At 37.4% G+C, this 53,564-nt stretch carries 76 protein-coding genes and 3 pseudogenes (2 of these 79 cut by a window edge); 25 read left to right on the top strand and 54 right to left on the bottom strand.

What is annotated here, in order from left to right:
- Together ACOI1C_RS04550 and ACOI1C_RS04545 are read right to left on the bottom strand one after the other, a co-directional pair.
- Positions 1–1,022: the 5' portion of an endonuclease Q family protein gene (locus ACOI1C_RS04550; RefSeq protein WP_422508434.1), read on the bottom strand. It extends 154 nt beyond the left edge of the window; the window shows 1,022 of its 1,176 coding nt (coding positions 1–1,022); it begins with the start codon at positions 1,020–1,022; the stop codon falls past the left edge of the window.
- A complete protein-coding gene (locus tag ACOI1C_RS04545) occupies positions 1,022–1,576 on the bottom strand; it encodes an NUDIX domain-containing protein (protein WP_422508432.1) in 555 nt (184 codons plus the stop codon). The genes ACOI1C_RS04550 and ACOI1C_RS04545 overlap by 1 nt, the downstream gene beginning before the upstream one ends.
- A gap of 72 nt (positions 1,577–1,648) precedes the next feature.
- On the opposite strand from ACOI1C_RS04545, the gene mciZ reads away from it, so the two are divergent.
- On the top strand, positions 1,649–1,831 hold the full coding sequence (gene mciZ / locus ACOI1C_RS04540) for a Z-ring formation inhibitor MciZ (protein WP_422508430.1): 183 nt from the start codon (positions 1,649–1,651) through the stop codon (positions 1,829–1,831).
- A 30-nt stretch (positions 1,832–1,861) separates the two neighbouring features.
- Here mciZ and ACOI1C_RS04535 read toward each other — a convergent pair whose 3' ends face one another.
- The gene (locus ACOI1C_RS04535; RefSeq protein ID WP_422508428.1) at positions 1,862–2,401 is read right to left on the bottom strand and encodes a cysteine hydrolase family protein; all 540 of its coding nucleotides are present in this window, start codon (positions 2,399–2,401) and stop codon (positions 1,862–1,864) included.
- A 94-nt stretch (positions 2,402–2,495) separates the two neighbouring features.
- Between ACOI1C_RS04535 and ACOI1C_RS04530 the strand changes: the two genes are divergently transcribed.
- Both ACOI1C_RS04530 and ACOI1C_RS04525 read left to right on the top strand, forming a co-directional pair.
- Positions 2,496–3,404 carry an aldo/keto reductase gene (locus tag ACOI1C_RS04530; protein WP_422508426.1) on the top strand — a complete coding sequence of 303 codons (909 nt, stop codon included), beginning with the start codon at positions 2,496–2,498 and terminating at the stop codon, positions 3,402–3,404.
- A gap of 145 nt (positions 3,405–3,549) precedes the next feature.
- Positions 3,550–4,359, top strand: a complete 810-nt coding sequence (locus ACOI1C_RS04525) for an MBL fold metallo-hydrolase (protein WP_422508770.1) — start codon at positions 3,550–3,552, stop codon at positions 4,357–4,359.
- Between the two features lie 19 nt (positions 4,360–4,378).
- On the opposite strand, the gene ACOI1C_RS04520 is transcribed toward ACOI1C_RS04525, so the two are convergent.
- Genes ACOI1C_RS04520 through ACOI1C_RS04505 form a run of 4 tightly spaced genes read right to left on the bottom strand, consistent with a single transcriptional unit; the run spans position 4,379 to position 7,283 of the window.
- Complete coding sequence (locus tag ACOI1C_RS04520) at positions 4,379–4,627, bottom strand: YqkE family protein (protein WP_422508424.1); 249 nt, start codon at positions 4,625–4,627, stop codon at positions 4,379–4,381.
- A 58-nt stretch (positions 4,628–4,685) separates the two neighbouring features.
- Positions 4,686–5,348 (bottom strand): CoA transferase subunit B, encoded by a 663-nt coding sequence (locus ACOI1C_RS04515; protein ID WP_422508422.1) that lies wholly within the window; start codon positions 5,346–5,348, stop codon positions 4,686–4,688.
- Between the two features lie 18 nt (positions 5,349–5,366).
- Positions 5,367–6,056, bottom strand: coding sequence for a CoA transferase subunit A (locus ACOI1C_RS04510; protein WP_422508420.1), 690 nt, complete (start codon positions 6,054–6,056; stop codon positions 5,367–5,369).
- A 42-nt stretch (positions 6,057–6,098) separates the two neighbouring features.
- Positions 6,099–7,283, bottom strand: coding sequence for an acetyl-CoA C-acetyltransferase (locus tag ACOI1C_RS04505; protein WP_422508418.1), 1,185 nt, complete (start codon positions 7,281–7,283; stop codon positions 6,099–6,101).
- 155 nt (positions 7,284–7,438) lie between these two features.
- Here ACOI1C_RS04505 and ACOI1C_RS04500 point away from each other — a divergent pair, with 155 nt between their 5' ends.
- On the top strand, positions 7,439–8,341 hold the full coding sequence (locus tag ACOI1C_RS04500) for a hydroxymethylglutaryl-CoA lyase (protein ID WP_422508768.1): 903 nt from the start codon (positions 7,439–7,441) through the stop codon (positions 8,339–8,341).
- A gap of 97 nt (positions 8,342–8,438) precedes the next feature.
- On the opposite strand, the gene ACOI1C_RS04495 is transcribed toward ACOI1C_RS04500, so the two are convergent.
- The gene (locus tag ACOI1C_RS04495) at positions 8,439–9,008 is read right to left on the bottom strand and encodes a thioredoxin family protein (protein WP_422508416.1); all 570 of its coding nucleotides are present in this window, start codon (positions 9,006–9,008) and stop codon (positions 8,439–8,441) included.
- 15 nt (positions 9,009–9,023) lie between these two features.
- Positions 9,024–9,224 (bottom strand): hypothetical protein, encoded by a 201-nt coding sequence (locus ACOI1C_RS04490; RefSeq protein WP_422508414.1) that lies wholly within the window; start codon positions 9,222–9,224, stop codon positions 9,024–9,026.
- 181 nt (positions 9,225–9,405) lie between these two features.
- Between ACOI1C_RS04490 and ACOI1C_RS04485 the strand changes: the two genes are divergently transcribed.
- Both ACOI1C_RS04485 and ACOI1C_RS04480 read left to right on the top strand, forming a co-directional pair.
- Positions 9,406–10,320 (top strand): alpha/beta hydrolase, encoded by a 915-nt coding sequence (locus ACOI1C_RS04485; RefSeq protein WP_422508412.1) that lies wholly within the window; start codon positions 9,406–9,408, stop codon positions 10,318–10,320.
- A gap of 48 nt (positions 10,321–10,368) precedes the next feature.
- Entirely contained in the window at positions 10,369–10,533 is a 165-nt protein-coding gene (locus tag ACOI1C_RS04480; protein WP_422508410.1) for a DUF3934 domain-containing protein, read from the top strand.
- Positions 10,534–10,621: 88 nt separating this feature from the next.
- Here ACOI1C_RS04480 and ACOI1C_RS04475 read toward each other — a convergent pair whose 3' ends face one another.
- Together ACOI1C_RS04475 and ACOI1C_RS04470 are read right to left on the bottom strand one after the other, a co-directional pair.
- The gene (locus ACOI1C_RS04475) at positions 10,622–11,113 is read right to left on the bottom strand and encodes a GNAT family N-acetyltransferase (RefSeq protein WP_422508408.1); all 492 of its coding nucleotides are present in this window, start codon (positions 11,111–11,113) and stop codon (positions 10,622–10,624) included.
- Between the two features lie 5 nt (positions 11,114–11,118).
- On the bottom strand, positions 11,119–11,436 hold the full coding sequence (locus ACOI1C_RS04470; protein ID WP_422508406.1) for an iron-sulfur cluster biosynthesis family protein: 318 nt from the start codon (positions 11,434–11,436) through the stop codon (positions 11,119–11,121).
- 311 nt (positions 11,437–11,747) lie between these two features.
- Between ACOI1C_RS04470 and hpaB the strand changes: the two genes are divergently transcribed.
- From hpaB to ACOI1C_RS04455, 3 genes are all read left to right on the top strand, one after another.
- Positions 11,748–13,199 (top strand): 4-hydroxyphenylacetate 3-monooxygenase, oxygenase component, encoded by a 1,452-nt coding sequence (gene hpaB / locus ACOI1C_RS04465; RefSeq protein ID WP_422508404.1) that lies wholly within the window; start codon positions 11,748–11,750, stop codon positions 13,197–13,199.
- Between the two features lie 131 nt (positions 13,200–13,330).
- Complete coding sequence (gene yjcZ, locus ACOI1C_RS04460; protein ID WP_422508402.1) at positions 13,331–13,510, top strand: sporulation protein YjcZ; 180 nt, start codon at positions 13,331–13,333, stop codon at positions 13,508–13,510.
- Between the two features lie 180 nt (positions 13,511–13,690).
- On the top strand, positions 13,691–13,903 hold the full coding sequence (locus ACOI1C_RS04455; protein WP_422508400.1) for a CDGSH iron-sulfur domain-containing protein: 213 nt from the start codon (positions 13,691–13,693) through the stop codon (positions 13,901–13,903).
- Between the two features lie 19 nt (positions 13,904–13,922).
- Here the strand turns inward: ACOI1C_RS04455 and ACOI1C_RS04450 are convergent, their stop codons facing one another.
- Entirely contained in the window at positions 13,923–14,510 is a 588-nt protein-coding gene (locus ACOI1C_RS04450) for a hypothetical protein (RefSeq protein ID WP_422508398.1), read from the bottom strand.
- A 596-nt stretch (positions 14,511–15,106) separates the two neighbouring features.
- Here ACOI1C_RS04450 and ACOI1C_RS04445 point away from each other — a divergent pair.
- Together ACOI1C_RS04445 and ACOI1C_RS04440 are read left to right on the top strand one after the other, a co-directional pair.
- A complete protein-coding gene (locus ACOI1C_RS04445; protein WP_422508396.1) occupies positions 15,107–15,346 on the top strand; it encodes an HPr family phosphocarrier protein in 240 nt (79 codons plus the stop codon).
- 150 nt (positions 15,347–15,496) lie between these two features.
- Entirely contained in the window at positions 15,497–15,979 is a 483-nt protein-coding gene (locus ACOI1C_RS04440; RefSeq protein ID WP_422508394.1) for a GtrA family protein, read from the top strand.
- Between the two features lie 5 nt (positions 15,980–15,984).
- Here ACOI1C_RS04440 and ACOI1C_RS04435 read toward each other — a convergent pair whose 3' ends face one another.
- The 5 genes from ACOI1C_RS04435 to ACOI1C_RS04415 are packed head-to-tail and all read right to left on the bottom strand — an operon-like array spanning position 15,985 to position 19,714.
- Entirely contained in the window at positions 15,985–16,941 is a 957-nt protein-coding gene (locus ACOI1C_RS04435; protein WP_422508392.1) for an ABC transporter permease, read from the bottom strand.
- Positions 16,942–16,954: 13 nt separating this feature from the next.
- Entirely contained in the window at positions 16,955–17,851 is an 897-nt protein-coding gene (locus ACOI1C_RS04430; protein WP_422508390.1) for an ABC transporter ATP-binding protein, read from the bottom strand.
- On the bottom strand, positions 17,852–18,562 hold the full coding sequence (locus ACOI1C_RS04425) for an ABC transporter ATP-binding protein (protein WP_422508388.1): 711 nt from the start codon (positions 18,560–18,562) through the stop codon (positions 17,852–17,854).
- A complete protein-coding gene (locus ACOI1C_RS04420) occupies positions 18,559–18,930 on the bottom strand; it encodes a GntR family transcriptional regulator (protein WP_422508387.1) in 372 nt (123 codons plus the stop codon). The genes ACOI1C_RS04425 and ACOI1C_RS04420 overlap by 4 nt, the downstream gene beginning before the upstream one ends.
- Before the next feature lie 4 nt (positions 18,931–18,934).
- Positions 18,935–19,714 (bottom strand): hypothetical protein, encoded by a 780-nt coding sequence (locus tag ACOI1C_RS04415; RefSeq protein ID WP_422508385.1) that lies wholly within the window; start codon positions 19,712–19,714, stop codon positions 18,935–18,937.
- 248 nt (positions 19,715–19,962) lie between these two features.
- On the opposite strand from ACOI1C_RS04415, the gene ACOI1C_RS04410 reads away from it, so the two are divergent.
- Complete coding sequence (locus tag ACOI1C_RS04410) at positions 19,963–20,271, top strand: hypothetical protein (protein WP_422508383.1); 309 nt, start codon at positions 19,963–19,965, stop codon at positions 20,269–20,271.
- Positions 20,272–20,657: 386 nt separating this feature from the next.
- On the opposite strand, the gene ACOI1C_RS04405 is transcribed toward ACOI1C_RS04410, so the two are convergent.
- Entirely contained in the window at positions 20,658–21,320 is a 663-nt protein-coding gene (locus ACOI1C_RS04405; protein WP_422508381.1) for a nitroreductase family protein, read from the bottom strand.
- Positions 21,321–21,338: 18 nt separating this feature from the next.
- Complete coding sequence (locus tag ACOI1C_RS04400) at positions 21,339–21,497, bottom strand: hypothetical protein (RefSeq protein ID WP_422508379.1); 159 nt, start codon at positions 21,495–21,497, stop codon at positions 21,339–21,341.
- A 141-nt stretch (positions 21,498–21,638) separates the two neighbouring features.
- Between ACOI1C_RS04400 and ACOI1C_RS04395 the strand changes: the two genes are divergently transcribed.
- Entirely contained in the window at positions 21,639–21,932 is a 294-nt protein-coding gene (locus tag ACOI1C_RS04395) for a winged helix-turn-helix transcriptional regulator (RefSeq protein WP_422508766.1), read from the top strand.
- A 43-nt stretch (positions 21,933–21,975) separates the two neighbouring features.
- Here the strand turns inward: ACOI1C_RS04395 and ACOI1C_RS04390 are convergent, their stop codons facing one another.
- Both ACOI1C_RS04390 and ACOI1C_RS04385 read right to left on the bottom strand, forming a co-directional pair.
- Positions 21,976–22,311 (bottom strand): YolD-like family protein, encoded by a 336-nt coding sequence (locus ACOI1C_RS04390; RefSeq protein WP_422508377.1) that lies wholly within the window; start codon positions 22,309–22,311, stop codon positions 21,976–21,978.
- A 21-nt stretch (positions 22,312–22,332) separates the two neighbouring features.
- Positions 22,333–23,589, bottom strand: a complete 1,257-nt coding sequence (locus tag ACOI1C_RS04385) for a DNA polymerase IV (RefSeq protein ID WP_422508375.1) — start codon at positions 23,587–23,589, stop codon at positions 22,333–22,335.
- A 188-nt stretch (positions 23,590–23,777) separates the two neighbouring features.
- On the opposite strand from ACOI1C_RS04385, the gene ACOI1C_RS04380 reads away from it, so the two are divergent.
- Complete coding sequence (locus tag ACOI1C_RS04380) at positions 23,778–23,972, top strand: YqzH family protein (protein WP_422508373.1); 195 nt, start codon at positions 23,778–23,780, stop codon at positions 23,970–23,972.
- A 99-nt stretch (positions 23,973–24,071) separates the two neighbouring features.
- On the opposite strand, the gene ACOI1C_RS04375 is transcribed toward ACOI1C_RS04380, so the two are convergent.
- Positions 24,072–24,380 (bottom strand): putative quinol monooxygenase, encoded by a 309-nt coding sequence (locus ACOI1C_RS04375; protein WP_422508371.1) that lies wholly within the window; start codon positions 24,378–24,380, stop codon positions 24,072–24,074.
- Between the two features lie 115 nt (positions 24,381–24,495).
- Complete coding sequence (locus ACOI1C_RS04370) at positions 24,496–24,729, bottom strand: hypothetical protein (RefSeq protein WP_422508369.1); 234 nt, start codon at positions 24,727–24,729, stop codon at positions 24,496–24,498.
- Positions 24,730–24,892: 163 nt separating this feature from the next.
- On the opposite strand from ACOI1C_RS04370, the gene ACOI1C_RS04365 reads away from it, so the two are divergent.
- On the top strand, positions 24,893–25,471 hold the full coding sequence (locus ACOI1C_RS04365) for a Uma2 family endonuclease (RefSeq protein ID WP_422508367.1): 579 nt from the start codon (positions 24,893–24,895) through the stop codon (positions 25,469–25,471).
- An 86-nt stretch (positions 25,472–25,557) separates the two neighbouring features.
- Here ACOI1C_RS04365 and ACOI1C_RS04360 read toward each other — a convergent pair whose 3' ends face one another.
- Positions 25,558–25,893: a hypothetical protein gene (locus tag ACOI1C_RS04360; protein WP_422508365.1), complete on the bottom strand. Its 336-nt coding sequence runs from the start codon at positions 25,891–25,893 to the stop codon at positions 25,558–25,560.
- Between the two features lie 44 nt (positions 25,894–25,937).
- Positions 25,938–26,132, bottom strand: coding sequence for a hypothetical protein (locus ACOI1C_RS04355; RefSeq protein WP_422508363.1), 195 nt, complete (start codon positions 26,130–26,132; stop codon positions 25,938–25,940).
- 188 nt (positions 26,133–26,320) lie between these two features.
- On the opposite strand from ACOI1C_RS04355, the gene ACOI1C_RS04350 reads away from it, so the two are divergent.
- The 3 genes from ACOI1C_RS04350 to ACOI1C_RS04340 are packed head-to-tail and all read left to right on the top strand — an operon-like array spanning position 26,321 to position 28,603.
- On the top strand, positions 26,321–26,857 hold the full coding sequence (locus ACOI1C_RS04350; RefSeq protein WP_422508764.1) for a DM13 domain-containing protein: 537 nt from the start codon (positions 26,321–26,323) through the stop codon (positions 26,855–26,857).
- A gap of 23 nt (positions 26,858–26,880) precedes the next feature.
- Positions 26,881–27,582 carry a response regulator transcription factor gene (locus tag ACOI1C_RS04345; protein WP_422508361.1) on the top strand — a complete coding sequence of 234 codons (702 nt, stop codon included), beginning with the start codon at positions 26,881–26,883 and terminating at the stop codon, positions 27,580–27,582.
- Positions 27,572–28,603 carry a sensor histidine kinase gene (locus ACOI1C_RS04340; protein ID WP_422508359.1) on the top strand — a complete coding sequence of 344 codons (1,032 nt, stop codon included), beginning with the start codon at positions 27,572–27,574 and terminating at the stop codon, positions 28,601–28,603. The genes ACOI1C_RS04345 and ACOI1C_RS04340 overlap by 11 nt, the downstream gene beginning before the upstream one ends.
- Positions 28,604–28,680: 77 nt before the next feature.
- On the opposite strand, the gene ACOI1C_RS04335 is transcribed toward ACOI1C_RS04340, so the two are convergent.
- From ACOI1C_RS04335 to ACOI1C_RS04320, 4 genes and pseudogenes are all read right to left on the bottom strand, one after another.
- On the bottom strand, positions 28,681–28,878 hold the full coding sequence (locus ACOI1C_RS04335; protein WP_422508357.1) for a tautomerase family protein: 198 nt from the start codon (positions 28,876–28,878) through the stop codon (positions 28,681–28,683).
- A 239-nt stretch (positions 28,879–29,117) separates the two neighbouring features.
- Positions 29,118–29,624 (bottom strand): DUF3221 domain-containing protein, encoded by a 507-nt coding sequence (locus tag ACOI1C_RS04330; RefSeq protein ID WP_422508355.1) that lies wholly within the window; start codon positions 29,622–29,624, stop codon positions 29,118–29,120.
- A gap of 272 nt (positions 29,625–29,896) precedes the next feature.
- Positions 29,897–30,499: pseudogene (locus ACOI1C_RS04325) on the bottom strand (manganese catalase family protein); the annotation flags it as partial.
- A 13-nt stretch (positions 30,500–30,512) separates the two neighbouring features.
- A pseudogene (locus ACOI1C_RS04320) lies at positions 30,513–30,984 on the bottom strand (GNAT family N-acetyltransferase).
- 133 nt (positions 30,985–31,117) lie between these two features.
- Between ACOI1C_RS04320 and ACOI1C_RS04315 the strand changes: the two are divergent.
- A complete protein-coding gene (locus ACOI1C_RS04315) occupies positions 31,118–31,270 on the top strand; it encodes a YpzG family protein (protein ID WP_422508353.1) in 153 nt (50 codons plus the stop codon).
- A 98-nt stretch (positions 31,271–31,368) separates the two neighbouring features.
- Here ACOI1C_RS04315 and ACOI1C_RS04310 read toward each other — a convergent pair whose 3' ends face one another.
- The 12 genes from ACOI1C_RS04310 to ACOI1C_RS04255 all read right to left on the bottom strand — a co-directional run bounded on the left by ACOI1C_RS04310 (position 31,369) and on the right by ACOI1C_RS04255 (position 40,703).
- A complete protein-coding gene (locus ACOI1C_RS04310) occupies positions 31,369–31,800 on the bottom strand; it encodes a hypothetical protein (protein ID WP_422508352.1) in 432 nt (143 codons plus the stop codon).
- Between the two features lie 144 nt (positions 31,801–31,944).
- Positions 31,945–33,054, bottom strand: a complete 1,110-nt coding sequence (locus tag ACOI1C_RS04305) for a threonine aldolase family protein (protein WP_422508350.1) — start codon at positions 33,052–33,054, stop codon at positions 31,945–31,947.
- A gap of 98 nt (positions 33,055–33,152) precedes the next feature.
- Entirely contained in the window at positions 33,153–33,872 is a 720-nt protein-coding gene (locus ACOI1C_RS04300) for a YebC/PmpR family DNA-binding transcriptional regulator (RefSeq protein WP_422508348.1), read from the bottom strand.
- Between the two features lie 509 nt (positions 33,873–34,381).
- Positions 34,382–35,194: a protein phosphatase 2C domain-containing protein gene (locus tag ACOI1C_RS04295; protein WP_422508346.1), complete on the bottom strand. Its 813-nt coding sequence runs from the start codon at positions 35,192–35,194 to the stop codon at positions 34,382–34,384.
- A gap of 277 nt (positions 35,195–35,471) precedes the next feature.
- Positions 35,472–35,588 carry a DUF4023 domain-containing protein gene (locus ACOI1C_RS04290; protein WP_422508344.1) on the bottom strand — a complete coding sequence of 39 codons (117 nt, stop codon included), beginning with the start codon at positions 35,586–35,588 and terminating at the stop codon, positions 35,472–35,474.
- A gap of 85 nt (positions 35,589–35,673) precedes the next feature.
- Positions 35,674–36,207 (bottom strand): NUDIX hydrolase, encoded by a 534-nt coding sequence (locus ACOI1C_RS04285; RefSeq protein ID WP_422508342.1) that lies wholly within the window; start codon positions 36,205–36,207, stop codon positions 35,674–35,676.
- A complete protein-coding gene (locus ACOI1C_RS04280; RefSeq protein WP_422508340.1) occupies positions 36,173–36,298 on the bottom strand; it encodes a hypothetical protein in 126 nt (41 codons plus the stop codon). The genes ACOI1C_RS04285 and ACOI1C_RS04280 overlap by 35 nt, the downstream gene beginning before the upstream one ends.
- A gap of 108 nt (positions 36,299–36,406) precedes the next feature.
- Positions 36,407–37,195, bottom strand: a complete 789-nt coding sequence (locus ACOI1C_RS04275; protein WP_422508338.1) for an SDR family NAD(P)-dependent oxidoreductase — start codon at positions 37,193–37,195, stop codon at positions 36,407–36,409.
- 16 nt (positions 37,196–37,211) lie between these two features.
- Positions 37,212–38,177 (bottom strand): MBL fold metallo-hydrolase, encoded by a 966-nt coding sequence (locus ACOI1C_RS04270; RefSeq protein WP_422508336.1) that lies wholly within the window; start codon positions 38,175–38,177, stop codon positions 37,212–37,214.
- A 165-nt stretch (positions 38,178–38,342) separates the two neighbouring features.
- Complete coding sequence (locus ACOI1C_RS04265) at positions 38,343–38,519, bottom strand: DUF3658 domain-containing protein (RefSeq protein ID WP_422508762.1); 177 nt, start codon at positions 38,517–38,519, stop codon at positions 38,343–38,345.
- Positions 38,519–38,638: a DUF3658 domain-containing protein gene (locus ACOI1C_RS04260; protein WP_422508761.1), complete on the bottom strand. Its 120-nt coding sequence runs from the start codon at positions 38,636–38,638 to the stop codon at positions 38,519–38,521. Before ACOI1C_RS04260 ends, ACOI1C_RS04265 begins: the two co-directional genes overlap by 1 nt.
- Before the next feature lie 439 nt (positions 38,639–39,077).
- Positions 39,078–40,703 (bottom strand): M20/M25/M40 family metallo-hydrolase, encoded by a 1,626-nt coding sequence (locus ACOI1C_RS04255; protein ID WP_422508334.1) that lies wholly within the window; start codon positions 40,701–40,703, stop codon positions 39,078–39,080.
- A gap of 138 nt (positions 40,704–40,841) precedes the next feature.
- Here ACOI1C_RS04255 and namA point away from each other — a divergent pair, with 138 nt between their 5' ends.
- On the top strand, positions 40,842–41,858 hold the full coding sequence (gene namA, locus ACOI1C_RS04250) for an NADPH dehydrogenase NamA (RefSeq protein WP_422508332.1): 1,017 nt from the start codon (positions 40,842–40,844) through the stop codon (positions 41,856–41,858).
- Between the two features lie 62 nt (positions 41,859–41,920).
- Positions 41,921–42,538 carry a LysE/ArgO family amino acid transporter gene (locus tag ACOI1C_RS04245; protein ID WP_422508330.1) on the top strand — a complete coding sequence of 206 codons (618 nt, stop codon included), beginning with the start codon at positions 41,921–41,923 and terminating at the stop codon, positions 42,536–42,538.
- Between the two features lie 50 nt (positions 42,539–42,588).
- Here the strand turns inward: ACOI1C_RS04245 and ACOI1C_RS04240 are convergent, their stop codons facing one another.
- Both ACOI1C_RS04240 and ACOI1C_RS04235 read right to left on the bottom strand, forming a co-directional pair.
- Positions 42,589–42,789, bottom strand: coding sequence for a cold-shock protein (locus tag ACOI1C_RS04240; protein WP_422508328.1), 201 nt, complete (start codon positions 42,787–42,789; stop codon positions 42,589–42,591).
- Between the two features lie 368 nt (positions 42,790–43,157).
- Entirely contained in the window at positions 43,158–43,652 is a 495-nt protein-coding gene (locus tag ACOI1C_RS04235; protein ID WP_422508326.1) for a hypothetical protein, read from the bottom strand.
- A gap of 102 nt (positions 43,653–43,754) precedes the next feature.
- Between ACOI1C_RS04235 and ACOI1C_RS04230 the strand changes: the two genes are divergently transcribed.
- Entirely contained in the window at positions 43,755–43,949 is a 195-nt protein-coding gene (locus ACOI1C_RS04230) for a YwbE family protein (RefSeq protein WP_422508324.1), read from the top strand.
- A 358-nt stretch (positions 43,950–44,307) separates the two neighbouring features.
- Here ACOI1C_RS04230 and ACOI1C_RS04225 read toward each other — a convergent pair whose 3' ends face one another.
- A complete protein-coding gene (locus tag ACOI1C_RS04225; protein WP_422508322.1) occupies positions 44,308–44,676 on the bottom strand; it encodes a hypothetical protein in 369 nt (122 codons plus the stop codon).
- 208 nt (positions 44,677–44,884) lie between these two features.
- Positions 44,885–45,661, bottom strand: a complete 777-nt coding sequence (locus tag ACOI1C_RS04220; RefSeq protein ID WP_422508320.1) for a GNAT family N-acetyltransferase — start codon at positions 45,659–45,661, stop codon at positions 44,885–44,887.
- A gap of 137 nt (positions 45,662–45,798) precedes the next feature.
- Here ACOI1C_RS04220 and ACOI1C_RS04215 point away from each other — a divergent pair, with 137 nt between their 5' ends.
- The 3 genes and pseudogenes from ACOI1C_RS04215 to ACOI1C_RS04205 all read left to right on the top strand — a co-directional run bounded on the left by ACOI1C_RS04215 (position 45,799) and on the right by ACOI1C_RS04205 (position 46,958).
- On the top strand, positions 45,799–46,134 hold the full coding sequence (locus tag ACOI1C_RS04215) for a DnaA N-terminal domain-containing protein (RefSeq protein WP_422508319.1): 336 nt from the start codon (positions 45,799–45,801) through the stop codon (positions 46,132–46,134).
- A pseudogene (locus ACOI1C_RS04210) lies at positions 46,077–46,541 on the top strand (DnaA ATPase domain-containing protein). The gene ACOI1C_RS04215 and the pseudogene ACOI1C_RS04210 overlap by 58 nt, the downstream one beginning before the upstream one ends.
- 267 nt (positions 46,542–46,808) lie before the next feature.
- The gene (locus tag ACOI1C_RS04205) at positions 46,809–46,958 is read left to right on the top strand and encodes a hypothetical protein (protein WP_422508317.1); all 150 of its coding nucleotides are present in this window, start codon (positions 46,809–46,811) and stop codon (positions 46,956–46,958) included.
- A 519-nt stretch (positions 46,959–47,477) separates the two neighbouring features.
- On the opposite strand, the gene msrA is transcribed toward ACOI1C_RS04205, so the two are convergent.
- The 9 genes from msrA to ACOI1C_RS04160 all read right to left on the bottom strand — a co-directional run.
- Positions 47,478–48,005, bottom strand: a complete 528-nt coding sequence (gene msrA, locus ACOI1C_RS04200) for a peptide-methionine (S)-S-oxide reductase MsrA (protein ID WP_422508315.1) — start codon at positions 48,003–48,005, stop codon at positions 47,478–47,480.
- A 13-nt stretch (positions 48,006–48,018) separates the two neighbouring features.
- Positions 48,019–48,339 (bottom strand): hypothetical protein, encoded by a 321-nt coding sequence (locus ACOI1C_RS04195; protein ID WP_422508313.1) that lies wholly within the window; start codon positions 48,337–48,339, stop codon positions 48,019–48,021.
- A gap of 9 nt (positions 48,340–48,348) precedes the next feature.
- Entirely contained in the window at positions 48,349–48,561 is a 213-nt protein-coding gene (locus ACOI1C_RS04190) for a YciI family protein (RefSeq protein WP_422508311.1), read from the bottom strand.
- 102 nt (positions 48,562–48,663) lie between these two features.
- The gene (locus ACOI1C_RS04185) at positions 48,664–49,203 is read right to left on the bottom strand and encodes a histidine phosphatase family protein (RefSeq protein ID WP_422508309.1); all 540 of its coding nucleotides are present in this window, start codon (positions 49,201–49,203) and stop codon (positions 48,664–48,666) included.
- Between the two features lie 6 nt (positions 49,204–49,209).
- Complete coding sequence (gene rnz / locus ACOI1C_RS04180; protein WP_422508307.1) at positions 49,210–50,139, bottom strand: ribonuclease Z; 930 nt, start codon at positions 50,137–50,139, stop codon at positions 49,210–49,212.
- Positions 50,140–50,153: 14 nt separating this feature from the next.
- A complete protein-coding gene (locus tag ACOI1C_RS04175; protein WP_422508305.1) occupies positions 50,154–51,410 on the bottom strand; it encodes a DNA polymerase IV in 1,257 nt (418 codons plus the stop codon).
- 75 nt (positions 51,411–51,485) lie between these two features.
- Positions 51,486–51,962, bottom strand: a complete 477-nt coding sequence (locus tag ACOI1C_RS04170; RefSeq protein WP_422508303.1) for a chemotaxis protein CheW — start codon at positions 51,960–51,962, stop codon at positions 51,486–51,488.
- 874 nt (positions 51,963–52,836) lie between these two features.
- A complete protein-coding gene (locus ACOI1C_RS04165; RefSeq protein WP_422508301.1) occupies positions 52,837–53,382 on the bottom strand; it encodes a hypothetical protein in 546 nt (181 codons plus the stop codon).
- 19 nt (positions 53,383–53,401) lie between these two features.
- Positions 53,402–53,564 carry the final stretch of a DUF3238 domain-containing protein gene (locus ACOI1C_RS04160; RefSeq protein ID WP_422508299.1) on the bottom strand. Its footprint extends 842 nt past the window's final position, so only the last 163 of its 1,005 coding nucleotides appear in the window; its start codon lies beyond the right edge, outside the window — the gene reads right to left on this strand; the stop codon is at positions 53,402–53,404.

Genomic DNA, 53,564 nt, shown 5'->3' with positions numbered 1-53,564 from the left:
ATTTCCGTTTTAAAATAATCTCGAAGCTTTTCTAATGTCTTGGGCCCTAAGCCTGGAATAAATTCTAGTGGTACTTGGTGAATATATGGTGGGCGCACAACGGTTTCACCTGAGTTTGTTTTTAATTCCTGAAGGCGGTCATACACCCCTTTGACAATTTTTGTGCTGCCACACTCTGGGCAGGCTTCTTTTGTATTTTCTAGCATCGTTAAACATTTGTCACATGTTGTCTGGTGGTACTTGCCAAGCTTAGGATCTAATCCATAATTCGCAACAATGCCTCTTCCATTCTTCTTGTGGAGGGCTTTGCGGAACTCTTCAAAAGAGGGATATTCCATTTTAATCTTTTGATATTCACGTCCAATTTTCGGAAGCGAATGAGCATCAGAGTTTGTCACAAAGCTATATTGATGAAGCTCTTGAATTTGGTCTGCCATAAATGTATCTGAACTTAGCCCTAATTCAACCGCATCAATAAGAGTAGAATCAAATACTTCGCCTAAACTAGTCGTAACTCCTCTACCATATAAACTTTTATAGGGTGTGAAAATATGAGCAGGTATAAAAATCCCTTTTAGTTCATGAACCTTCTTTTGTAGATTCAGTCCAGTTTCATACATCCTTTGAGAGCTCAGCGTGATATTCTTCATTCGCTTTGACATCCAATCCGAAAACTCTATCATCGAGTGTATCGTTGGTAAATAGGCTAATACATGAATGGGACCTTTGCAATGTTCATCATAGATTTCAATTTCACTACCGAGTAATAAGGTTACTTTTTGAAAACGTAACCCGCCCTCTTCAAGCTCAACGACTTCTCCTGAAGCCACCATTGCCTGTAGCTCATTTAATACCTCGGGAACATGGCAATCAATCACTCCTACCATGTCCATCCCTTTTACTTCTGTTGATTCTAGTAAAATATTTTCGATCGTTAAGGACTTTGCACCTGTGATTTTAACCGGCTTACCTGTAGCAGTTCTGCCGATATGAATATGTAAGTCGACAAAATACTCTTCCATTACTTTGATTCAACTGCTTTTTTTAATTGAAGATACTGAACCGCATAAGCTGTCTTTGCGTCATAAATTCTTTTCTCATGGATGAGAGAAATTGCCTCATCTAATGTAAGTTCCATGACTTCTACAAATTCATCCTCGTCCAATTCTAGCTTATCTTCTTTTAACGTCAGACCCTCTGCCACATATAAATGGATAATTTCGTCTGCAAATCCTGGAGAAGTGTAAAAAGATAAGAGGTGTGTTAAGGTTTCACATTCATAGCCAGTTTCTTCTTCAAGCTCTCGTCTAGCCGTGAGTTCAGGTTCTTCTCCCTTTTCTAGCTTTCCTGCTGGGATTTCTACAAGTGTTCGTTCTAATGCTTTACGATATTGCTCAACCATTACTATTTTCCCATCATTCGTTAAAGGAATGACAGCAACAGCACCTGGATGTTTAATTATTTCACGCGTGCTTGTTTTTCCGTTAGGTAGGGAGACCTCTTCAAAAACTAGGTCAATGACTCTTCCTTCAAAAAGTGTCTTCGATGATAGCGTTTTTTCTTCGAAATTCTTCATTATATATTCTCCTCGTTCTATCATAGTCTATTCCTTCATACATTCTACCATAATTGTTTAGGGGGAATCTAAGTGCGAATCCACTTACATCAACAGGGGATCTCTATGGTAGGGAAAGCTTGGGAAATAAGAAAAAAGCTCCAGGAATACAGTCAGCTCTATGAAACTGTTGCTGATTGGATTGCAGACGAGAAATCTACTAAAAAAAAGAAAGTCAACAATATAATAACTTTCCCAATTAAAAAAAACAAATGAACCTAAGCTTTCGGTTCATTTGTATAGTTATTATCTGATTTCCGTTTTAAACACTGTTTCCATCTGCTTAATAAATACATCATGGTTCTCCGTAAAAGTTGCCATTTTATCACGATGTGCAACGGTTTTATAGCCTCTCGCATACGCTCCATAAGCTGTTAGAAAGTTACAAATGTCCGTGCAAACACCTGTTAAATGAACTTTGGATACATTGTGTGATTTCAGTTTTTCATCTAGTTCTGTTTGAAAAAAGGCATCGTATTCTGGCTTTCCTATGTATAGGACATTCGGATGATTTTGATTCACGTTAAACCATTCTTGTAGCTCACCAAAAAGCTCTTGCCCCCAGGTACCTTTTACGTTATGAGCTGGCCATAGCTCGAAATGGGCATCTTCCTCTTCATGTGCATCCATACACACGACTACGACTTGATCCCTATTTAAAAAATCGTTTGCTGATGCTATGATTGCAGACACAATATCCTGTGCTGGCTTTCCTACGGTTAAGTTGCCTTCACTAGAAACAAAATCATTACTCATATCAATAATTAAAAGGGCTTCACGGTTCATAAGAAATCCTCCTTTTTCTTTTAAGAATATCATTAACATTTTCTACATTACAACCAATTTGTTATGATAGTCATAAAGATAGGAGGAAATAACCTTGAATTATCGTCAAATTGGAAGCTCAGACTTATTGGTAAGTGAGATCGGTTTAGGATGTATGTCCTTAGGAACAGATGAGAAGAAGGCCAGGTCCATCATTGATGAAGCACTTGATTTAGGTGTGAACTACTTAGATACTGCGGACCTATATGATTTTGGAGTAAATGAAGAGATTGTAGGTAAGGCCATCAAGCAAAAACGGCAAAACATGATTCTAGCCACAAAGGTCGGAAACCGATGGGAAACGGGGCAAGAAGGATGGTCTTGGGACCCAAGCAAGCAATATATAAAGGAAGCTGTTAAAAAAAGCCTAAAAAAACTCCAAACAGATTATATTGATCTCTATCAGTTGCACGGTGGAACTATTGAAGACCATATTGATGAAACAATTCAAGCATTTGAGGAACTAAAGAGTGAGGGTGTAATCCGTTATTATGGTATATCTTCCATAAGACCAAATGTTATCCGTGAGTTTATGAAGAAATCCTCAATCATTAGTGTCATGATGCAATATAGTATTCTAGACCGCCGTCCTGAGGAAGTTATGCTTGAATGGCTAAATACTCAAAACATAAGTGTAATAGTACGAGGGCCATTAGCGAAAGGTTTACTTACAAATACATGGTCAGAAAGAATTCCTCCATCTGGGTATATGCATCTAACTAGGAATGAATTGGTTCAAGCCTTGCAGAACCTAAAAACCAATTTTACAAACAGATCAATACAAGAGTTAGCATTCAGGTATTGTCTTGCCAACCCAACAATAGCTGCTGTTATCCCAGGGGCTAGCAGCATTTCTCAAATTCGTGAAAACATTCACTCTGCCTTATCAACCCCACTTACAAAAGAGGAAGTCCATACGATCAAACGATTGGTTAAAGCAGATCTTTACCAAGAGCATCGCTAAAAAGGTGTTACATTACTTTATGTACCACCTTTTTCGTTCGCCTAGTAAATCTTTCCCTTCTTCTATACTTAAAACATATTTTAACACCTCCATTGAAATACTACCCTTAGAACTATTCATAAATGGAGGTTAGAACGTGACTAAAATGCCGTTGACATCAATAACGAGTGGGATTGGTATGGAGCTCTTACCAGATGTATATTGTTTTCCCGTCCAAATAGTAAATGTTTGCTTTATAGGATTTCCAGGTCGAAAGGAGTTTGTCTTAGTAGATGCAGGAATGCCGGATTCTGAAAAATTATTAATGAAAGGAATCAAAAAACGGTTCGGTGCGGATGCGGTTCTAAAAGCCATCATTCTAACACATGGGCATTTTGATCATGTTGGTGCACTTGAAGCTATTCTTGAAAAGTGGAATGTGCCTGTTTATGCTCATAAGCTAGAAGAACCATATTTAACAGGCCAAACTGATTATCCACCAGCAAATCCTGATGTACCGGGACTTGTGGCAAAGATGTCCCCGCGGTTCCCAAGGCATAGTATTGATATTAGCGGTCAACTTCAAATCCTTCCAGAAGATGGATCTATTCCTTGTCTCCCTGATTGGAAATACATTCACACACCGGGCCATACACCAGGTCATATTTCTTTATATCGTGAGCAGGATGAGGTTTTAATTGCAGGTGATGCGTTTGTAACAGTCGAACAGGAATCATTGTATGAAGTAATCACCCAAAAGCAAGAAATTCATGGACCTCCTGCCTATTTTACAATGGACTGGCTTCAAGCTTCTAGCTCGGTTAAAAAACTAGCCGCGTTAAAGCCAAAAGTAGCAATTACAGGTCACGGACTTCCAATGACAGATACAGAATTAGTCGAAAATCTTACTATACTAGCTGAGCAATTCGAAGAGACAGAAATTCCAGAGAATAGAAAATATGAAAATAGACACTAGAACTAACCTAGTGTCTATTTTACTCATATTTTTTCCAATCAAATGTGCTTTCATTTAAAAGCTCTTCGAAGGACTTATTTTTTTCGCGGAGACGTGCTTCTTCCCGCTTCTTTGATAGTTCAGCTTCTTGTTTTTGCTGTTCTTTCTCTTTTAAAAAGCGTTGCTTCTCTTTAAGCTTTTCAAATACGTCACCATTTAGACGATCCTTCAGTAATACCTTATCGTCTTCTTTTTTAGCTGGTTTTGGTTGAGTTTTTTTCTTCGCCATTCCTAATCCACCCTTTCAGATGAAATGATTATATCAAAGAAAGAGACTGGAGAATAGGCTAAAACGCATTTACTACGACATGTTCATCTACCAACAAAGTCGGCTCCGTCGATGCTTGAATGTCTTCAACCGTATACCCTGCAGCAACCTCGATTAGCTTTAAGCCTGCTTCTGTTATATCTATGACTGCTCGATCCGTAATGATACGATTCACTACCCCTTTTCCTGTTAAAGGCAGTGTACACTCATTAAGTATTTTGGGTTCCCCTTCACGATTCACATGATCCATGATTACAATGATACGTTGTGCACCATGAACTAGATCCATCGCACCACCCATGCCTTTAATCATCTTGCCTGGAATCATCCAGTTAGCAAGATCACCTTTTTCGGAAACCTCCATGCCACCTAAAATGGCAAGATTAATATGCCCACCACGAATCATAGCGAATGATTCAGCACTATTGAAGTAAGCAGCTCCTGGAATGGCTGTAACTGTTTCTTTACCTGCATTGATCAGATCTGGATCTACACCACTTTGGGTAGGATATGGTCCAATCCCGAGTAATCCATTCTCTGATTGAAGAACAACTTGCTTGTTGTCAGAAATAAAGTTTGCCACAAGCGTTGGTATGCCTATTCCTAAGTTTACATAGTAACCGTTTTCAATTTCCTTTTCAGCTCGTTTTGCGATTCGTTCACGTGAATTCATTTGTGCCATTTATTTGTCCCTCCTTCCTTATTTCTGAACAGTTAAACGTTCAATTCGTTTTTCTTGTTTCCCGACAATTAGGCTCTGAACATAAATACTAGGTGTATGGATCTGTTCAGGTGGCAGCTCCCCTATTTCATAAAGCTCCTCCACTTCAGCAATCGTGACCTTACCTGCAGCAGCTATCATGGGGTTAAAGTTTTGTGCTGTTTTGCTGTAGATCAAGTTCCCCATTTTATCTGCTTTCCAGGCTCTTACCAAACTAAAGTCTGCAGTATAAGCTTCTTCTAGTAAATATTCTTTTCCATTAAAGATTCGAGTTTCTTTGCCTTCAGCAACCTGCGTACCGACTCCTGCTGGCGTATAAAATGCAGGGATTCCTGCTCCGCCTGCTCGGATTTTTTCCGCAAGTGTTCCTTGAGGCACGAGTTCAACCTCGACTTCACCTGAGAGAACTTGACGTTCGAATTCTTTGTTTTCCCCAACATATGAACCAATCATCTTCTTAATTTGCTTGTTTCTAAGAAGCAAACCAAGACCCCAATCATCAACTCCACAGTTATTCGAGATTACCGTTAAATCCTTTACCTTTGACTCTACTAGGGCCAGAATTAAGTTTTCCGGAATTCCACATAATCCAAATCCACCAACCATGATCGTTGCCCCATCTTTTATTTCCTTTACGGCTTCTGTAAAAGAAGTAAATAGTTGCTTCATGCTTTTCACCTCTCCTTTTTTTGTAAACGCTTACTGATTTTATTAAACATTTTCAACTATAGTTGCGACCCCTTGACCTCCACCGATACAAAGTGTAGCTAAGCCTGTCTTCGCATTACGCTTTTTCATTTCATGAATTAACGTTACTAGAATTCTAGTTCCGCTAGCACCAATTGGATGCCCTAACGCGATAGCTCCACCATTTACATTTAAAATATCTTTATTAAATTGAAGTTCACGGTCAACTGCTAGAGATTGTGCTGCAAAGGCTTCGTTGGCTTCAATTAATTCAATATCTTCTAATGAAAGACTCGCTTTCTCCAATACTTTCTTTACGGCAGGAACTGGTCCAATTCCCATTGTAGACGGGTCAACTCCTGCTGATGCATTAGCTTTAATAATAACAAGTGGTTTAATTCCTAGTGCATCTGCTTTTTCCTTGCTCATCACAATAACTACTGCAGCTCCATCATTTATTCCAGAAGCATTACCAGCTGTTACAGAGCCTTCTTTCTTGAATGCTGGACGTAATCCACCAAGTTTCTCTTGGGTTGAATTCGGCTTTGGGTATTCATCTGTATCGAAAAGAATCGTTTCTTTTCTTGTTTTAATTTCAACAGGAACGATTTCATCCTTAAAAGCACCTGCTTGTATCGCCGCGACTGCTTTTTGCTGACTTAATGCGGCAAAAGCATCCTGCTCTTCTCTCGTCAGTTCGTATTTATCACATAGGTTTTCGGCTGTAATCCCCATATGGTAATCATTAAATGCACACCATAGCCCGTCGTGAACCATGCTATCTTTTAGCTTTTGATCACCCATTTTAAAGCCGTCTCTTGCTCCTTGAAGCAAATATGGTGCTTGACTCATGTTCTCCATTCCACCAGCTACTACCACTTCCGCGTCTCCAGAAAGGATGGCTTGAGTCGCAAGGTGAACTGCTTTCAACCCGGAACCACATACTTTATTAATCGTCATTGATGGTGTTTCAACTGGAAGTCCAGCTTCAATTGCCGCTTGTCTTGCAGGGTTTTGTCCTAAGCCTGCTTGAAGTACATTCCCCATGATTACTTCATCTACTTGATCGGCTGTTAAGCCAGCACGTGATAATGCTTCTTTAATCACAATAGCCCCTAAACTTGTCGCTTTTACTGTTGCTAATGCCCCACTAAAACTACCAATCGGGGTACGTACTGCACTAACGATGACAACTTCTCTTGAATTCATTTGTAGAAATCCTCCTTCAAAAACATAGATAATACATAAATACTTCTAGTAAAGTTGCAAAATCCCTTTTAAATTGTCAATTTTTCTATTATTCTTGCTTTTTTGTTTCTACATTTTATAGAATGATAGGTAGATGGACTGCTTGAGACGGAGGGATTATATTGAATTTGCCAAAAGAAGTGACAATCATTGAAGTGGGTCCAAGAGACGGATTACAAAACGATAAAAGCTTGGTACCCACAGATGTGAAAATACAATTTATCCAAGCATTAAAAGCGGCAGGTATTAAGGAAATGGAGTTAACTTCATTTGTTTCGCCGAAATGGGTCCCTCAAATGAGCGATGCGATGGAAATTGTGAACGCTATAGAAGATTTAGCCCGGAATATCGTTTTGACTCCAAATAGAAAAGGTGTGGATCGTGCACTTGAAGCAGGATGCGCAGCAGTAGCCGTATTCGTTGGGGTTAGTAATACGTTTAATCAAAAGAATATTAATAAAACGACCGCTGAAAGCTTAGCAGAATTAGGTCCTATTATCTCTGAGTTAAAAGAAAAGAATGTATTTGTTCGTGCCTGTATCTCCACTTCCTTTTATTGTCCGTATGAAGGGAAAATCAAGGTAGAAGAAGTTGTTAAACTGTGTGCTGCTTTTGTTGATTTCGGTGTGGATGAATTAAGTGTAGCCGATACAATTGGGATGGCAAATCCGATTGAAAGCTATGAGCTTTTTTCAAGGCTGAGAGAACAGTTTCCTAAAACACTTCTTACAGCTCATTTTCATGACACACGTGGAATGGCCATCGCAAATGTTTTCGCTGCCCTACAAGCTGGAATTACGCGTTTTGATACTTCTGCTGGAGGACTTGGCGGATGTCCATTCGCTAAAGGAGCCACTGGCAACGTGTCGACCGAAGACGTCGTGTTCATGCTTCATCAAATGGGAATTGAAACTGGGATTAGTTTATCTGGAGTGAAAAAAGCGGTTGATATAATTCGCCCACACATATCAGGGCACATTGATAGTAAGTACGATAGAATTCAGCTAGCCAATAAGTGATTGACTCGTTCTTTTTGTGAGAAGTATTGGGGATATTACAAAAAAACTGGTGATACTCTTAAAAGAGATCATCAGTTTTTCAATTGAAGTGATTGATTTAGCTTTCTTGTGTTTTCAGCTTTTCTTTTACGCTCTCTACTACTGTTCTCCAGATGGATGGATCTGACGTAATTCTCTGCATGAAAGAAAGGAACATCGATTGTTGCTTTTCGTGAAATTTTGGTGAAACGGCAGCAGGTAATTCAGTTCGTAAGGTTTTGACCATGTCCTCCACCTCATTAGACCTGGGTCCCCAAACAGCAGTTTCGTTCCCCTGTTTGTCAAAAAAGATAAATCTTGGAATGGCTCGAGAAGTCCCGTTCGTTAAGTATTGATCCATTAGCTCCAAGTTCTCATCGCGTATGAGGAAACGCAATTCTATGTTACTAACCTCTGCAATTTTTTGAATGATTGGCACACATAATGCAGCATCCCCACACCAATCTGCAGTTAATACAATTCCTCGCCAATTTCGAGCAGTGACCTCTTTAAAAGATTCTAAATCGTTTTCAGTAAATCGTAATCCATCATATACACGAGTGAATTCTTGACCGTTGACCTGCATACTCGCACGATATTGTTCAAAAGTCATCCCTTTTTCATACCAAGCTTGTAATGACACAATCATTCCCCCTTTTATATATTAAGCAGAAAAATACTTAACATAAAGCCAAATGCCAATCCCTGAAGCAACCAAGAGAACAAGATAAATAAGGATAAGTCTTGTCATATTTCCTTTTGTTGATGAACTATAGTCAGCTTCCTTATCCCTTGATAATAAAATAGTTCCAATCACTCCTGCAACAAGTATAAGTGTACCAATTGCTGATAAGAAAATAACCACTTGTATCCACCTCGCATTTGAAACACCTAATATGTCTCAATTCTAAACCATTTTCCCATAATTTTGTAGTATTAAGGCTTACTAAACATTGAATCCACTTCTTTTAAGGAGTTTACTCATTTTTTTAAGAACTATATGGTAAAATAAAAGGAGTAATTTCTACTGCTTCAAGGAGGATAATATGAGAAAACTAATCATTAGTCTCGGTCTAATTTTTATTTACGTCATTACGATGGGCTTATTCTTCAGTAACCGAATCATGTACATTAAGAAAAAATCAGATGAACAGATTTTTAATCGGGAAATCAATGAGAATAGATTTAGCTTGCCAGATTATGAAGCACTACATAAATTGGACATTACGATCCCTTCTCAATTTGAGTATGAAATAAAAGGCTCTTTTATTCCGGCTAAAGTCGAAACAAATAAGTTCATCATTATTTGCCATGGTGTCACGATGAACAGAATTAACTCCATTAAGTATATGTACCTCTTTCACAACCGGGATTGGAATGTTATCATGTATGATCACCGTAGACATGGTGAATCCGGTGGAAACACAACGAGCTATGGCCATTATGAAAAATTCGACTTACATGCAGTGGTGCATTGGACAAAGGAAACATTTGGTGAAGACATCACACTTGGCATACACGGTGAATCAATGGGTGCTGTCACGACACTTCTTTATGCAGGGATGCTAGAAGATGGTGCTGATTTCTATATTGCAGATTGCCCTTTCTCTGATTTTGAAGAGCAGCTTGCTTACCTACTGAAAAAGGATTTTAAGTTACCGAAGCAAGTTGTCCTTCCATTTGGAAGCACGTTTATAAAGATGAGAGACAAATACACAATAAAAGATGTCTCCCCTATTTCATGTGTTCAAAATATAAAGAGCCCGGTTTTATTTATTCATAGCAAGGATGACGATTATATTCTTCCGAGTATGTCAAAACAGCTTTACGATAAAAAAATGGGACCAAAAAAACTCGTCATCGCACCAAAGGGTTCTCATGCTTATTCACTTGGGGAAAACCCAGAGCTATACGAAGAAGTCATTGATGATTTTTTACATGATTTTGTAGAGAAACAGTGAATAAAGAAGCAAAGTATGTATTTACAAGTAATTGAACGGAGTGAACTTATGACTAAAGCTAAAGCTAAAAGCGGTACAGGTAGAGGAACAGACAAAAAGGGCTGGAAAAGATGGCAAGCTAGCGCCAACAAAGCAAAGAGCTTCAAGCCATACACAAGTAAAGGTGTTAAAGCCGCAAAGAAAACAGGCGGTCCTAATGATGACAAAACCTAATAAAATATATCTAATTGGATCAAAAGCAGATTCCCTTTCATAGGAATCTGCTTTTATTTTTCATTTCATCCTTCGTTAGCTAATTAGGTTATTGAACTTTCTTTTTAAAAGAAGTTATAGTTAACTGTTCTGTTACTCTAGTTTCGCCTGTTTTTAAGAATCCACTTTTTCCATAAAGATTAACTGCTGGTGCATTCTTAGAACCAGTTGATACGATGATTGTTTCCATGCCTTCCTCACTGTCTTCAATGAACTCCAAAAGCTTTTTGGCAATTCCTTTTCTAAAATGCTGGGTATGCACCATTAAACGATGTATATCTATATCAGCCTTGTCTACTTTTATTGAAATGACTCCTCTTAATTCTTCCTTTACGCAATAGCCGTAGGAGGTTTCTCCACACTCTGTCAACTTGTCAACTGTATCTTGTAACGGGGGTATTTCATAAAAGTCAATTAATTCCGCTTCTACTTCATAAGAAGGTATCTGTATGTTTAATATCTCTTGGGCCATTCTAGGATTTGTAATATCAATCTCCTTAATATGAATATCACCCTTTTCAACTCTTTCATGTTTTTGCATCTGTGTTATTTTGAAATAAAACTCATCCTAGGATTTAGCATTTGATTGGGACTTTTGAGCTGGTAACACCAATATTGAGGCAAGAAATCTATGGTCATTTTTTCGTCGAAAAAAACTAATTTTGTACGATCTATCCAAACCTGTACATAGTTCGTCTCAACCTCAATATCCAGATTCCCGACTTCTTCAATTTGCCATAATGCTGCTACCCCGCTTACCACACAACCACAGCCTTCTGTATCGTACATGAGCTTTAGCTTTTTATTCGGATGTAAAACGCTCTCAAGCTGTTTCATCGCTCCTGTTGTAAAAGTAATCTCCATAGTTTTTCTCCTTTTAAAAATCGAGTACCTTTAGAGGGTGTTCAAAAAGTCCGGCAAAAATAGCTTCAAATTTCTTCGTCAGCTCGTCTCTCCGCTCCTCACGTATACAAAACATACGCTCCGGTGCTCAAGACTTCGCTTCCTCGAACTTCTTTGCTCTTTTTGTCCTCCTTTTTGAACAGACTCCTTTAGCATACCATATTCCACTTTAGGTCATTAATTCTGCTCATCTTTACCATCTGCAAACTTAGTAACAGAACGTCGATACATGCATATTTTAACAACAGGAAATCAAAAGAGGTGATATTCCGATGCCCGCTAGTAAAGGAAGCGAATATATAGACCGGATTAACCGCCTACAATCAAACGTATGGGTTGATGGCGAAAAGGTAACGGGTAACATATCTGAGCACCCTGCTTTTAAAGGTATCATGCAAAGCCAAGCCAAGCTTTATGATTTACAAGGACATCCAAATTACAAGAATAGGTTAACGTACTCCTCTCCACTCACGGGAAACTCAGTAGGTGCATCCTATTTAATTCCAAAGTCAAAGGAAGAGTTAGAGTTTAGAAGAATGATGATCAAGGAATGGGCAAAACAGTCAGCTGGTTTATTGGGTAGATCACCTGATTATATGAACACAGCCTTGATGACGTTTGCTGCTTCTAAGGAACTGTTTGGAAGTCACAATCAAAAATGGGAGCAAAATGTTTGGAATTTTTATGAAATGGCTCGTGAACAAGACTTATCATTTACTCATTCTTTTGTGAATCCTCAGGTCAATCGTTCCTCTTTTTATTTCACTGAATTAGAGGATGAAATTATAGCGGCTCAAGTGGTTGATCAGCATGAAGAAGGTATGGTTATAAAGGGTGCCAGACTCCTAGCTACACAAGGTGGTATTACGGATGAGATTATTGTCTTTCCATCTGGTGGTGGCTTGTATAGCAACTCGTTAGCCTATGCTTTCTCCATTCCTAGTAACACCCCTGGATTAAAATTCATTTGTCGAGAGCCATACTCCTACAGTACCTCTAGTTTTGACCATCCTTTAGCCTCTAGGTTTGATGAAGTTGATACGATGGTTGTATTTGATAATGTGGTCGTTCCATGGAATCGAGTATTTTTTCATGACGATTTAAGTCTTGCTGGGAAGCTTTATTCAGAGAGCAGCTTCTTTCCGCTCGTCCTACACCAGGTAACCATTAGGAGATGGACAAAGCTTGAGTTTCTGCTTGGCCTTGCTCATTTACTTGTTGAAACGATTCAAATTCAAGAATATGAGCATGTTCAGGGTAAAATCAGTGAAATCATTATTAGTCTTGAAACGATAAAAGCCTTAATCGAGTCCTCTGAATTGAATGCAAAGCATGATCAGTTTGGAACATGGGTGCCTGCTTTAAACCCTTTATATGTAGCTGCAACAACTTTTCCAGCTATTTACCCGAGAGTCGTTGAAATCATTCAACTTTTAGGCGCTAGTGGACTTGCAACCATTCCAACAGAAAATGACTTTTCTTCTAGTATAAGACCTGACCTTGATCAATACCTTCATTCAGCTACCCTACCTGCAATGGAAAGGGTAAGGCTGTACCGATTAGCTTGGGATTTTTGCATGAGTGCGTTTGGTTCTAGACAAACTTTATATGAACGTTTTTTCTTTGGAGATCCTATTAGGCTTCAGAGTAACCTATTTAAGAAATATGAATGTGTTCAATTCAAAGCTTGTGTTACTGATTTTTTAACGAAAAATGATCAATAACTAGTTGGAAAACACCCATTTTCTCATTTACTGTGTATCTGTCCATACCAAGACTAGCTCCCACACATATGGTAATAGTGGATAATACAAAAGGTATTATCAAAAAAATTAACTAAAAGGGAGTTGTTAGTATGGGTTACGGATATGGAAATAACCAAGGTGGTTATGGTTACGGTGGTGGTTACGGTGGTGGTTACGGTGGTGGCTACGGTGGTGGCTATGGCGGTGGCTACGGTGCAGGTAAAGGTTTCGCGTTAATCGTAGTATTGTTTATTCTTTTAATTATTGTTGGTGCAGCTTACCTTAACTAATTAAGCACTGAAAAGTAACCGTTATGATGTTTGCCTCCTTTATTGACCAGCTTCTCGGCTTGAAGCTGGTCAATATTTTTTATGCTAGGATTGCGCTACATAAGAAAATCGTTCCAATGTTTGAATTATCATCCATTTCCCTATACTATTATGAAGATACCTTATAGAGGAGATGTTGATATGTCAAAAGTACAAATCAAAGTATTTAATAATGGTCCTTTTCGTGTAACAGGGGACGTAGAACTAATTGATGCAGACGGAAATGTGTTTGAAGCGAAGCCTGCATTTTCGTTATGTCGTTGTGGCAAGTCGTCCAAATTGCCATATTGTGATGGCACACATAAAGGCCAATTTGAGTCCTGTGTTCGGGCTGAAAAAGTCTTGGACGAATGATAAAAAAGAAGCATTGGAATTATTCCAGTGCTTCTTTTTCATAGACCTTAATTTGAAAATTGGCTATTTCATTATCACTTTCTGCTGTCATACTAACGTTCCAGTTACCCGCGGTTTCCAACATGATTGGACTTAGTTCAAACAGGCTCTTCGTCCCTGATTTTTCATGAACCAAGGTCGAAAACTCGTTATTAATAGATGTTAGCTCAAGTGGAAAGTCATATTCCTTCCCTTCCTCGTCTTTTACGTTTACTTTTAGTTCCCTAGCATTGTGATTTTCCCATGTAACGAACAACAAGCTTGTTTCTTCTCCCAAACGATAAATTTGCGTTTCATTCTGAATGTAACCCACCTTTTCAAGATCACCGTCTACAAAATAGCCCTCACCATTCATTTCTAGTCGAATAAAGGGTGGAGTATAGGTTACATAGCTATATACCCCGAATCCGAATAGCAATACACCAACTAAGGTTAATCCGCCTACCAATCTCTTGAATCCCTTCTCTGTGAAGCTAGACATAAAATCAACATAGGTATAATATCGATCAATCATAAATAGTAGTAGGGCAGTTAATAAGAAAACGATTCCTGTTATCATATGCGCCATGGAAAAATCCCCCTTTACTTTCTTATACGTTCCAACAATGAAAACATTTCAAATTATTCTAATAATATCTTTCTGATTTTTGGTTTAGGCGAACAATCCTGTCTACCTGAAACACCTAAACGATGTGACAAATAGTAACCATTCAATCGAAAGATTACCGACTTTTTACCTATATAAATTCAAAAAGGCACTCATTCATGAGCACCTTATGGTCTAGTTATATATTCTTTTATAATAGATTTACAGCAGAAGATAATGCCTGTTGTGAAACAGCTAACGACAATCGTGATCGAGAATAATTGAAGAGTGATAATGAACCGAAAAAAATGTCCACGCTAGCCAAAAATACGATTCTTTCATTTTCTCCATTCACTTTCTCTGCCTTCCATTGAACTACCCCCACTTAAAACGTCAACTGGAGGATATACTTAACTAGCTCCATTTTGTCCTAATTAGAATATATGGGAGATATGTCCAACTAGAACAAGGTTTCAATCCGAGAAAGAAAATTGGTGAAATTATCTCATTCATCTTGTGTTATGTACTTCATTCCTTCTATACTTACTATATACTTATTTAAAAGGAGTTTGATAACGATGATTGTAAAAGTAATCAAGCCTGTGTTCGCTGAAGCGGCTAGTCAATTAGTTCATACAACAAATGATTTTTCTGGAACGATTCTTCTAAAGAAAGAGCATTGGGTAGTCGATGCGAAAAGTCTTCTAGGAATTCTTGCTTTGTCCTTGCAACCAGGCCAAGAGGTTGAAATTTCTGCTGAGGAAAATCCAGAAGCAGTTGACGCTTTAGTAGCACTTGGACTTTTTGAAAAGAAGTAATCTTAATTCGATTTTTCGTTCTAAAAAGCTAGGGTACTTCCCTAGCTTTTTTGCCGTTTTTAATAACCATTGTTTATTAATACATAACATAAATCTCTTAGTGTCCCATATACTAGTCCGTGTATATTTTTAAAAAAGAGGGTTTTATTTATGATTATTATTCATGTAAAAAAAACAGTTTTCCAATTCTTTACCTATGGGATCATCGGTTCAATGAATGCACTAATCGACATTGGCTCATTGAACCTTTTGCTTTTCCTTCTTCCAACTACAAGTTCAACTTTGCTTCTCCTTTTTAACACAATTGCTTTTACAATAGCTGCTGTGAATAGTTACTTTTTAAATTCCAGGCTAACATTCCGCCATCAACAAGGGAACGGTGATTCTGTTCAATTACTGTTATTCACTATTCAAGCTATTTCATGTCTATTGATTAGTAACATCGTCTTCATTGAATCGATTCGAATCCTCCAATTGTTCATACATCCGTCTTTTCTTGTGCATAATATAAGTAAAATGTTATCCATGATTTTGTCTTCGTCCGCTAGCTTTATTTTCTTAAAGTATTTTGTTTTTAACAACCAAAAAAGATCGCTACTCCCATTACGAAGTAGCGATCGGCATAGTCAATAAGTTAATTAAGCTGCGACATCCCTTTTAGCAAACACGAAAAATGAGAGTAATTGGAAGACTACATAGTATACGATCAACATGACAATCGAGAACGAAAGTGTCATTCCGTCCACTGGAGGGACTCCATCAAAGTATACATTTAAATCCGTGTTGGCAAATAAGAAATATTTGGCCCATTCGAACTTACTCGCAAGTAACATTGTTGCGGTTCCTCCCATTAATAGAAGGAAAAGAGAGATGCCGATTGCCAGTGAATTGTTACGGAATACGGCCGAGATCATAAAGGCCATCGTTGCGACCATTAACACATCAATCGAACTTAATAGGTATTGTACAATTAAATGGAGCACGATATTTCGTTCCACCACTTCTCCATCCATGAAGGCCAAATGAGGTACTTCATTTGTAGGAAGACCGAATAATACAAGTCCTACTACGGCTGACAAAGTAAAGATTATCGCTAGTAGTAATCCTCCAAATAGAAGAACAGTTATATATTTGGACAACAATATTTTTGAACGACTCAACGGCCTAATCAGGAGCAATTTAATGGTTCCCCATGAAAACTCGGATGAAACGATTCCAGCTGCTATAATGATTGTAAATAGTCCAACAAACGTAATGAGACCTTGTGCTTCACGGACAAATGACCACACATTTTGTTCTGTTTGAGGTGGGATATCATTTCTGATTCGATACTCTTTAATAGCAATTTCTCTTTCGTAAAACATTTTCAATCCGGCATTCATTTGATCGGTTTGCTCTATTGCTGCCCGTTCCTCGATAAGCTGTGCTTCAAGTTCCTGCTTCCATTCAGTGTTTTCTCCGGGAGGGTTTTGATTCTCATCGTATTTCATAAACGCCCCAACTGCCAGAACTCCTAGAGCTAGTATGACTAGCATCACAATTGTTCCCGTTCTTCTAAACACCTTTACCCATTCATTAATAATTAAATTACCCATTCATTTTCCCCTCCTATTCTGCTGTTATTTCTAAGAAACGGTCTTCTAATGTTTTTGAAACTGGCTTAGCGCTGTAAACAGCCACCTCTGAAGCTATCAATCTCTTTATAATGTTTGGAACATCCTCTCTTTTACACCCAATCGTAAAGCCTGAATCCACTAAATTTGCATCCCAGTCCTTCTTCAGCCAGACTGCAGACTCACCTAAAGAGTCTGTTTCAAATGTATAAACAAGTTCAGCATTGTTAACAAACTCATTTACATTCTGTACCTCAATTAGTTCTCCCTTTTGAATAATGGCAATGCGGTCACACATCATTTCCATTTCAGAAAGAAGATGACTGGATACGATCACACTCATTCCTCTTTCACGGGTGAGCATTCTTAAATGATCTCTGATCTCTCTAATTCCAGCTGGATCCAACCCATTTGTTGGTTCATCTAGAATGAGTAGTTTGGGATCGTGTAATAGGCATTGTGCAAGCCCTAGGCGTTGTCTCATTCCAAGAGAGTAGGTTCTAACTTTATCGTGAATACGATCCGTTAACCCGACTAGTTCAACTACTTCAGTTATCTTTTCTTTTGATATACCTTTTTGCATTCGTGCATATTGTAAAAGGTTTTGATACCCACTTAAAAATTTATACATCTCAGGATTTTCAACAATGGCACCTATTTGCCCAATTGCTTCCTCAAAATTCTTCTTCACACTTTTTCCACAAACGATGATATCTCCTTCAGTAATTCCGATTAAGCCCACTATCATGCGGATGGTCGTTGTTTTTCCCGCTCCGTTCGGCCCAAGAAAGCCAAAGACCTCCCCTTCCTGTACCGAAAAACTTAAACCATTGATAATGTTCTTCCCTTTAATTGTTTTCTTAACATTCTCTAATGATAGAACTGATTTCATTTATTCTCCCCCCTCCACTTTTTGTACGGTCTGCTTGAACCACTGTAGAACAGAAAGTCCCTGCTCTTCTCTTAAATCTTCTACTTTTTCATGACCAATGATAGATCCATAATAAATGGCGATTGCTTCATCAAGTAACGGTTCAATTTCATTAATTTCATGGGTGGCAATAATTAAGATTTGATTCTCAAAATCGATATATTGAAGCAAGCTTTTCACAATGGAGTCTCTTACCATAGGATCTAAGCCAGAAAATGGTTCATCCAGTAGTAGAACTTCTGCATCTCTTGCCAGTGTTGTAACAAGCTTTAACCGTCCACGGTTCCCTTTTGATAGGGATTTCACTTTTTTAGTTGGCTCTAATTTCAATTCTTTGAGAAGTATATCTGCTCTCTCACGGTTGAAATCTGAAAACTGACTGTCCACGTAATCTATCGTCTCCAAGACAGTAAATGTATCATAAAACATATCCAATTCTGTTAGATAGGCAACGGATTCACTGGTTTTCCTTGTGACTGTTTGTTCATTCATAGTAACTGTCCCGCTATCTGGGAACACCAAGCCTGTAATGAGCTTTAGTGTCGTTGATTTACCACTTCCGTTAGGACCCAGTAGACCGTAAATCCGACCCTTTTTAAAGGTTAAATCAATGTTCTTCAATGCATAGTCTTTTCCGTATCTCTTCACTACATTTTGCATTTGAATGGTCATTTTTGGTCCCCTTCCAGATATTGTTGGAGCCTAATCATCATTTGGTCTCTTGAAATCCCAACCTCCTCCATTTTTTGAACAAAGGTTGCCATAACTTCAGTTTGTAAAGAATGTCTCATCTCTTCCATGAGACCCGGGTTTTCAACGACAAATGTTCCTTGCCCTCTTCTTGTTTCCACAATGTTCACCCTTTCTAACTCACTGTATGTTCTTTGGATCGTGTTTGGATTGACACCCATTTGAACAGCCATTTCACGTACAGATGGCAATTTCTCCCCAAACTTTTGGTGACCCCGAACAATATTAATCACGATTCGATCAAAGATTTGCATATAGATCGGTTTAGAGGATTGAAATTCTTCAGTCATGTTTTTACACCTCTACTTTTTTCTCAAGAAGTCTTGCTGCAGCTATGAATAGGACAACGGCTAGTATCGAGTAGTAGATAATTGGAATGATCGGAACATCTGTTGTGTAAAACAGAGCACTCCATTCTCCATCTGCATACTGAAGCGATGCCTCTGTAAATAAATTGAATTTGTACCTTAAAATAAACTCATTAATCGTGTCTATCTCCAGTAATAAAGCTTCAAATAGACTATAGAAGAAGGCGAGTAAAATAATAATCACCCAGCGGAAAGGACGAATCTTAGGCTTACTTTTTAACGATTGATAGACCGTCCAGAAAAAGGTAATCCAACAGGTAAGACTTATACTTGCTAATAGTAATAACACATTGAGCCAACTTATAGACTGAGTAAAGAAACCTGCTCCAATTTGCTCATAAACTGATTTTCCAAACCAGAACAAACTAATGGCTGCATAGATAGTTAACAATAGCTGAATGACAATTTGGTAGGTGAATATTACTCCAAATTTTGAAAGTAAAAGGGTATAGCTTGCTCTTGGGCTATAAAGCCAAAGCTGATTCTTCCCTTCAATATTCAGTAATGTAAGCATCATGATTGGCCCAAACACAAACTGTGATAAAGCGATAATCACGAAGATAGGTAAGGTCCCGACTGGCTGAGCTGTATAAGCGGAAAAGCCAAAGCCAAAGGCCATTAACAAAAGCACAGCTCCCACCCATGTCAAAAACATTAACCTTGAAATACGATAATCTTTTTTAAGTAAACCTTGAATAGGACTCAATTGTACGTCCCCCTTATTGTATTAGTGTTATATCTAGATAGTACACTAATACAATAGCTCAAGTCAATACCCACTTTCTATAAATAAAAATAGAGGATCACCTCCTTCTCAGGGAAGTAATCCTCTAAATACAGAAATTTTCCACTTCTGGTTATTTCATTTTGTCTAAAGGAAACTGAAAGAGTAAACTTAGTATGATCCCGCATGGTAATGTCAGGATCCAGGCTACTAAGGGATTCCTGAAATGAATGCGTAAAAAAGGAAACATTAGACAATTAAACACAATGGAACAGCAAGTTGAAAGCCCATTAAACTTCGTTAATGAATTGGCTGAAGGTAACCAGCAGATAACCTTTAAAGGTCATTCCGATGCCACACAATTACGATTTGGTTTATTTGAATCTGATTTACCGAGTGAAACTTTGACTAGTCCATTTGTGAATACCCTTCTTTTCACAGATTCCACCCCTGCCTACAGCATCTACCGCTTGACTGCAACCAACGAAGCTTGTAACCGCGTCAATCGGAATTACGAATTTTTCTATCCTATCGTGTGACAGAAGAATAGTGAAGTTTAGTGATTGAGACCCCTAGAAGGGTCTCTTTATGTTTCTTCCCTTACAACTTCACCTCCCTAGAACATTTAGATACAGAGTAAGACTGCATACTTTTTCCCATTGGTGGCAACCTATTTTATACCATTGAAATAAGTGAAAGGGGGTTACAACAATGATGAAGAAACTTCTAGCAATTATGCTTGCCACTTTTCTTGCTACTTCTCTAGTGGGCTGTGATGATGCTCCGGGTGAGGACGAAATTGGTGATGGTGAAGTCAATGATGAAGAATAAAAAGCATACTTTATTCGTGCCATCTTACCCATTTTTTTTACATAGTTAGAAAGGAAGAGGCGCGAAAACGCACCTCTTCCTTTTTGCTTAATAATTAGTTATAAAATTTAACTCGCTCTTCTAATGGCTTAAATTCTTTATCCCCAGCTGGTACGGTCGGTTTACCAAATGGCATTTGGGCCAATAGCTTCCAGCTGCCTGGAACGTTCCATTCTTTTTTTACTTCATCGTCAATGAGAGGATTGTAATGTTGTAGGGAAGCACCAAGTCCTTCTAGCTCTAGTGATGTCCAGATTACATATTGAAGCATCCCATTGGATTGAAGGGACCAAATCGGGAAATTGTCAGCATACAGTGCAAATTGTTTTTGAAGTCCTTCCACAACATCCATATCCTCGAAAAATAACACTGTTCCGTATCCACTTCCAAATGCATTCATTTTCTCTTCCGTCGGTCCGAAACTTTCGGCAGGAACAACTTTTCGCAAGCTTTCTGTGGTTAGGTTCCATAATTTTGAATGGGCTTCTCCTGTTAGTACGACCACTTTTGCACTTTGAGAATTAAAGGCTGATGGGGTATGCTTTACAGCATGATTAATTACTTCTTGAATTTGTTCATCTGTTACAACTTCTTCATTACTAATTCCATAAATAGATCGTCTTGCTTCCACCGCTGAATAAAAATCTTTTGCATTGTTCACTAGTTGAACACTCTCCTTATTAATTAAATGACCAAATCCTTTACTTAAAATACCCATCTTTTACACCATGTAATCTTAGTTATTTTGAAGGACTAATCTAATTTTGTTCCCAGAAGGATCTTTTGTTTCAAAAACATCCTCTTCCTTTTGAACCGAAGCACCAATTGCCTCTAACTGACCAATAACTTTATCTCCAGCTTCCTCATTAGGAAATACGAGAGAGTACCAGTTCAAACCGACACTGTTTTCTACCGGGGATGGTGCGCCGACACCATTTTACGATTAATAATTTCATTATCTTTCGTATTAGGTTATAATTGTAAGTAGGTGATAATAATGAATAAATCTCTAATTTGCCCTTGATTTGAAAAAGCTATCAACCTTCTAAGTCAACGCTGGACTGGATTAATTATTTACCAACTGCTAAATGGTCCACAACGCTTCTGTACCATTGAATCAGCCATTGGAGTTAGTGGGAGACTTCTTTCGGAGAGATTAAAGGATTTAGAGACTGAAGGGATTGTAAACCGACAAGTTTACCCTGAGACTCCTGTTCGAATTGAATACTCTTTAACTGTGAAAGGGCTAGCTTTGAATCCGCTTATGAAGGAAATAGAAAAATGGTCGGGGGACTGGTTGGATATTGAAAACATAACAAAGCAAAAGTAAAAGCCGATTGTCGTATAAAGACAATCGGCTTTTCTTGTAGCAACTATTCCACTCCACTTACCTCCGTTATCGAGCCAATCGAAACGTGCTGAATACGGCCATCTCCTGCCACAACACGGAGCTTTTGTTGAATTTCATCTACATAGTGAATAATACCTCTTATTGTATAATGTCTCGTTTGGTCAAAATAAGTAATGGAGAGCTCCCTACCATAAGCCATCGCATCACAAATGACTACATCCATTTGTTCTAGTCTTTGCTCGTCAAGCACAGGTTGTGTTTCAAATGTGTCTTCCTTTTCCCAGTCTCTTAATAGCTTCACATGTTCTGGTAGCATCATAGAGGTCCATTTAATATTCCCCCGATCTCGAATTGCCAATGTTTTTCACCTCTTTCTTTGTTATGCTTTATGCCCTCCTACTAGCTTGCTTCGGTGACGTGCTGTTCCTGCATTTGTATAGGAAACCGCACGCAAAATGGCGTTGGAACCGTATTTCGCTCGGATGGCATCCATCGTATATCCTAGTACCCGCTGCTTGGGCTTATTTGAATAAAACAGGTTCAGCTGCATCTCACTATCCTCCACAATATTGGACAAAGAAATATCAATTCTCCGCACCGTTTTCCCCGCATAATTCTCATCAAACAGCTCTAAACACACTTTATATAAATCCAGCGTAATATTGGTGGGCTCATCAATCGTCCTAGAACGAGAAAATCCACCACCGAACTCGTCCTTGCTATACCCAATTCCAAGGCTGACCGTTCTACCGGCTTTCCCGTGCTGACGTGCGCGCCTGCCCACTTCTTCACACATCTCCAAAATGACATGCTTGACTTCGTTTGGATCTGGGTAGTCCCGTAATAGAATTTGACCTTTTCCAAAGCTAATTTGTCCTTGCATAATGGGTGCACCAATATTGGATAAATCCACACCATGTGCATGATGATAAAGCTGATTACCCATAATTCCAAACTTTTTTTCAAGCAGCTCGAGGGGATAGTTTGCCAGCTGCCCGACTGAAAAAATACCCATCCGATTCAAATTTCGCTCCATTCGACTACCAATTCCCCACATTTTACTTAACGGAGAAAGTGGCCAGAGCTTTTTCTCCACATCAGCAAAGGTCCACTCGGCTACTCCTGTTTTTTTCGCCTCCAAATCTAAAGCTAGCTTGGATAGTAGCATATTGGGGCCAATTCCTATTGCACAAGTCAGTCCATACTCAGTTTGAATATCCTTTCGAATTTTATGTGCAACTGTATGCGCATCTCCCCAAAGCTTTTCCACGCCGTCCACTTTAAGAAAGCTTTCATCGATACTGTACGTGTGAATGGCCTCTTTCGGCACATAGCGGTGAAAGAGCCTTGTAATCTCTGTAGAAATTCTTACATACTTTCCCATCCTTGGATTGACTACATGAATACGTGGGTCTTTCGGTACCTCAAACAGCCTTGAGCCGGTTTTAATTCCAAATTCCTGCTTCATTTTCGGAGAAGCAGCCAGTACAATACTGCCCTGACGTTCGGTATCTCCTACAACAACTAAATAGCATGTCAGCGGATCCAGTCCAAGCATGACCGCAGAACAGCTCGCATAAAAGCTTTTCATATCCACACACAACATTCGCTCATACGGAAATTGACTATAATCCATTTTGCCTTCCTCCATTTTTCAAAAAAGAATATACGTTCGTTTTTTTATTATACTCATTATACTAATCGAATATACGTTCGTTTTCAAATGGTAATTTTAGGTCTCATCTATTCATTATTCAGAATTACTGTTGAAATGTAAGGGTGCACGTAGTATAAATTAAGGATGAAAGCAAGGTGGAGTTCAACATGGAGAAGCCATTCATTGAAAAAATGATTCGAAACTGCTTATATCAGTATCAACACACAGTTGATTCCGTTCCATTAAGCAAGAACGACTACGAGGAATTATATGAACAAATTTTAGTCCTGTATAAACAGGATAACGAAGACTTGCACGAGATTGTTCAGGATGTGGTGTATGAGTATTTGACAAACCAGTGAATGAAACAGTGGTGAAGAAAGCAGGAAAAAGGAGCCTGAATTTCAAGGCTCCTTTAACATTTCGATTACTTAGAATTATGTACATGTCCTAACTACGCCTTAACTAATACCCTTACCACCTCTTGGAACCAGCATATTCATTCTTTCCATGCCAGCAATAATTGGCTTAGCCCGCTTAATTAGTGTTTGGGTTGATTCTAATGTGAGTGAGGCTTGATGAGCATTCTGATCACTCCATACCTCATATACCCACACAGTATTTGGCTCAGTGTCAGACACATTTACGATATATAACTCACAATCCTCCAATTCCTGCAATGACGAAGCAGCATCTAGCAATATATCAACTAATGCGTCACGCTCACCTTCTTTTGCAAGTATCTTTCCGTATAAACCAAATTTAGTCATTCCACTTTCCCCCTTATAGTATTTGTAAGTTATAATTCTATACCTCATAGCTAGTTACCTTCTATTTTTGTGCATTAAAAAAAGCGCTACTTCAATTAGTAGAGTAACGTTTTCCTTACTGAATATCAGGCCTTCCCTCTAGCTTGCAAATCCACTTATAAAACAGTACGACCGTGAACAAAAGAATAGGGTTAACAAGTGCAGTGTGCCACAAGCTCCACCAACCATAATGGAAATATCCCCAAGGTTCAGGAAGTAAGGTGAATGCTTCATAAATCAATAATGCAACTACCCAAATTAAAACGTAAATAACACGTTTCAAAACATTTGCTTTGAAGGGGTACCGCAAAAAACCGATTCCTTAAGGGAATAGGTTTTTTCACTTGACTTTCGCCGTCACCCGTTAAACTGAAGAAAAATTAAATTCATTACTCACAATAAAAACTAGGATTAATGCAATAGTTTCAACTAATTGATATAATTACAGTAATTAACACAAAGGTGGTGAATTTATGGCTCTACCACAAAAAAATGATAATTTTACCTATGCTGAATATTTAACATTAGATGATAACGTGAAGTACGAAGTGATTGATGAACAAATCTACAACTTGTCACCCTCTCCGACACTTAAACACCAGGATGTCGTTACCCAGTTATCAGTTGATTTCGGGCTATATCTAAGAGGAAAAAAGTGCAGATTGTTTGTCTCTCCGATAGATGTATGTTTATCAGATGAAACTGAGATCTTAAACAAGGTTACAGAGTGGGTAGCACCTGATTTAGTTGTAGTTTGTGATACAAGTAAAATTGGTAATAAACGGATAGTTGATTCTCCGGATTTAGTAGTAGAAGTTCTCTCTCCCTCCACTGCAAAAAAGGACAAACTGGTTAAATTCAACAGATACGAAAGAGCAGATATTAAGGAATACTGGATTGTAGATCCAATTCATGAAACTGTTGATGTTTATTTTTTGAACAAAGGATCGTATCAGCACGTTGGTACTTACTTTAAGGGTGACCATGTTCCTGTAAATATATTTGAGGATTTTTCAATTGATTTGAGTAATGTTTTTAGAGGCGAAGAATAAATATCACCAAGTAAATGTTAGGATTAAAGCAATACAATAAATGTCAAAATAAATCCGTTGCTACTTGCAACGGATTTATTTTGACATTAAAAGAACCAGTAGCTTAGTAAGCTAGCTAAAAGACTAATAAGGAAAAATAAAAATGCACCTATTAGCAAAGGATTTAGTGAAATCTCCGGTTTTGGTCGTTTCTCTTGGTGTCCAGTTGGAAGTAAAGCCATCATCGCGGAAGCAATGTTCCTATTTGTCATGGCATCACCTGATGATGAAAAAAATAAAATGAGGCCAAAAAACAGCAAGCTTATAATGGCCATAGAATCAATTATACCCATCTTAAATATCGAATCAAGAGCAACTGAACTAAGTATTTCAACAACGAAAAGAAATAAAATGGCCAAGAATTTGAATTTATATCTTAGCATCAAACTCCCCCTTAGAAATAAATTACTACCTTGCTGCCAAGTGTTCAATCTCCTCCGCCGCCACCACCGTCTCCTCCTCCACCATCATGTCCACTGCCATCAGACCAACCGCCACCGCTACCATGATCTGAATAACTATCGTGATACGTTGTAGAATGTTGATGATCACGCCTAGTCTTACTGGTAAAAATAGAAAATATAACAATTATAGCTAGTAAGATAAGTATAAATAGCCCCACTGAAAGACCTCCTAAACTGTTATTACTGAATTTTCACTTAATAAGATATATACGTTTAACAAGAGGTTACGTTTCATTTTAAGTTATAGAGTTTATAGAAATGTAATGTTTTCGTTATAGATTAATAAGACCTCTACGTTATAGTTAGTGAAAATATACTCATTAAGGAGTGTTGACCCTTGAAGAAAATGAAAATCATTACACTGTCTATTGTCTTGATTATTACTATGTCTGTTGGCTGGTGGCTTATATCCCCTTTGTTTTTTGATGAAATGGTAAATGAAGGAATCCCCGTTTCGCACGAGATGAAAAATGAAAGCGAGAAAATGGAAACAACAGAACCAGGCTCCAAAGAAAGCGAAATGGATAACTCTGATGAAACAAGTTCTGAACCCATTCATATGGAGATAGAACGACAAGGAAATTTTCAAGATGCTGATGAAAAACATTCCGCACAAGGGCTTGTAAAAACATTACATGCTGACGGTGAGCAATTCTTGCGTTTCGAACAGTTTAAAGTAACGAATGGACCTGATTTATATGTTTACTTAGTAAAAGAAGGAATGCCAACAAACGAAGGCCTTTCTTTAGGAATACTAAAAGGAAATGTAGGGGAACAAAATTACGAGCTTCCAAAGGACATTGATCTTAGTGAATACAATAAAGTTGTCATCTGGTGCAAGGCATTTAATGTAGATTTCGGTTTTGCCGTCCTACAAGGATAATAATGAATGGAGTCATCTAATATATGTCGTACAAAATTCTGCTTGTAGATGATGAACCGAATATTATCGACGTTTGTAAGCGTTATTTAGAGCTAGAGGGTTACGAAGTACGAACAGCTAATGAAGGCAGTGATGCACTTAAAGTATGGAGACAAGAAAAACCTGATTTAATTGTATTGGATATTATGATGCCAAAGGTTGATGGATGGAAGGTAGCGGAAACCATTCGACTCATGGACGATGTTCCACTGATCATGCTAACCGCTTTGGGTCAGGAAAAAAATCGTCTACACGGTCTTACCATTGGAGCCGACGATTACATGACAAAGCCTTTCAGCCCAAAGGAATTGGTACTTAGGATTCGGAATATCTTAAAAAGAAGCACACAGCAAAGAAACCGAGACTCTTCACATGATATAGAGATAGGTGATTTAAATATTCACCAACTCAACAGACAGGTGACAAGAAAGGGCGAACGAATAGAGCTGACTGTCAAAGAGTTTGAATTGCTTTGGCTTCTAGCCAATCACCCTTTACAAGTTTTCTCAAGATCCCAACTCCTAGAAAAAATATGGGGCTACGATTACGAAGGAGACATGAATACGGTCAATGTTCATATTCGGCGCCTTCGTGAAAAAATTGAAATCGATCCGTCTAGTCCTCTCTATATTAAGACTGTTTGGGGTATCGGATATAAGTTAGAGGGTAGCCAAAATGAAGGTTAGAACTATTTTACTGTCGGCCAATCTGTTATCCAATGTGATTATGATCATCTTCCTAGTGATTGCGTACTTCAGAATGTTTCTGCCTGAGGATATGATTATCCTATTAACCGCAATCACTATAGCAGGAGCTCTCTTATCTTTTGTGGCTCACTTTATTTTGACTAGTCCTATTTTAAAATCCATTCAGTCCATTGCAAAGGAATCTAAACGAGTTGCTGATGGTGATTTCAACGGAACAGTCCCTAAAATAGGTCCCCTTGAAATGCAGGAACTTGCTGAAAGCTTTAATAATATGAGTGCTAATTTATCAAGTATGTTTACTAAGCTAAAACAATCCGAAGAATCAAGAAAACAGCTCATTGCCAACGTTTCCCATGATCTTAGAACCCCACTTTCTTCCATACAGTCTTATGTAGAGGCCCTTCAGGATGGAATTATCGAGGATGAATCGACAAAAGAGAAGTATCTCAAAACGATTCAATTAGAGACTGAACGTTTAGGTACATTGATTGAAGACCTGTTTCAGTTATCTCAGCTTGAAGCTGGAAAAATGCAATTTCTACCCAAAGCCTATCATGTTGATCAATTATTGCTTGAATGTATCCAGCCACTTGAAATAAAACTGAAACAAAACCAAGTATCTATCTCGGTAAAGATCAGTCCTGAGATCTCTTCTGTCTTGATTGTACCCGACCAAATGAGAAGAGTAATCTTTAACCTGTTACAAAACGCAATTTACTACTCGCATCCTGATTCTACCATTAAAATTGAAGCACAAAACGTGGACACAGACTATGTTTTCATCAGTGTGGAAGATGAAGGAATTGGAATAGAAGAAGATGAGCTAGATAAAGTTTTTGAACGTTTTTATAGAGTGGAAAAGTCCAGGAATAAAACATTAGGTGGTTCTGGGCTCGGGCTTGCGATTGCAAAGGAAATCGTTGAACTGCATGGAGGTAAAATAAAGGTGGAAAGTACCTTCGGCCAAGGCAGCAAGTTTTCCAGACAAATGCTGTCATAATGAATTCTGTGATGTTAAAGCTAATTTGCATTGTATGAACTCCTTAGTCAGAATTACGTTTGAATAGTAATCATATACTATTTCAACTTTTTAAAATCATCGGTCAACATTCCGGAAAATCCCCAGTTTTCAACTTCAATTTCTTGTATGACAATATGGGTATGTTCTGGTTTTTTGCCGAGTACATGAACCAGGGTTGCAGTGAACTCCTTTACAATTTGTTCCCTCTGCTCACGAGTGGCACCTTTAGTAATTTGAACATTAATATAGGGCATTTTTTATCCTCCTGAACTTATTCATTCTTCCAGCTGGAAGTTAGCAAACAATATAAAGTATCTATATTCATATTATACTCCTGAAAAAATTGGAAGAGTCATAATAGTTACGAAAAGTTTCATAAATGGTTTCGTCTAAAATAGAATTTCAAAGAAAATAAGACCTACTCGCCAACCGAATGGGCCTTATCATCAGTTTTTCTACTCTATAACTTTAAAGCTCTCATTCACTTTCACCACTACAGGCTTAAACTCACCCGAAAGCTCGGAGAATTGAACTTCATATTGTTCTCAAATTTCACAACTGATACTACCCACCATGTAATGTTTGGGTCTAACGTTTCAACGGCTACAGCAATTGCTTTTGCATGATTGCTTTTTTCTTCATTGGTATGAACCAGGATTTTCAAGGCCGTTGCTTGGGTAGGAAAGGATTCAGCCACGATTCCTGTGTGCCACACTTCAACTAGAGTTCCGACCTTTATATCAGTCTTAGAAAGGCTTTCTCCTTTCTCCGACACGATTTGTGTATCCTCAGTTATTGTATAAACTGCTGCACTAGGGTGTGCCTTCTCTTCCACACTTACTTTTTCTGTAACAAGGATACGGTCCCCATTGGCTGTCATTACATACCCCGAAATATCTTTAAATTGATCGGTATTGGTGTTTCCTTGATTTTGCTGAACACAGCTTACTAAAAACAAACAAAAAGCTAATATAAGTCCGATTAAAGTTCTTTTCAGCATATTGATCACCTCATTTTATAAGTCGAATTGGGGGAATAAAACGTTACATAGATAAGGAATTTTTTAAATTTTTTATGAGATGAGATGATCAAGACACTTACGAATACGATCAAGGCAACTAGGATAACCATTGACGAATTCTATCTCCAAAGCTGTTCTAGATTTCTCTGAAACATGTGCATAAATGGTTCAGATATTGGATCCCATCGTTTTTACATATCTAACATGAAAAAACGACCCTTCACTAACTGAAGAATCGCTCGATAAGCATATTATAGATTACTCATCAATCTTTTCAGAATCCGCTCATCATCATCTCTGTCAATTCCGGGTGCAAATTCTTCTGGAAGCTCTTCAAGGTTTGGAACAGGTTCACCTTCTGACATACCATCTATTACTCTTAAAGGTTCACCTGTTACTGGATTTTTCCCTTTCCATATTCCCTTTATATCTCTGTATTCAGATTCGCCCCATCTATGAGGTACATTATAATAGCCTTGATCCATAAACTTTTTCGCAGCGTCAAATTTACTATTATCTGGACTTGGAACTGGGAGCATTTTTCCAACATCCACACCCGTTGCCATCTCAAGCGCTTTTGCATAAGCAATAATGTGTGTTCCTCCAACGTACCAAAAGGTAACCAGTCAGTTCCCTTGCAACCGGGTTATTTGTCATTTCAAAAATCCGCATTTTATGGACTCTCGCCCAAATTTCCAAAAGGTAATTATGCAATAGATCCGCCACAAGAGATCCTGTGTTTGTTACCTATTCACCACACTCCAAGGTCTTTCCATGCCATCACCGGGGTAAGCAGCTTGAGCCGTAGTTGTGAAGTGAAGCGAATAACGTACATCTTTTCCGTTTTGAAGAGGAAAGTTAACGTATCTATAGTATGGCCAAAATTATATTTTTTTTAGATAACCGGACCAGGTCTACACATTGGATCCCGTTTTCAAAGATATCCACTGAGTAATTTCTTGTGAAAAAGTCCTTGTCAATACTGACCATTCTAAAACCACATTTTTGATATAGCGCCAGTTGATCTATGCCCGAATTTCCAGTTCCCACTTCAATTGTATTGTAACCAGCTTTCTTAGCCTTTTTAACAGCATCCAATACTAAATGTTTCCCAAACCCTTTACCTTGATGATTATCTTCAACCGCAACATTCATTAATTCAATCTTGCCAAGGCTCTTTGGAAGTAGAACGTAAACTCCAATTATTACGTTATTTAATTTCAGCGACATAGCAGTCACCCGTTCTTAAGTATTCTTCAACTAACTTTTCAGATGGGTCAGCAAGTAGTAATAATTCCATTGGTGGCAGCTCATCCATACCTAGTTTTCTAATCTCCATATTAATCCTCCCCGGGAATATAGCTATATATGTTGAGGATGTATTTTTTTAGCCAATTAATCAAATACTTTTAAATGATATTCTTGCAATATCACTGTTTCAGAATCCAATCCTAACTATGAGGTGAATGACTATGAGCTATATAGATCAATTAGATCCACATTCTCAGCAGTTTCACCATAATTGGACAAGACCAAAGCGTTCAAAATCTCAAGTTAATGGGCATACAACCATGTCGCAAACAAACATTATACTAAGAAGTAACGCTAAGGCTCACAGGTGGTAAAGGATATATCTGAAATATGAAGGAAGAAGACTTTTTACAAGTCTTCTTTCTTTTTATTTGCAAACGATAGTGGAACAGGTATTCCTCAACCGCAATTTTTACATCTCCACATATTTATCCTGTTCTAACATCGCCTTTAACTCTTCAAAGTCTCTATATTTCATGAGTTCTTGATTAATCGTAACTTCTTTTCCATCTTTCAGTAGCAATATATATTTACTCCCCAATGCTACGCCCTTTTCAATTTCATGAACTGCTATCTCTTTCCTGCGTCTAATTAAACCTATGTGAATGGAAAGTACATTATTGTTGAGCTTCAAATAATCAGTATTTTTAAGTCTAAAGTAAAAAACAGATAGCATTGTGCTAGCCACAACTGTTAACAATAAAAGTGGACTCACTATTAACCCAAAAGCACGAAGACTGCCACCTAACATAAATAGCAACAAACCTAAATTCAGCAAAGCAACCACCAACCAAATGGCCCCCGTCACTTTCCACAAAGGATTCTCTTTATATTTAATTTCCAATGATATAACCCCCATTTTCATTAGACCTAACCCCATTTTTTTGTGAATTACACTGCTTATGAAAAAATGCGACCCTTATTTTATAAAGGCTCGCATTTCTTAAACGGAAATTTACGAAATTTAACATTATTACCTTTTCCAGTTTTAGGTTTCCTGTGTGCCATGTAATTGCATCATTTTTTCATCAAGCATTTCGAACACTTTTCTTACTCCTTCTTTGGAAAGATTAGAATACTGATCCCCAAGACTTACTTCGTAGTAACAAGACTTCTCATTTACTTCTCTTAAATTACCCGTTAAACCAATACCAGTTACTTCATAAATATCAATTAGAATGGATTCAAGCTTCTCTTTTGGTCCATCAAAATGAACATGGAACATGTTTGAAACTGGTTCTAATGGGATCGTTGAAACAGCATGGCATTTGTTGAAATATCCTGCAAGTTCTTTCGCTTCTTTATAATACTGCTCCATTTTATGTATTCTTTGAGTAAAATAATAATCCGCACTAACGATATAAGGATACAGGCTAATTAGGTCACCACCGTGCCGTCTTTTCCATACCTTGGATTCCTTTATAAACTCTTCATCTCCAGCCAATATGGCTCCGGCAATCCCACCAATTCCTTTGTAAAGAGACACATACACACTATCAAAAAGATTACATATCTCAATAGCTGACTTTTGATAAAATGGCAGAATTTCAAAGAGTCTAGCTCCATCTAAGTGTAATTGGATTCCTTTCTCACGACAATAAGATGAGATGGACTCAAGCGTTTGGTAGCTTGGTAACTGACCACCAATCTCACGTTGTGGTAACTCAAGCAGAAGACAAGCAATATCTTCGTCCAGATTCACAACATCTTCCAACTGAATCACTCTGCTTTTATCTGCTAACAAAATAGTCTTAATATGATGTAATTCTTTTAAACCATCTTCTTCATGAATTTCTAAATGTGACAAAGGATGGTAAGCAACTGTTTTGAGCTCTTTTTGATCACACCATATTCGTAGCGCAATTTGCTGGGCCATCGTTCCACTTGGAAAAAATACCGCAGCTTCTTTCCCTAAATACTTGGCCATCTTTTCTTGAAAGTCTTCTATGATCTTACCAGAACCATACAGGTCGCTTTCTTCATGACCAGCAATATTACTAATTGACTCTTTCAGAACGTTGATGTCTCTTTTTCCATGGCCACCTACTTGATGAGTTGTTTGTTTAAAGGCTTCTAGTAAAGGATTCTTTGAGTTCATTGTATGTCGCTCCTTTTAATGTTCACTACTTTAATCTACTAATTTTTTTAATATCAAAATAAGCAGACCTTTTTGTTACAAAGGTCTGCCTTCATATGTTATTCCCCTAAATCCACGTTGTGGTAGACTTGTTGAACATCTTCTATATCTTCTAATGCATCAATTAATTTCTCGAACTTCACTTGTCCATCTTCAGGAATTGTTACGTCATTTTGTGCAAGCATGGTGAGTTCCGCTACAGTAAATTCAGTAACGCCAATATTCCTGAATGCCTTTTGAACTGCATGAAACTGGTCTGGCTCAGCATAAACGATAACCGCTTCATCTTCTTCTATAATGTCACGTACGTCTACATCTTCCTCCATTAATAGTTCAAGAACATCGTCTGCAGTTTTACCTTCAAGACCGATGACAGCTGTAGCGTCAAACATATAGGCAACAGATCCACTTACTCCCATGTTCCCTCCGTTTTTGCTAAATGCTGAACGCACTTCTGCTGCAGTACGGTTCACGTTGTTTGTTAGTGCATCAACGATAATCATTGAACCATTTGGTCCGAAGCCCTCATAACGAAGTTCATCATAGTTTTCATCCGAACTACCTTTAGCTTTTTCAATTGCACGATCAATGATTGTTCTAGGCACATTGTATGTTTTTGCACGCTCTAGGACAAATTTTAAGTTCTGGTTTAGTTCTGGATCTGGTTCGCCCTGTGTGGCTGCAACATAAATAACACGACCAAACTTTGCATAAATACGACTTGTATTTTTATCTTTTGCTGCCTTTTTTTCTTTAATATTGTTCCACTTACGACCCATTATGAACACTCGCTTTCAGATTTAAATATTGAAATAAAAAAATACGCTTACATATTACTGATAATCGAAAATATAGCATACTTCACTAGATTTTATTATACCTAATTTTATCCTTTGTTTCGAGTCTATTAACCAAAAAAATTGGCTTTCTGTTGTCTAGGAATGGAATAATAATTGGTTACAATTTCTATAGGGGGAAATTGTTATAAAGTGAAACTTTTATATTACCATTAGGAGGAGTTGCTTTCCTTACAAGTTTCCCACCATCAAAATGGCGACCATACGTTTTGACTATCGTTGTAGCCTCTTCAATTGAAGGTAATTTGTCTTCAAATTCGTATGTGAGAAAATAGGATGGAACCTTCCTGCTATAAAAAAAACCAGCTGAAAAACTTCCGAGCAAAAATGTCTCTCTCACTTAAGGTAAAGGTCGCAACGTATTTATTATTTGAGTCCTCATGTTTTATCCAGGTTTTCAATATCCAAACACCCTCGATTGATAAATTAAATTAAAGATCACTCGGTAAGCTTGCCTGTTCAATGTTATTTACTTTCCAAGTAACGATTGTAGTACTATCACGCACATTCTTTTTCACAATTTCAATAAATAGTTCTTCAACACCATGCTCAATTGAAGAGTTAGTAAATCGTTTTATTATTTCTCTCGGGTCTTTAAAATTTGTATTCGGGCATTCAAGTAAGCCATCCGTAGTAAGAAAAATATGATTTTCCCCCGTTCTTAGTTCTCTTTTACCTGTGCTATAGCACGGAACACTTAATTCAAATGTATTAACTTGCCCTACCCATTCATAATAATTTCTTTGGGATAGTTGATATTGTCCGAGCTTCACAAGATCAGGATGGAATAAGTACAGAACATTGTCACCGATTGAAAACCACCAAAGATATTGTTTTTTCCTGAGAACGATTAAACAAGCAGTTTCACCAGTTACATTTTTGCATGCAATGAGAAAATTCGGATTTTGAAAAATATCTAAAATGTATGTATCCATTTTTTTAAAGGCTTCATTGACTGGTAGCTTTAATAGGGTCTGAATGTTTATTTTTTCTTGCTCAAAGGTTTGGACGACTAGTTCAGCACTTTCTGCTGTTTTGTGTGCATCTAGTAATATAGCCAACTCCCAATCATACTCTTTAGATGTCCAAACTAAACAACCATCTTCGTTTTTATATTGTCCAGCTTTTGAATTCCCCCCAAATCTACCAATTACAACGTCATTGACTATTTCAATGTTAGGCTCATCCAGGTAATTCGCATCACTACCTACCCATGAAAATTCCGTCTTGATATTACTCTCCATACCCATCTCCCTCGAGGTATGACTTCATTTTTACGCAAAACTGTAAAACTTTGTGATTATCCACCATTGGAGGCATCTTTACACCCATAAACCTCCGTTGGTCCCCAAAATTCCTCTGGAGTGTTCGGATAACGTGGGACAAGATGCTTATGTAAGGACTCTCCCTTTTCTAATAGTTCTAAAGATTATAAACTACTTTCCTGGATAATGGAACGTTTTTCCAACTATTCATGGTTTTTTGAACATAAAAAAAAACCGCCAAAATGGCGATCTCCGTTTAGTGTTTCTTATTCGGTAATTTCTCGCTTGGAATTCCGCCTTGACGCTTTTTATTCTTTTCATCTTTTTCCTGCTTTTCGTTTAGCTTCTCTACAAACTCATTTGTGCTTTCCATGGCTTGACCTCCTCAGTTATATAAACATGATGTTACTTTAACCATTTAGTCTTGAAAACATGCATGAAATGGATTGGAATGCAACTTATACTTTCTCACTAATTTTTTCTATAACTACCTGAAAATATGTCTCCTCGTATGGTACAAAATGTCTTCGTTCCACAAATTTATCTATGAGAACTCTTTCACCAGCCTTGTCTAAAACAAAACCCTCTACTCTTATTTCGTTTCTTTTTCCAGACCACAAGTCGCTAAAATGATTGAACTCTGCTTTTAATATGCCTGCTACTTCCTCAACTTGTGGTTTGAACTCTTCCATGGTGAGGTTAGCTTCGAGTAGAAAAACATGACAGAACTCATTATCAATGAAATCCGCGTGTTTAATACTGTTTTTGATAATACCCAAAGATACTAAATCATTAAATGTTACACCAATCCCGAGTTCTTCTTCTACCTCTCTTATTCCTTCATAAATGGTTTCATGAGATAAAAGATGTCCCGCTGCTGTGATATCCAGCAGGTTAGGAAAATCCTTTTTGGAATTACTACGCAGTTGAAAATAAATGTATGTCCTATCATCATTCCTACTGAGCAAGCAACCAACATTGAAATGTTTCATGCCAGTAGCCCATTTTATGTACTTCACTGCGAGTAGCAGCACCAACTTCATTTCTGTGTTCATCAAATATTTTTAAACGTTCATTTTCCAAATTGTCTTCTCCTCCAAGAAACTAGTCTAGGAAAAGTAAAAACCGTGTACAATGACTCAAATGTCCTTATACACGGATTCCTTCCTACTTCTATTTGCTTATTTTTACTCACTTCTTAAAAAACGCTCTACCTGCAATTTTCTCCATCAATCCAGGAAACAGCTGAAACATTGTACTACCTGCATTCATCCAGCCGGGTAAATTAATTTCTCGTTTAGATGTAAGCATGGAATCAACTATTTTCTGAGCAACAAAATCAGATCCTAACATAAACCGTTCAACGCTTTTTACATAGGTTCCGGATTTGTCTGCGATATCAAAAAATCTTGTCCGAATTGGTCCAGGATTTACCGCTGTGACGTGAATATTGGTTTCAGCTACTTCCATTCTAAGACTGTTCGTGAACCCTAATACCGCGTGTTTGGATGCTGAGTATACACTAGATTTCGGTGTGGCAATCTTTCCCGCTTGGGATGCAATATTAATGATATGACCATCGTTAGTTTCCAACATTCCTGGTAAAACAGCTTTCGTACAGGCAATTAATCCAAAAACATTGACTTCAAACATAGCTTTCATATCTTCAAGGTTAACATCCGCTACATGGTCAAAGATTCCGAACCCAGCATTATTGACAAGAACATGAACGGTTCCGATTTCTTCTAATATATCTCGAAATGTCTCCTTAACTTTATCAAGCTCCTGAATATTGAGTTGATAGAAGGGACAGGGAACAAGATATTTCTCTTCAATTGTTTCAGAAATTATTTTTAGTTTATCTACACTTCTTGCTAAAAGAATAGGAGTTCCACCGTTTTCTGCAACTTTGTATGCGATTTTTTCTCCGATCCCACTTGAAGCACCAGTAATGACAATGTTTTTTCCGTTCAATTTCATCTTTTTAGTTCCACCTTTATATGTAATGAAACATCCACACAGCTTGTGTTGTGTCGACTCTAATGTAACCTTCCTCTTCTAAGTAATCCAACTGACCAAGAGTTTCTGACAACGTCAGGGCGATCTCCTTTTTATACACTTGTGGGAAGATTTGCTGACATATTTGCAAAGCATTCATAGGTTGTTCCTTCAGCATTTCTAGTACGGCTTCTGCCCGCCTTTCTTGCTTATGTAATCGTTCGGTGATGAGTGATTTGACCTCAGTAATTTCCTCACCGTGTCCAGTGTAGACCACTTTCAACTGTAGGTTACGAATTTTCCTTAAAGATTCATTATATTGTAATAGTGTTTTAGGCCGTTCGTTTCCTTCCATAGGTGGTTCAAATAAAGGGTTGGATGAAATATGACCTAGTAATAAATCTCCACCAAGCAGAACTTGACACTCCTTGTGATACATTGCAATATGACTTTGAGCATGACCTGGAGTCTCAAGTACCGTCCATCCTGGTAGTCCTGGAATTGTATCGCATTCCTTAAGTTCATACGTTAAAGGCCGATTACAACTATATGCAAGTGGAGCTTTTAGCTGAGTAGATTTTAATAAAAAGGCTTCATTTAACCCTAAGTTCAAGAATAGATCCCTGTAAAATAGATCATGGCGTTCAAAGAATTCAGGGTCTTTTGTGATCCATGGCCTGTTAAAATGGTGCCCGTAAACTGGTAGAGTGGCCGGGAGATAATCAAGCATCCCAACATGATCAGGATGATGATGAGTGATCACCACTTGATCAAGATCATCTACCGTATAGCCAATCCTAGCTAGTTCTTTGGTGAAGTGACCCCATGCTTCCTCAGTCTTAACGCCTGCATCAATTAAGGTTATTTTTTCTGAAACAACTACAAACACATTAACATCACCAACGGCAAAAGGAGTTGGGAGAGTGATACAATGAATTTCACAAGGTGCTATTACATCCTGCATGTTTATTCCTCCATCTTCAACCTATTTATTTTTCCGTATACCTATCTATTTATTAGTTTAACGTTTCTGTTTACCTTTGTCATTATTTTCAAATAATTTCTTCAAAAAAAAGAACACAACAACATCGTGTTCTTCTCTACTAATAGTAAAGGTGCAGGTTTCGTATTAATACCGTAACTTAACACTATAATGCCTCATTGATTTTGGAATTCCTTTTAACTCGAGTACCCAACTATATATTAAATGTCTAATTCTATATTCTAAAAAGAATACGTTGGCTGACTCATCCATTTTTTTTACTGTTTCGTCAATCACAGTACCAGTCATAATAAAATCCCGGATTACTTGCTCACTTGTAGCTTTTCAATCGTGCTAATAATTAGTTCATCATAGTAATGCTCAGGCATACTTTTTATTTCATTGTTACTCCATAGACTTAGGACTTCCTGTGTCTTAGACAGTATCCAGTAGGCTTGATTTTTAGGTTGGCTATTTCTAAGCCATCAATTAGGTTCAGCCATTGGGGAATTTCTACCTGGACTTCTGTTTGATTTAACAGGGGGATATACGATTTCCTTTATAATCTCGATGATTTTATTAATAGGTGCTGCTTGTTTATGTTATTTGCTTTCGAAAACCCTATCTATTAGTAGTAGCAATGAGGTCACACAATCCTCATAAAAAAATGAAAACAATATTCGTCAACATTTTAGCTTTTCTTCCTTCCAGAAAACAGGAAGTCAGAATATGTTACTCCACAACCCATAAGTAGGCATTTTTGAGCTCTTAAATGAATTCAATACGTATATTCTCATCTTTTCTCTCCTCGTAAATTAAATGAGGACTAAATACTTATTCACTGCTGGTCCAATTATAACCCTGGGAACAACTCTCCCTTATCTACGCCTTTCCATACTGAAACAATTCATCAATCGTTTTCGCTATTAAATCAGGAAAGACTTCAAAACTAATCGGTACATGAAGTCGTTCTGTCCATTGATGGGGGTCTCTCCCGAATGGTCCTACATTAAGAACCGGCACTTTTAGAGAAGCTAGCTCTTCAAACGGAAGTACATATCCCTTTTCAAATAAAGGCATATTCATTAAAAGTGGATCTAATTCTTCTTTTGAATCCTTCAATCCAATAAAACTTAAATCTGAAAGTCCAGAAAAATAATGTAAAGGTTTAATCTCAATGTCAAATTTATCTTTTGCATAGTGGATCAATTGATCTCTAATAGAGGAAATGATACCTTCATGACTTGACGAAACTGCTGGATAAAACGGCGGACTGTAAAATAGCACAATCATAGGGGAGTGTTCTTTACAAATGAGCGCTAGGTCCTGCACTAGCTTCGTTGAAAAATCGCGATCTCCTTGTTCAAATCGATTGGATTGCAAATAATTCTGTCTTCTCTCAATTTCTTCTTTTCCAAATTTCTCAATGGCTATCTCCAACAATTGTTCATATGTAAAGACATTCACATTCATTTCCTGATGCTCAAAGGTTTCAATTTTTCTGTATTGCTCTACATGCTCCATATAGTACTGTTCAATATTCCTAGCTGCTATTTCCATCTTATCAATTAACATGTCCGTCATTTCCTTTAATGAACGCTCCATAAATAGGACATTGAACAAGGTAACTGCCGAATGAGGAATTTGGACATTGTACTCCAATTTTAAATCCTTTTGCATTAAGTTCGTTGGTGGTGGTGTCACTTCTCCATCAACTACTTCACAAAAGTCAGTGTTTAGCTCCAATACCTTCGTTAATTCTGAAACCATTAAATTGGCATTTAGACCTGAGAAAGGTTCCCCAACATGCGTCTCTTTTCCATAACAAAAGAAACCTGGTAACGTTTTCCCTATTGATCCTGTATACATATAGAAATTTTCGTCTCCAGGATATTTCGAAAACATCGGCTCAGAATTAAGACACGCTGTGTATTCGAGGTCATACGTTTTCGCTAATTCAACGAGCTTTGGAACAGCGCCAATCATTCCCGCCGAGTTAACCTCTTCATCTGGAACTGGTAGTAATAATAGATTTCCTTCGAATTCTCCGTTAACAGCTCTTTCAATCATGGACATTTGGAGAGCTAGTCCAGCTTTCATATCCATCGAACCTCGTCCAAACAGCCAGTCTCCACTTTCGATATCTTCTTGAACAGTTGATGAAAATAAATGTTTATTTTTCAAGTATTCTTGTGTTAATTCTTGTGGTCGGAACGCAAGGTTTTTCCAGTTCCCGAAATCCTCCACCCCTACTACATCAAAATGGCTTAAGAGAATAACCGTTTTTGAACAACTTGGTTTCTTTACTAGAGCGGTTACAAATAGACGCCCATCACTAATCGGGTTGAGCTGCAAGTGATCTGGATTCTCTTTGAAATAAGATAATTGTTGTAGCTTCATATGTATCAATTCTGCCATTGAAATTTCATGCTGGGTTCCACTAACACTTGGGTGCTCGACTAACTTAGATAACAAGTCTACTAGTTGGTGTTTTGACTGCCAAAGCAAAATAATTTCCCCTCTCGATTGTTCATTTCCTCGATTATATCACCCAATTCAAGAGAGCACATAACTATGTTTTTGAAAGGTAACAATGGTATAATCTTGTTATATTTAGCCAAACGAAATAATAAAGGAGGCCTTTCAATGAACACCAAATTATTTAGTCCATTTCAAATCAAAGATGTAACCCTAAAAAATCGCATTGTGATGTCACCGATGTGTATGTATTCCTCACATGAGCAAGATGGAAAAGTTGAAAATTGGCATCTAACTCACTACGTTACCCGTGCTGTAGGCGGAACTGGACTTATTATGGTTGAGGCAACCGCTGTAACTCCTCAAGGTCGTATTTCAAATGAGGATCTTGGAATATGGGAGGATGATCACATTCCTGGTTTAAAGAAATTAGTTAGCATGATCAAGGAACAAGGCGCAGCAACCTCCATCCAAATTGCCCATGCTGGGAGAAAAGCTATGGTTGATGGAGAAATCCTCGCCCCATCTGCCATTGCATTTAATGAAAAAATGAAAACTCCAAAAGAAATGTCACTTGAAGAAATACATGAAACTGTTGAAGCATTCAAGTCTGGTGCATGGCGAGCGAAAGAAGCTGGCTTTGATATTATTGAGCTACACGGAGCACACGGCTACTTAATTAATGAATTTCTATCACCACTTTCGAATAAAAGAAGTGATCAATATGGTGGGAATTTTGAAAATCGATATCAATTTCTTCGTGACGTTATTGATGCAGTGAAAGAAGTCTGGAGTGGACCACTTTTTATCAGAGTGTCTGCAAATGATTACCATCCCGAAGGTCTAACAGCTGAAGACTATGTTACATACGCAAAATGGATGAAAGAACAAGGTGTTGACCTGATTGATGTTAGCTCAGGTGCTGTCGTTCCTGCTCCCATTGAAGCCTATCCAGGTTATCAGGTTCGGTTTTCTGAAACCATTAAACATGGTGCAGACATGGCTACTGGTGCAGTTGGCTTAATTACAACTGGAAATCAAGCCGAAGAAATACTCCAAAATGATCGGGCAGATCTTATATTTCTTGCTCGTGAGCTTCTTAGAGATCCATATTGGGCAAGAACGGCGTCTATTCAGCTTGGTGGAACTATTGCAGCACCTAGACAATATGATCGCAGTTGGTAGAAGAATAAAGCCGAGGTGTACATCACTTCGGTTTTTTTTATTCGAGATTGGAGTTTAGTTTAATGATTTCTTTCTTTCACGGAACCTTACTTGCGGTAGGTCTAATTCTTCCTTTAGGAGTTCAAAATATTTTTGTTATTAATCAAGGTGCTTCTCAGCCCACTTTTTCACGAGTGTTGCCAGTCATCTTAACGGCTTCTTTATGTGATAGCTTCCTGATACTACTTGCAATTTCAGGTATTTCACTGTTAATTTTTCAAATTGCGTGGGTCAAAGGTATTTTATTAATTCTAGGTATTGTTTTCTTACTTTATATGGGATGGTCAATATGGAGAACAAACGATATAGCTCGATCTCAAGAATACCAAGCCCTTACTACTAAAAAACAAATAACCTTTGCTCTATCTGTTTCACTACTGAATCCCCATGCGATCATAGACACAATTGGAGTCATTGGTACGAGTTCACTTGCGTATGAAGGTTCAGCAAAGTATTTATTTACATTGGGATGCTTACTCATTTCTTGGAGTTGGTTTTTCTTTTTAGCGTTCGTAGGGAAATTGATTGGAAAAGTAGATTCAACAAGGATCTGGCAAAAAAGAATCAATCGAATTTCTTCCGTAATTATTTGGGGGATTGCTGGTTTGTTACTCTTTCAAATCATGGTTGGCAGGATATAAGTAAAAAACAGACTCGAATTTTTCCCCGAGTCTGTTTTTTTATTAGTTTATTATGCTTTGCGAACGTCTGTCGCTTGAGGGCCACGCTGACCATTTTCGATGTCAAAAGTTACTTCTTGACCTTCGTCTAATGATTTAAAACCTTCTCCTTGAATAGCTGAGAAATGTACAAATACATCTTCTCCACCTTCACGCTCAATGAATCCAAAACCTTTTTCACCATTAAACCATTTTACTTTACCACGTTCCATTACTTGTTGCCTCCTAGCATGTAAATAGTACACAAAATTACAATTTAATCTTGCCTAATTAGTATATCCAGGGAAATGCGTTTTAAACGAAATCTTTTTAAACATTTATTAAAAAAATCCAAGTACCTATATGCGACTGCTGAAAAAGTCTATTTTTTTAAAAGTATGTGCTAAAAACACCTGTTGATTTCCGCTCCAGACACTTGCTTTCCGCGGGGTGGGCGGTGAGCCTCCTCAGCGCAAGCGCCTGCGGGGTCTCACCTGTCCCACTGCTCCCGCAGGAGTCAAGTGTCCTCCGCTCCAATCAACATAGTTCTTTTTAGTTAACTCTTTTTTTGAAAAGATATTACTTTTTCAGTATTCTCTACCTATATAGTAGTGATTTCTTTGTCGAATTCCCGTCTAAAACCTTCTTCATCTAAATAGGACTTTGCTTCATTATAAGAAAGAAAGGTTCCATCAAGGTTTAAACCAGCATACACATTCCACATATCATCTTCATTCACTAAGATTAGTGATTGGTTGTCAGCATTTATCCAACGCTCTTCTTCGGAATCCCCAACAATTGCAGACTCTGATGTCGATCTTGGAGCTAGTGATAAAATGGATTTCTCGATAACTGAACGTAACTCATCCTCAGAGAAATCACGAATATTCACCATTCCTTTATCATCTGTATCATATCCGCTTAAATATTCCGCATATACATACCCATTTCCATTTGGGTGTAAGTGGTACACTACATTTTTCTTATCACTTGCACTTTCTTCATAATGGAAATTTACACGTTTAAGGGATACATCATTTCTATTCAATTCTGTAAAATTTTCAATAATAGCTAGTTTTTGTTCAAAAGTTAACATGTTGCCTCCAAGTATAAGTTGATTTAGATTACTTTTCATTATACCATTAATATGCAAAACTCCAATAGCTTCTAGTCACCATATAAGAGAAGAGGAATAAAGATGAATGGACAAAACAGAAAAGATATACATGCTGGACTACAGGTTGAAATTGTATTAAAACAAGATCAACGAACCGGGAAAACAACCCGTGGCGTTGTCAAAGACCTTCTAACAAATTCGCCCTTCCACCCTCATGGAATAAAAGTTCGTCTTACAGATGGACAGGTTGGAAGAGTTCAAACCATAATAAGTTAAAAAAGAATGGCTATGCCTGTGACGTTAAAGTTGTTTTAATGTCATTGGCAAAGTATCTTATTCGTTTGGACAAGTAACATTTCAATTTTTTCATTTTTTACAGATGAAATTTTCACTATTTTCCTTCAACAATCGTAACTTCTCCAGTTACCCTTATATTCTTTGGAACTCGTAAATAAAGCAATTGGGTTCCTTCGATATGTCGGAAATCTTCATCGAATATTTTTTTGTTAGTAAATTGTCTGATTGGGAACTCTTGAGTGAATTTGGAGCAATATTGCAAATCTTCCTCTGTAGCTTGTTATTTTTTTCATAAAAATAGCTATGGGTACTATCATCAGTAGTACTATTATTACTGTCATTTTCTTACCTCCAATCTATTTGAAACGACAATAGATCCATAGAATAAAACAAACACAACTACCATGATCTTTGTCACAAATAACAGGAATGAAGATTCTTCACTAAAGAACTTTATGGTCTCAACAATAATTGTTGACTCTCCGTTTGATCTCATCCCTAAAATCAAGGTACCAAAAAATAACCCAGGTAATAAAAATACAAAAAGCTTACTAAGCTGTGAAAGAATACCAGCTAAATATCCTAAAGTAGAAAAAAGCAAAATATATAAGAAAGAAACAATAATACCCAGAAGCAATTGCAATGGAGTACTCACTTGGCCTATTAGATCTTCGGATCCTATTACAAAATACATCATTACTTTCAACAATACCCCAGATAACATGGCTGTAATAACACCCAATATACTTGCAGTTATTAAGAAAGCGAAGTAGATAAATGACTACTTACTCTGTTTGTAACAAAAGCAAAGTCATCTCCTTGTAGGAAGCTATATCTTTGTGACTTTTTAATACCTCCTATACTGGTAAAAAGACGTATGTAGCAGTCTAGCTAGCTACTAACGTTTTTTCAATCTATTCAAATTTCGGTGACAGACAAGGGTTTGTATACGCTAAAAATTGAAATCCTCTTTTTTGGAGAATAGGTGAGCTCATTGGACTAGCATCAACGGTTAGTAACGTATACCCCTTTTTCATGGCTTGTCCAGCTCTGACAGCTAGTAAACTAGTGTAAAAGCCTTTGTTCCGATACTCTGGTAAGGTGGACCCTCCCCAAAGACTCCCAAAGGATGTATTCTCGTGCAGGTACATCCATGCAGCACTCACCAATTTCCCATCTGCGTATGCTCCATAAAGATAAAGGTGATCTGGGTCTTTTGTTAGGTTGCGTTTTAACTGTTCACCCAGTTTTGCATGAGGTGTACCCCAAATCTCGTCTTCCAATTTCACAATTGCGTCGATTCCTTGTTCGGTAATGATTGGTTTAATTTCAGCTGGAATCTTATGTTCTACCACAGTTGCGGCTGAGTTTAGATCCAATACTAGCAAAGCTTCTGAATCTTCAACTGTAAATCCTTTTGCCACAAGCCGTTCTTTTAAATTTACCGGCTGATCATAATCATATAATTTCCATTCAAATGATTGAGACAAACTCTTAAAATACTCCATTTCCTCTTCAATCATTTTATCAGCGTTTTCTTCCGTTAAATTAGAGTAAAGGATAAATCCTTTATCATTATGAAGAGATATATGCCTCGTCACAAACTCTGTACTTTCACGCTTCCATCCAGCCTCAACCGGTTCCATCCTTAGCTCTTTCGTATAAATATTTAGTAATTGTTGTTTGTTCACCTTTAAATCCCCCTTATGCCCTTACGGTTACTTATTCTAGGCTTGTACTTGTATTCCTTTTTTTATGCCATGGACTTGTAATTCTTCTTGTTAAGATTGATAATAAATATGGAAATATTAAAAAGAGGTGCGTTTAATTGTGCAATGAAGTTTGGGAACGTGTCCTGTACTTAATTGCATTGGAGATCGCCAAACCAAGCTTTGAAACTTGGCTTAAGCCCACTGAATTAATTGAACTAAATCAAGAACTTAACCAGGCCACGATAAATGCAGGAAATGAATTTGCACGAGATTGGCTTGAATCTAGATACAAGTCACTTCTAGAAAAACAAATTTTTAATGTCACAAACAAAAAAAACGAGATCAACGTAGTAATTAATGAATCGATCTCTACTGATAATGTAATCGATTCTTTATTAATAAATTATCCTTACCTATCCAAAAGCAATATACATTCAGTTCCTTCTCCGTAAAAAGTGAAAACCGATTTGCCGAAGTAGCCGCTAGATCTGTTGCAGAAGCCCCTATAAAAGCCTACAATCCTTTAACCATCCAAGGACCCGCTGGAAGTGGGAAAACTCATTTATTACATGCTATAGCCAACGAAATCATCAAAAACGACACAACGAGAATCATTCTTTATTTAACCGAAAAGTATTTTTATCACTATTTTACACAATAAATTGCTAAGGGAAATTCTGGACAGTTTAAGGAGACTCTAGCAAAAGCAGATATTTTGTTATTCGATCATTTTGATGGTTTATTCGCTAAGGAATTTACTCAAGATGATTTTTTTCATCTGTTTAATTTGTTTTCGTCAGAAGGTAAACAGATTGTCATTGCTTCAACCCAGGCTCCAACTGAAATGAATGGAATCTAAAAACAGATCGAAGATAGAATGAGTTGGGGGTTGATAACAGAAATAATCCTTAAGTGAATGCTACGAAATTTGAGGTAGTTAAAAAGAGGTAAAGAAAAAAACCAAAAGAAATCTACTAGAAGAACTTCTTATTGAACAAAAACGAACAAATGAGCTTTTAGAGCAGCTATAAGCTGATATAACCGACAATACGTATACATGAAAAAGTCCTTTATGCTTAAGGTGTTCATATAGTAATTTGTTATAATGACTATGAGGTGAGGCCAAATGAATTCATTAAATAAGCACACAAAACAAAAAATATTTGAGGCTTTAAATGGCGAGAAATCAGGTGCCTTTTTATTTAATGGAAAACTTGTTTCAATAGAAATTGAGAACCCCGAAAACGAATTTGAAAAAAATATGATCAAGACCTAGAAAAAGAAATTGAGGAAAACCCAGAACTTAAAGCTTCACTACTGAGATACTTAAATAACCCAGAGATGAAGCGTTATACCATCAATGAATTGAAGGCTAAAAGATATGAAGAAAGAAAATAATTTGCATTTTCATATTGTATTTACAGAAGAATTTCATTTATGTTTAAATCGCAATAAGGAGTTCTTTGCTGAACAAGGAGAAGATACCTTAAACTGGTGGTACTCGAGAGAAGACGAAATCCTAAATTATATTGAGAGTCTTCTTTCGAGTAATCCTAATATATGGAAATCAGTAAAGAATGGTGACTTCAAAGGGCTACGAAGGAGAATCTATGGTAAAAGTAGGCATACAATATTAAATTACATAATTTACTATGCTATCCATGAGAATCAAAACCATATTGATGTCATTAACATAGTACCCTCAAGGACCAAACGCTTGCGAATTAAAGGTTAAATTCATATCATCAAATATTGCTGAATCACTATCTACTTTTATCCAACATATGCTTATCTCCTACCAATTCACCTCTATAAAAGTATCACGACCAGACGTCACCCGCTCCGCTTTATACTCATCAGGGTTTTTCTTATAAAATCCCTGATGATACTCTTCTGCTAGATAAAATATTGATGCCGGTAAGATTTCAGTTACAATTGGCTTCTTAAACCGTCCACTGGCTTCTACTTCACGCCTTGAATTTTCTGCTTCCACTTGTTGCTCTTGTGAATGATAAAAAATGGCGGTTCGATATTGACTACCACGGTCGATAAATTGTCCGCCGTCATCTGTTGGGTCAATTTGTGGCCAATATAGTTCTACTAACTTTGAGTATGGAAACAATTCTGGATCATATGTAATTTGAACAGCTTCATAGTGTCCCGTTACTCCAGTTTTTACTTCTTCATAGGTGGGGTTTTCGGTAGTACCACCTGTGTATCCTGAAACAATCCCTACTATACCTGGTAATTCATCAAACGGCTTTACCATACACCAAAAACAACCACCTGCAAAAGTAGCTAATTCATTTGTTTGCTTCGTCATATCTGACACTCCTTTATTCCCTGTATCTTCTTTTCTTACCAATAACATAACCTGCCCACAATAGAACAAGATTACTTATGATAAAAAATGCCACCTTCAACAAATTTTCTTGAACATAGACTACACCAGTTTGGTAAAATCCAGCTAGATTCATAGATTGCAAGCCCTTTATAAGACTTCCATTCTCATAACTAAAATAAATAAAAACAGCGACTAATCCAATGAGGATAAAGAAAGCCGCTCTTAAGCTTCGAACTGTTCGCGTCATTGAAACAGTGGTATTCCTTTTAGAAGCTTTTCCTTTTCTTTTTCGGGTCACATTACGAATTGGCATACCTTCACCTTACTCTCTAGACTCGCGAAGTAACGCAACACGATATGGAAAAAGTGTTGCGGTCATGATGCCCTTTTTAACTGCTGGATCAGTGGACATAATTTTTTGTACTTCCTCTTCTGAATCCACTTCTATTATAACTACACCAAAACCCGTTTCGTCCATATTTAGTGTTCTGCCCGAGAGTATGACTTTTCCGCTCTCACAAAGTACTTGCAGCATTTGAAATGCTCACTAACAATTTGATTCTCATGATCTGTCCAATTTGCTTCTTCCAGCAAAGCCGGAATTAATCGTAATTGATATAGGAATTGTAGCTTCATGTTATCCTCTCCAGATCCGTCTGACTTTTGATTGAGGTTCTAACAGAATTTCGTACACATCAGGGTTTGTCATGGCTTTCCACTCATCAAATCCGTATTTTTCGTCAAACATTTTTAACAGTAGTGTTGTAAGATTGCCGTGACTAACTAATACCACGTGTTCCTCTTTTATGCCCACCAGTTCTTTTATCAACGATTCGACCCTACTTGTTGCTTCGGCTGATGATTCTCCCCCTTCTAATGTGAGAGAGAAATCTTCAAATGAAGTGTGTAAAAGTTCTAGCCAGTTAGAGACATTCGGCTGACTGAGCACACGCTCTCCTAATCGTTCATCCGATTCTATAAGAATCCCTCTTTTATCTGCATAAGGCTTGATTGATTCAATGGCTCGAACATAGGGACTTGAAATAATACGTTTGATAGGGTACTCGCTTAAAAACTCAGCTAATTCGTTTGCTTGTTTTACTCCTTCATCTGTTAAAACAGCTTCCATTTCCTGTCCTGTTGCTTGGCAATGTCTTACTATATAAAGAATACTCATTATTTACTACCTTCTCTTTCGATCAACTTGGTATGAAAAGAAATCATAAGCTACCTCAACATTTGAAAAGACCTGACTCGCTTCAACTTGTAACTGAGAAGATTCTTCCTTTTGGTAACGTGAACTAATGTGAGTTAATAAAAGCTTTTGAACATTAGCCTCATTTGCAACCCTTGCCGCTTGAGTGGTAGAAGAATGATAATAGTCGTAAGCCATTTCCTCTTCATCCCCACTAAAGGTTGCTTCATGTACGAGCACATCAGCATTCTTAGCAAGGGAGATACTGTTCTCTGTAAAACGAGTATCACCTAAAATCGTTACAATTCTACCTGGTATTGGAGGGCCGATAAACTCTCTTCCATCTAAAATTCTCCCATCCTCTAGTGTAACAATTTGTCCTTGTTTAAGTTGTTTATATTGAGGGCCTGGTTCAATTCCAGCCTGTTTGAGCTTTTCAACTAATAATGCGCCTGCTAAATCTTTCTCTGTAACCCGGTACCCAAAGCTTGGAATTCCATGTTGTAGTAGGCGTGCTTCTATTGCAAATTGTTCATCCTCGAAAATGATGCCTTCTTGTATTTCAACCACTTTTAGAGGATACCGAAGATGTGTAGAACTCACTCTTAAAGTAACTTCAACAAATTCTTTAATTCCAGGAGGACCATAAAGAGTTAAAGTTGTTTCTCCACCTTGAAAAGATCGACTACCAAGTAATCCTGGTAAACCAAATATATGGTCGCCATGTAAGTGAGTAATAAAGATGTTTTCAATTCGGCGTGGTCGTATGGAAGTATGTAGGATTTGATGCTGTGTGGCTTCTCCGCAATCAAACAGCCAGGTCACACCTCGTTCTTCTAAAAGCTGAAGAGCAATTGAAGAGACATTCCGTTCCTTCGCTGGAACGCCTGCACCTGTCCCTAAAAATATAATTTCCAAGGTAGCTTCCCTCCTTAAGATTCGTCTTTGGATTGTAAAAAGTCTTTATCAAAGCTGGTTCCTGAAGTATTGGATTCCTTCAAGGTAGAAGGAATTCCCCTTTTTATTACATCTTGTCCGAACTTTATTTTTAGTCTTTCGATTGTTTGATATAGGGGCTCTTTTTTCGCATCTTCTTCATATGAAAACAAATCTAGCTGTTTGTATGCAGCTGTTTTTTCAATAATATCTTGTGTGGTAATTCCTAAAAGTCGAACAGGATCTTCATTCCAATGCTTTTTCCATAACCCTTGAATAAGCTCAAAGATATCCTTTGATTCAACAACTGGATTACCTAGTTTTTTACTTCTTGTGATCGTTCTTCGGTCATGATAACGAATTGTAAGCTGAACGGTTAGGGCTAGAGACTCTTTTTTCTTTAGTCTATTCGAAACCGAGTCAGACAATCGTTGTAAGATCTTTAGTATTTCTTGCTCATCTGTTGAATCAGCTGGCAGTGTTGTTGAATTTCCAATGCTCTTAAATTCAAAAATTGCATCTGGATCAACAGCACGATCATCCATCCCATTTGCCCGCTGCTTAAGTCGTTCTCCATTAATACCTAGTAACGCTTTTAACTGAATCATATCTGCTTTTGCTAAATCACCCATGGTCAGAACATTGATAGGGTTTAGTTTTTCAGCTGTTTTGGCTCCAACACCATGCATTTCAGCAACTGGTAATGGCCATAATACTTTTTCTATATCTCGTTTTCGTAAAATCGTAATCCCAAGCGGCTTTTTCATATCAGAAGCCATTTTTGCTAAAAATTTATTTGGGGCAATTCCGATACTACATGGAAGCTTTAACTGCTCAACTAGTTCCCTCTGAATCTTTTTGGCAATCTCTAGGGGGCTACCGAGCAGATAGCAATCTGATATATCTATGTATCCTTCATCAATTGAAACAGGCTGAACGAAGTGGGTATACGTGCGTAAGTAGTCAAACATTGCAAGAGATGCTTTCCGGTAACGATCAAAATTTGGTGTTTTCACAATGAGGTACGGACATAGTCGTTTCGCTTCCCAAAGTGGCATGGTTGTTTTAATCCCCAATGCCCTTGCCTCATAGCTACAGGTTACGACAATTCCCCTCCGCTCCTCAGGGTTACCAGCAATCGCAAGTGGTTTTCCTTTAAGAGTAGGGTCATACGCCACCTCAACAGACGCATAAAAACTATTCATATCAACATGAAGAATGACACGACCGTTCTTCGGATACATCTGTTTCATGACTACACCTTTTTTCCATTCTTAATACCTTAATCATAAAGCCTATTCGCTCTTAAACGCAAATGAAAAAGGCCCTTAAAGGACCTCTAGTAATTGCTTTTTTACTTCTTCCATTTCTTCAAGGCTATTTACAAGTGTTGTAGGGTTAATTAATGTTAATAAACGACTATCTAAATTGGCCACCCCTAGTAAAAAGGAGTTTTGTTTATAAGATAGTAAGCCAATCTGCTGAACTGAATTTTCAGGTATCGCAATAATTTCTTTTGCATCATCCACAATTAGACCGAATGATAGAGTTTCTGTTTGTAAGATGATCATTCTTGTTTTGTCTGTTACCTTTGAACGTGCACGGTACAAGATTTGATTTGCATCTAATATTGGTGTAACTTCCCCTCGAACAGTTGTCACACCATTCATATAGTCCGGCATATTAGGCACCGTATTTAAAGATTGAAGCTTCTCTATTGAAACCACATATTGAATAGGTACTCCATACTCCTCTTCCTGTGATTGAAAGACTACCACTTTATCCAAGGCTACTTGTTCATTCATCTATCATCAACCTCCATAAGTTCACACGACTTTTACTTATGACTATCATACTATAATTTAGTTGTGACTTGTAGAGTTGTTTGTGAGTGTCAAGCCTTTTTGTGATTTTAAAGACATAAAATTATTCTCTATTAAACAATACTAGAGAGGTGTTACTTTGATATAATCCATATATTTCGTTATAATCTTCACAGTTACTCTTTCTTCCTTCATTTTTATGAGCTTTCAAGTACATACAAATGAATTGGAGAAATCAGAAGAAAAAAATATTGATTAGTTACAAGTCGGTAAAAAATTGAAAAGTCGTTTAAAAAGACTTGAGGAATTTGAACCAATAACGATTTCAACTAGGTTTTACCGCGTTCATAGAACATAAAGAAAGATAATATGAGATTCCTTTTGTCATTACTCTAAATAAATCGTCTAATAATGACTTGCTTACAAAAGTTTGGTATAACTCTAGAGGGTATTTTCTAGTTCGAATTCATTATGCTATTCATCGGTTTTTTACAAGCCCTGATATTGAGTTATCCAAATGGAATTATTTTAAAAATCAGTATGAACTAGATATTCCAATCTTTCAATACGAAACAACTCTCAATCTGTATATTAATGCTTTTCAAACTAATATTAAAATCGTGTATACAAAGTGAACCCGCTTGTAGTGGTTGGAGTAACCTGGAAGACAAGGAGTTCAGGCAACAACAATTACTACAGGAGACTTGCAAGCCGAGAATAATCTAGTCCAATTAGTTACGAAAGATGCTCATGAAATTGACTATGTAATATAAATTATATGCCCCTATATTTTTGGTCAAAGGAAAAAAATGAGCTTAAAAAACGTCAAAAATAATCCTTAAATGATTTATATAATTTACTGAATTGTTAGTAACAGAATCACAACACCTGTAAACAAAAATGGAAGTAGAATTATGAGCGATTTAATTCGCCATGAAGATTTTTCAACGATATAACAAACAGAATACAGTGATAATAGCGCAAAAGTGTACCGAATAAAATATAAAATTTCAAAATTCTCCCCTAGCTGTATCCTTCCTAAAAAGAAGTTAGCAATTATGAATAACAACACAACATTTAAATACATTGGCCATTTGGTAATTTTTTTCCTTATATACACATAACATATACCGTTTATAAGGATAAATATTGGGTAAGCAATAATATTATAAAACATTCCAAAAATAGTTCCTTCAAGAAACAATTCACCCTCAGGAAAACCTAAATTCTTGAATGATATTATATGACCTAATAGATGATTAACTGTGAAAACAATAGAAGCACCAATAACTGAGTTCTCGACTAATCTTCCCATAACTCGCTCCAAATCTAATTTAATATAGTATACCGTTACAATTAAACCTAACACTTCATAGAACAAAACAGAAAGGATAGCTCCCACGAGAGCCATCCTTTATTTCTTATTTTACAGCGTTAAAATATTTATCTGGCCAGAATTCCGTTAGTTTCCAGACATCGCTCCCTCCATTATCAGGGGTAAATGTATAAATTTCAGCCCAACTACCACCGTTTTCAGCCCTATAGATCTCATGCCAAGGAAACTTATCGTGTCTTCCATAAACA

Source organism: Bacillus sp. DJP31 (assembly GCF_049310945.1).
Taxonomy (GTDB): Bacteria; Bacillota; Bacilli; order Bacillales; family SA4; genus Bacillus_BS.
Note: the sequence above shows the minus strand (reverse complement) of the source record. Positions and strands in the feature narration are given on the sequence as shown.

Bases quoted from the DNA above. Each gene is read 5' to 3' on its own strand.
- ACOI1C_RS04455 (WP_422508400.1), top strand. From the start codon at position 13,691: ATGTCAAAAGTACAAATCAAAGTATTTAATAATGGTCCTTTTCGTGTA.
- ACOI1C_RS04410 (WP_422508383.1), top strand. From the start codon at position 19,963: ATGCGTAAAAAAGGAAACATTAGACAATTAAACACAATGGAACAGCAA.
- namA (WP_422508332.1), top strand. From the start codon at position 40,842: ATGAACACCAAATTATTTAGTCCATTTCAAATCAAAGATGTAACCCTA.
- ACOI1C_RS04545 (WP_422508432.1), bottom strand. From the start codon at position 1,576: ATGAAGAATTTCGAAGAAAAAACGCTATCATCGAAGACACTTTTTGAA.
- ACOI1C_RS04510 (WP_422508420.1), bottom strand. From the start codon at position 6,056: ATGAAGCAACTATTTACTTCTTTTACAGAAGCCGTAAAGGAAATAAAA.
- ACOI1C_RS04475 (WP_422508408.1), bottom strand. From the start codon at position 11,113: ATGCAAAAACATGAAAGAGTTGAAAAGGGTGATATTCATATTAAGGAG.
- ACOI1C_RS04375 (WP_422508371.1), bottom strand. From the start codon at position 24,380: ATGACTAAATTTGGTTTATACGGAAAGATACTTGCAAAAGAAGGTGAG.
- ACOI1C_RS04235 (WP_422508326.1), bottom strand. From the start codon at position 43,652: ATGTTAACTTTTGAACAAAAACTAGCTATTATTGAAAATTTTACAGAA.
- ACOI1C_RS04285 (WP_422508342.1), bottom strand. From the start codon at position 36,207: ATGAAACATTTCAATGTTGGTTGCTTGCTCAGTAGGAATGATGATAGG.
- ACOI1C_RS04420 (WP_422508387.1), bottom strand. From the start codon at position 18,930: ATGACTGAAGAATTTCAATCCTCTAAACCGATCTATATGCAAATCTTT.
- ACOI1C_RS04505 (WP_422508418.1), bottom strand. From the start codon at position 7,283: ATGAATTCAAGAGAAGTTGTCATCGTTAGTGCAGTACGTACCCCGATT.
- ACOI1C_RS04525 (WP_422508770.1), top strand. From the start codon at position 3,550: ATGCCGTTGACATCAATAACGAGTGGGATTGGTATGGAGCTCTTACCA.
- ACOI1C_RS04205 (WP_422508317.1), top strand. From the start codon at position 46,809: ATGAATTCATTAAATAAGCACACAAAACAAAAAATATTTGAGGCTTTA.
- ACOI1C_RS04240 (WP_422508328.1), bottom strand. From the start codon at position 42,789: ATGGAACGTGGTAAAGTAAAATGGTTTAATGGTGAAAAAGGTTTTGGA.
- ACOI1C_RS04245 (WP_422508330.1), top strand. From the start codon at position 41,921: ATGATTTCTTTCTTTCACGGAACCTTACTTGCGGTAGGTCTAATTCTT.
- ACOI1C_RS04535 (WP_422508428.1), bottom strand. From the start codon at position 2,401: ATGAACCGTGAAGCCCTTTTAATTATTGATATGAGTAATGATTTTGTT.
- hpaB (WP_422508404.1), top strand. From the start codon at position 11,748: ATGCCCGCTAGTAAAGGAAGCGAATATATAGACCGGATTAACCGCCTA.
- ACOI1C_RS04230 (WP_422508324.1), top strand. From the start codon at position 43,755: ATGAATGGACAAAACAGAAAAGATATACATGCTGGACTACAGGTTGAA.
- ACOI1C_RS04425 (WP_422508388.1), bottom strand. From the start codon at position 18,562: ATGACCATTCAAATGCAAAATGTAGTGAAGAGATACGGAAAAGACTAT.
- ACOI1C_RS04330 (WP_422508355.1), bottom strand. From the start codon at position 29,624: ATGCTGAAAAGAACTTTAATCGGACTTATATTAGCTTTTTGTTTGTTT.
- ACOI1C_RS04340 (WP_422508359.1), top strand. From the start codon at position 27,572: ATGAAGGTTAGAACTATTTTACTGTCGGCCAATCTGTTATCCAATGTG.
- ACOI1C_RS04440 (WP_422508394.1), top strand. From the start codon at position 15,497: ATGATTATTATTCATGTAAAAAAAACAGTTTTCCAATTCTTTACCTAT.
- ACOI1C_RS04435 (WP_422508392.1), bottom strand. From the start codon at position 16,941: ATGGGTAATTTAATTATTAATGAATGGGTAAAGGTGTTTAGAAGAACG.
- ACOI1C_RS04365 (WP_422508367.1), top strand. From the start codon at position 24,893: ATGGCTCTACCACAAAAAAATGATAATTTTACCTATGCTGAATATTTA.
- ACOI1C_RS04305 (WP_422508350.1), bottom strand. From the start codon at position 33,054: ATGAACTCAAAGAATCCTTTACTAGAAGCCTTTAAACAAACAACTCAT.
- ACOI1C_RS04300 (WP_422508348.1), bottom strand. From the start codon at position 33,872: ATGGGTCGTAAGTGGAACAATATTAAAGAAAAAAAGGCAGCAAAAGAT.
- ACOI1C_RS04360 (WP_422508365.1), bottom strand. From the start codon at position 25,893: ATGCTAAGATATAAATTCAAATTCTTGGCCATTTTATTTCTTTTCGTT.
- ACOI1C_RS04485 (WP_422508412.1), top strand. From the start codon at position 9,406: ATGAGAAAACTAATCATTAGTCTCGGTCTAATTTTTATTTACGTCATT.
- ACOI1C_RS04430 (WP_422508390.1), bottom strand. From the start codon at position 17,851: ATGAAATCAGTTCTATCATTAGAGAATGTTAAGAAAACAATTAAAGGG.
- ACOI1C_RS04495 (WP_422508416.1), bottom strand. From the start codon at position 9,008: ATGATTGTGTCATTACAAGCTTGGTATGAAAAAGGGATGACTTTTGAA.
- ACOI1C_RS04170 (WP_422508303.1), bottom strand. From the start codon at position 51,962: ATGAATGAACAAGTAGCCTTGGATAAAGTGGTAGTCTTTCAATCACAG.
- ACOI1C_RS04350 (WP_422508764.1), top strand. From the start codon at position 26,321: ATGAAAATCATTACACTGTCTATTGTCTTGATTATTACTATGTCTGTT.
- ACOI1C_RS04345 (WP_422508361.1), top strand. From the start codon at position 26,881: ATGTCGTACAAAATTCTGCTTGTAGATGATGAACCGAATATTATCGAC.
- msrA (WP_422508315.1), bottom strand. From the start codon at position 48,005: ATGACGAAGCAAACAAATGAATTAGCTACTTTTGCAGGTGGTTGTTTT.
- ACOI1C_RS04185 (WP_422508309.1), bottom strand. From the start codon at position 49,203: ATGAGTATTCTTTATATAGTAAGACATTGCCAAGCAACAGGACAGGAA.
- ACOI1C_RS04450 (WP_422508398.1), bottom strand. From the start codon at position 14,510: ATGGCGCATATGATAACAGGAATCGTTTTCTTATTAACTGCCCTACTA.
- ACOI1C_RS04190 (WP_422508311.1), bottom strand. From the start codon at position 48,561: ATGCTGCAAGTACTTTGTGAGAGCGGAAAAGTCATACTCTCGGGCAGA.
- ACOI1C_RS04275 (WP_422508338.1), bottom strand. From the start codon at position 37,195: ATGAAATTGAACGGAAAAAACATTGTCATTACTGGTGCTTCAAGTGGG.
- ACOI1C_RS04295 (WP_422508346.1), bottom strand. From the start codon at position 35,194: ATGGAGAGTAATATCAAGACGGAATTTTCATGGGTAGGTAGTGATGCG.
- ACOI1C_RS04480 (WP_422508410.1), top strand. From the start codon at position 10,369: ATGACTAAAGCTAAAGCTAAAAGCGGTACAGGTAGAGGAACAGACAAA.
- ACOI1C_RS04405 (WP_422508381.1), bottom strand. From the start codon at position 21,320: ATGGGTATTTTAAGTAAAGGATTTGGTCATTTAATTAATAAGGAGAGT.
- ACOI1C_RS04470 (WP_422508406.1), bottom strand. From the start codon at position 11,436: ATGGAGATTACTTTTACAACAGGAGCGATGAAACAGCTTGAGAGCGTT.
- ACOI1C_RS04515 (WP_422508422.1), bottom strand. From the start codon at position 5,348: ATGGCACAAATGAATTCACGTGAACGAATCGCAAAACGAGCTGAAAAG.
- ACOI1C_RS04270 (WP_422508336.1), bottom strand. From the start codon at position 38,177: ATGCAGGATGTAATAGCACCTTGTGAAATTCATTGTATCACTCTCCCA.
- ACOI1C_RS04520 (WP_422508424.1), bottom strand. From the start codon at position 4,627: ATGGCGAAGAAAAAAACTCAACCAAAACCAGCTAAAAAAGAAGACGAT.
- yjcZ (WP_422508402.1), top strand. From the start codon at position 13,331: ATGGGTTACGGATATGGAAATAACCAAGGTGGTTATGGTTACGGTGGT.
- ACOI1C_RS04315 (WP_422508353.1), top strand. From the start codon at position 31,118: ATGAGCTATATAGATCAATTAGATCCACATTCTCAGCAGTTTCACCAT.
- ACOI1C_RS04290 (WP_422508344.1), bottom strand. From the start codon at position 35,588: ATGGAAAGCACAAATGAGTTTGTAGAGAAGCTAAACGAAAAGCAGGAA.
- ACOI1C_RS04335 (WP_422508357.1), bottom strand. From the start codon at position 28,878: ATGCCCTATATTAATGTTCAAATTACTAAAGGTGCCACTCGTGAGCAG.
- ACOI1C_RS04195 (WP_422508313.1), bottom strand. From the start codon at position 48,339: ATGCCAATTCGTAATGTGACCCGAAAAAGAAAAGGAAAAGCTTCTAAA.
- ACOI1C_RS04175 (WP_422508305.1), bottom strand. From the start codon at position 51,410: ATGAAACAGATGTATCCGAAGAACGGTCGTGTCATTCTTCATGTTGAT.
- ACOI1C_RS04445 (WP_422508396.1), top strand. From the start codon at position 15,107: ATGATTGTAAAAGTAATCAAGCCTGTGTTCGCTGAAGCGGCTAGTCAA.
- ACOI1C_RS04385 (WP_422508375.1), bottom strand. From the start codon at position 23,589: ATGGATTATAGTCAATTTCCGTATGAGCGAATGTTGTGTGTGGATATG.
- ACOI1C_RS04380 (WP_422508373.1), top strand. From the start codon at position 23,778: ATGGAGAAGCCATTCATTGAAAAAATGATTCGAAACTGCTTATATCAG.